Here is a 55,225-nt window from a genome sequence, read left to right on the forward strand (position 1 = left end):
TAAGTACTAGGACAAAAGTAAACGGACATTTTATTTTATCTTTTTTATCCTACTCTTCGTTAGATTTTTATCGCGTAACTAAGGCTATGCTCTGCAAATCTGCCTTGATTAGAATAAAAAATAACAAGCTAAAATTATCCCTTTTCTTCTGTCCTAGTACTTATACTTTCCCCTCTACATGGGAAAGTGTTTCCCATATAGAGGGGACACCTTTTCCCATTTCTATGTGCCCCTCTTTCCCATGAGTATGGGACGACTCCTCACTGTCGATGCAGTACATCCTAGCACGTACACGATGTACATAACGGCACGTACGGTTTGCGAGTGCTAGGACTTACACGCTGTACATGCTACTACGTACACTATGTAAGTCCCAGCACTTGCATTGCTTCAATGCATAATAACGGTAAAATGATCTGATTTTATTAGAAATACTGGCTTATTTCAAACCACATTATAATGGTGATTGTAATATACAAACAAGCCAATCTACGTGAGGGTAGATTGGCTTGTGTTTTTTTGTTTTAAGTTCGGAAACTTAAACAATATTATAGTTCTTAATGACGCTATCGCTTAACATTACGAACAGTGGGGAGTAACCCTTATCGGCTTAACACTTGCACCAGAAGGGAGGCTTCAATCTCTATGATATACTGTTTTCATTCTATACTTATAATGGAGTTTAGTAAAATCTTTAAAACCTTTAAATAGATCGTCACTTTCAATTAAAAATTGTAAACTAATATTGGCATTCTTCTTCTTAAAAGAGAAAGTATTTTTACTACCACTTATCATTCCTAAATTTGGATAATAAGAACCTTTTCCAATATCTTCATTTTCACCTAAAGGGTTTTGTCCTAAATAACCATTAAGTACTAATTTACAATTGTCATTAACCGTTATACTTTGATTTATTTTTTTGCAATACAAAGATATTTCATTTTGTTCAAATTTTATTTCACCAATTATTAGTATTTTTTTTAGTAAGAATGTACATATTATCTTATCGAAAATAACTACAATACCAAATAGAAATAAAAAATAAAAGGCAGTATCATCATTAGAGTTATAAATATTGAAAAAGATAAGACAAACTAACATAACCATTAACAATGTTATAATAATTTGATAAATAATGTATAATACATTCTTCTTTACTACTTTAAAAATAAATTTATTCTTCATAATCAATTTCTTTTTCCCACAGGGTTCTGGAGTTTTAGGTGTTTTTATAAATGTATCTTTTATACCTTTTGAACAATACTTCTATTACTGGAATAGCAACCAAAAAGGATTTGTTGTTATAAGTGAGAACTTATACAATTGGACAGTTCTAAGTAACGCCTACGGCTTAATGTTTTGAATAGTGGCAGAAACAGTTAGATTATAATTTTATTATCGGCAAAAAATCTCTTCTAAAGATTCCCATATTTTACCATAACCATAACTATCGCATGGTCCTTTATCTTTAATTAGATCTAAATAAATTGCTTCATTATCACTAGGAACAAATAAAACACCCCAATATTCTCCTTTTTCAATATTAAAACCACCAGATACAGGGGTCATTCCAATATATTCTTTACCTAAATAATTTATTTCATATGCTACACTATTACCTCCTCTAGTTTGTGTAATATCTCTAATAACACCAATGGTATAGAGTTTAGTAGACATATTTCTATCTATCAGTGTATACAACCAATAGACTAGTAGTGACAAAATAGTAATTTGTATTGCCTTTTTACTCGTCATGATCTTTTTTATTACTTCAACTAAAATTTATTACTAAATCTAGTCTTGTATTTAGTATATTTTGTTTTAATAAATAAAATCACCTTCTTTATAAGGCCACTTCTTATAATTCATAAGTATAAAATTTAAGTTTTGGAGTTCTAGTTTTGTCATTTTACCACTCTTTCTTATAAGCTTATCCAACTCATCATTGTCAAAATATTCAATTTTATATAATCCTTTATCTCTATTGTAAAAGAGGAGCCTTTCATGATAAATATCTATAGTTGGTGTATTAGGATAAATGATTGTATGATAATTTAAAGTTTGCTTTATGATGCATTCTTCATGATCAACTCTTTCATTATTTGTTAATACGGTAGATGAAATAGACCTACCTCCAACCCAATTACTAAAAACCGTTTCTCCTTCAAAAAACAACTCTTTATTATCTGATAATCTAACTAACGGAACTAACTCAAGGTCATTTAAGCCTGGGGTATAAAAGACAATAAATAATGTATCATTTCTAATAGCCGTACATAAAGCACCTGATTTAAAATTGATAATTTCATTCTCAACTATCAAGTCATAAAAAGATATCTGAAATGGATCTTCAGTATCTACTTGAGCCAATCCAATATTAGAAAAGCTCATAAATAAAAAAATGAAAAGTTTATTCATTAATCCTCTGTTTGGCATATCCCTATTTAATTCCCTCTTTTAAACTCTTATAAAAAAATGTCTTCTTCAAAACATTATCTAAGTCAATCCCCACTTGTTTATCTTCCATCTCGTCATCTACCTTATACCCTAGTATTTCAAAGAACTCATCCTCATACAAATCAACATAATAAAGACGATCAAAAAGGTATACTTCATAATAGAAGTATTCATAATTAGAAGGCTTTATCTGCTTGAGAAATCCTTTCTTAATTTCTTCTTCTGAGTACATTTTTTTGATTACATCTGTATATTTTGATACTAGTTTATTATAGGTTGAGTCTTCTTTGAGTGACATTTTCTCATATAGCATAATTTGAAGTAAACCTCTCTCTATAAGTTTTAAACACTCTTTATAAAAATTGAAATGATAATAAACTTCAAAACTTAAATCAGCATATTCATTTACAGTACTATAACAAGAGGTAGATGTAGATGTTCGGTTTGTGCTTTTCAACATTTCTAGATAGTAATACGCTTTTTCATAATCTTTAAGTTTAATATAATATTTGGTCAATCTTTCTAGAGTGGAAATTTTAGCATCATTTTTATCTTCATAAAAGGAGGTTTTAAACCTTCGATCCGATGTATCTGAAAAATAAAAAGTATAATTATCTCTAATCTCAACTAATTTATAGTCATCTATAGTCTCTATTAACTCAAGATTGATGGAATGTGCTTTTTCTACTGAATCGACTGCTTCATAAAAAGACGATAAATAATTCATTACTAATGGGCAGAATAAAGACTTTGGATAATCATCCAAAAAATGTTCTGAATCGTAAATCGTCTTTCTGACGACATTATTCTTAAAATTCCATTCTATATCATTAAAAATTAGTAAATCATACTTCCCTTTCAATTTATAATATTCAGTTGTATCACTCTGAATCAAAAGGTCTTGAGCAAAACTAGTACTAGAAATAAGAATAAATAGTATTAGAGTTCTTGTCATGATGAAGTTTACTTAAAAGTTATTTGATTGATATCATGGTGTTTAAAAAAATTTAGCAACATTTTTTGTACCTCGAATGGTATTATGTATTGTTTTCCAATCTGCTTGTTGAGAGTACGCGTTTCCTGTAAAAATCTAAAAATATTATCAAAACAGAAAATATTGGAGAACTGATATAAATTGAAATATAAGAACCTTTCAAACTATGTCCTCCATAACCTTCCTCAAAACATAACCAATAAAGAGTATAAGGATATAAAACTAATATTAAATTGATAACAATGAATTTACCTAGTTTATAACCAACTAGACATTTTTCTAAAAGGGTCTTCAAGTAAAATAATGGTATGGAAAGAATTAAATATTCAACAAAATACAATAAACAATATAAGAATAAGTAGTAAAATTCAATTTTGCCTTTTACCCAAATGATTCTATCGTAATGAAATAAGAAAATCGCTCTATCAATTAAGGAAATAAATAGTATTGAGAAAATCCATTGCCTTTTTTTACTAGACAATAAAAACTGTAAAAAAATTATCTTTATATTTCTCATATATTGATTTTCGAGGAAGTAAAAAAATAGTTAGAATACAAATAATAATATAAAAGGATGGGAAGAGGAAACAGATTACTTATCCCTCATAGCTTTAAAGGTTAAATTTATTATTACTCCAATAAAAACGAGACAGCGTTCAACTGACACTCCCGTAATTAGGGCTTTACTATTATTTAGTCGTATTGAAACCTTATTGATATTTTTCTTATGACCTAAAATTAGATGTTCTGACATCCCTAATACCTCAGAAGTTGTAATTGAATCTTTAAAGAAAAGTTTGTCATTTATCATCACTTCAATTTCATCTTTATTAAACCCCTCTTCAATGTAAAGATGCAAAGAATCTTTAGAAAGCCGTTTATCATATTCTGCATCATCACATTTGCTATAACGAATCAAAATATCATATTTATTTTCATAAACTGAAACAGCATTTTTTTTAATATGACATGAAATGAAAAGATATACTATGAGGAAATTAGCAATCTTAACTTTATACCAATTTGACTTCATTTTCATTGTGTAATATTTTCATAAAGAGATACTTAGATAAATTCATTCAAAATCATTTCGTGACAAACAACATAGTGGTATTTCTTCTTGTGCGATGTCAAATGTACTCCTAAACTAAACTTTCATCTATACCTTTTTCTAAGTCCAATAATATAGAAGTGTTCAATCTGTCATTATATGTTTTCAACTCTTTATCACCATACCTACATTTAAATTTGTTGTGATAAAACTGGCTACTTCTAAATCATTCATCAATAAAAAAACTTTTCAATTCAGTTTGTATGATTGTACCAAAAAAGTAAAATCAATTCCAATAGTCTATTGAGTAATTCACCTAAAATAAAAAATCAAAAACTATTCCCTAGTCTTCTTCTTACTTTGAGTATTAATATTAAAAGTTGCCCTTACTAAGAAATTGATAAAAATAGAATTGCCTTCATGGCCAAATACTGTGCTAGGAATGATATCTGATATAAAGGACAATTGGAAGAAGCCGAAATTCATTCCTAATTCAGGTGATAACCCTATTGCTTCATACCTCTCCAAAGGGATTTCTATACTAGATCCCATATCATCATCAGACCGTAAAACACTTTTTGTTCTATAATAACCTAATCCCAAAGCTAAATGAGGACGGACTTTACTCTCTCCTATAAAATATTTTACTTTTAAGGTATAATCAACAACTGTGGAGAGTATTGAAACATCAAAATTACTATTCCTATGCTCCTGCAAAATTTGTATGGCAATGTTTCCGTTTCTTTCAAACCCGAATGCCAAATTTGAGGTATGATGATAGTAAAAATTTATATTGAAACTTAACCCGGCGCCGTTGATCCCATAATTATCAATTCTTCCATTGAAGATGGTTGCTCCTGTGCCAATACCAATTGTTATATTTTCATCTTGAGCTTGTGCAACATTCATGACAAACACAGTCATAATGATGAGTAATAGTTGCTTCATTTTAATCAAATTATAGCTTATAGTTGGTTTCGGTCTTAAAGGTAAGTCATAAATAAAAAACTAAAAAGTAATTCCAGGATTTACATTCGATGAGTTAAAAGTGCTTTCTTAAAACTATTTTGAACTGCAACAGTATATTAATTAGCGAAGTTTATAATGTTATTATTCAATTCAAGCCTTCATCTTACTCCATATACATTACACCCTCTTCAAATAATACTATTTATGATTTTTTTACCGATATTTAAACGTTGTAACCTAATAGGAACACCTGCCTTACAAATACGTAAAGGTGTATTTTTATCACAACATTTTTTTTAGCTAAATCAAACCTATTTAACAAACATCAGAATAATGGTTAAGCATAGACTTTATATTATCTGCTTTTTTATTATCTCCTCTTATTTTACCCTTCTCAAGATTACAGATATTAAAAATCTGTCTACAATATTTGGTACTACCGCAACAATAGTTGGTGGACTCGCCATCTGGGTTCAATTAAAAAGAGATGGTGATTTGAAAGAAGCTGAATTTCTTATGGAATACAACTTTAATTTCATCAACGATAAAAAGTTGACAAATATTCAAAAAACGCTTGAGAATTATTCTAAAGGCGATTGTACCAAAGAAGATATTACTACAATTGACAGACAAGATCTGATCAATTTTTTAGTCTATTTAGAAGCTCTTGCAGCGATGGTCAATAAAGGAGTTTTAAAAATTGAAACGATTGACAACTTATTTTCTTATCGCTTTTTCATTGCCACCAATAACCCCGTTGTCCAGGAATTAGAATTGATTCCTGATGCAGAATACTACAGGGGTTGTTATGTGCTTCATAAAAAATGGGTGAATTACAAGAAGAAAAAAGGGCAAAACATCCTACAAGAAGAGTTTTCATTGAAGAATGTGAAAGACTATAACCAATACTCAAAATAATGACAATGATTGAATGCACTCCATTGAAAATATCGGATGATATTAGAAAAGTAGCACAACTTATCGTAGAAACGGATCCATTTATTTACCCCGCTTTAGCAGGAAATGAAACTTCTAGAATTAGTGTGATTGAAGAAATGATCAAAAAAGGACGTTTTGTATTCTGTAAAGAAAATATTTTTGTAGCAAAAAGGGATGATTCTATTGCTGGGTTAATTGTTTGTTTTATAAATACTCCTTCTTGGCATGATGAAGAGTTTAAAGAAATATATAAAAACAACGATATTGAATATACTCCATCAGTTTCTACAGTTGTAGAGGAATATTTTAGTAAAACAACGGCAACAGACTACCTTTACATCTCCAATATCTGTACAGCAAAAGAGCATCAGAAAAAAGGAGTCGCTTCAACCCTGGTCAATTATATCATTTCTTTATTTCCACAAAAAAGTATAGGGTTACATGTACTTTGTGATAATCAAAATGCTATTCGACTTTATGAGAAACTTGGGTTTAAAATTCAGCATAAAGAGACGGGGTTTTCTATAGAAAAGGATAAACCTGAGTGTTATTTTATGCTCAAGGAATACTATGAAAATGATTAAGTTCTAAGGCAAAATTCATGATCAATTATTTTTGATTTAGTACTTACTAAGACAATTTAATAGTGCAAAAGGCTTTTCTAGTAGAAGAAAAGCCTTTTGCGTTTACAGTTAATTCTTAATCAGAATTAATAGTATATTTCAAAGAATTAGATTTTCTCAAAACTTCATTTTCAAGCGCTTATCATTTGCAATATTTTTTCAGTGATTGTGATCAATACTTTTCAAGAAAAGAAAATACAAATTTGCTGTGCATGGTGCCTAAGTGGAATAATAGGGAATTCAGTGAAAATCTGGAACTGTACTCGCAGCTGTAAATCTTTTTAATGAATATCTGATAGCCATTGCTACTAAGCGAGAAGGTAGATATCTCAGAGATAAGTCAGAAGACCTACCAAGCAGTAGTTATGAAGATACTTCGAGTGAAAGTGTCTACATCAACGATAGGAAAAATCTGTGCCTATTGTTTTGCACTTCCAATCAACGCGCCTTGTGTTTTGTTCATTTTATACTCAAAAGACATGGTAAACTTTCAAGATAGTAAACTATTAAAATTTGCGAATGAGGCCATTAACCTCACCAATGTAGAAAATGAAAATGCCAATATGCCCGAAGGTGTTTTCACTGCTAAACTAACAAGGATGTCAGGTGAGATTTCAAAAGAATATGCAAAGTCCTACTTACTTCCAGAAAAACATCTGAAAATGCATGAGGAAGGATGGATTTATATCCACGACTTTAGTTCTTATGCCGTAGGGATGCAAAATTGTATGTTCATTGATATTGGAGATATTTTGAGCAGACCTATCTTCACCACAAACGGTACAATGCGTCCTCCTCAAAGTATTCGTTCAGCTTTACAAGTAACGGCTGTTGTTCTCCAATGCCAAAGTAATGCTCAGTTTGGAGGAATTGCTATTAACGCTTTTGATTTTCATATGGCCACTTTTATCAAAAAGAGTTATGAAAAACACTTGAAAGTAGCCAATAAATATGCTATACCGAACGAAGAGAAGTATGCTTGGGAACAAACTGCAGAAGAGACAAAACAAGCTTGTGAAGCATTCCTTCATAACTTGAATCATTTAGAAAGCAGAGCGGGTAATCAACTACCTTTTGTTTCTATCAATTATGGCTGTGATACTTCAAAAGAAGGAAGATTGTTTATTGAGTGTCTTCTAGAAGCAACTATGGAAGGAATTGGTGAACAGAAAACCACACCTATCTTCCCTATTCAGATTTGGCAATACCGCAAAGAAGAAGGTAAAATTGTCAATGAAGACCTTTTCAGAAGAGCAAACGAATGTTCCATCAAAAGAGTATATCCTAATTATGTCAATACACATCAGGAGGTTTATGATGTAAAAGATGAAGAAGGAAATATTATTCCTGATCTTATCCCTGCCACTATGGGTTGCAGAACACGTTTGGGCAAAAACCTACACGGTAGTAATGGTAAATCAGGCAGAGGTAACCTTTCTCCGGTAACCATGAACCTACCTAAGTATGCCATGGAAGCTTCTTCATGGGAAGAGTTTTCTAAAATGGTAATGGAAATGGCCTACACAGGTATTGATATGATGGAATGCCGTCTTCGCTGGCAAAGAAAGCAACTGATGGGTTCTGCTCCTTTTATGTATAAAAATAAGATATGGAAGCACGAACAGGAATACAACGAGAAGGCTAAGATTGGTGAAGTATTGTACTCCGGTACATTAGCTTTAGGATTTATTGGCCTTGCTGAAGCTCTATTAATTTTAGAGGGAAAACATCATGGAGAAAGTGAGGAATCTCAGGCAAAAGCCTTAAAACTGATCAAAGATTTACATCAGTTTTGTGATGTGGAAAGTGAAAGAAGACGATTGAATATTTCTCTTTATGCTACTCCTGCGGAAAGTCTGTGCCATACTTTTGCCAAGAAACTACAGGAACAATATGGAAGAGTAAAAGGAATTTTTGATAAAGAATTCATTACCAACTCCTATCATGTACCGGTATGGCATGAAATTAATTATGTAGATAAAATTGCGATTGAGGCGCCTTACCATCAGCATTGTACAGGAGGTTCCATTACTTATGTGGAATTACGTTCCGAGATCTCAAAAACACCTCATCTATATAAAAACTTGGTAGAAGGTGCAATGGAGGAAGGTGTATATTATTTTGCAACAAACATTCAGAAAGACAGATGTTTGAGTTGTAACCACGAAGGATTATTTGATGATTTGAAATGTAAAAAATGCGGTTCAAAAGAAATTATCACGCTCCGAAGAGTGACTGGATATATCACTGGTGCTTACCACAAAGTATTTAACAACGGCAAAAAAGATGAAGTGAGAAATAGAGTAAAGCATTACTAAGGTCTGATGCTTTAACGCTATTATAATCAAAATTTCAAACTAAAAAGAAAGGTCACATCAAATGTAAACTGATGTGACCTTTCTCTTAATACAGAGCTGAAAAGGGTTGGGTTTAAAAAGCGGCGTCTATACCTTCATCTAAACTCATACCCAAGTTATTTACATATTGATCATCATATGAAGGAGATTGTTCAAAAGATTCAAAATCAATCTCTCCTTCAATTGAAAGTGTTTCAATAAATAATTGTTTTGACTTAAGGATTGCGTAAGGTAAACCTAAACCAAATGTTAAAAGAGTGATCAACGCAAATGTAACCACGTTGATAAATATATCACCCCCTCCGATTCTTGACTTTACTTCAATTTCTTCTCCATCTTGATAAAGCTTTATGTTTTCATGGAAAAACTTGATGATGTTTGCTCTATGTTGGAATAAGTAAATACCAAAAGTAACTATGGTCAACAGAATTCCTTTTAACATAATACCGAATAGTTGCCCACCTTTACCTTCAAATCTGATATCTATATTACCGATTCTAGTATTATCACAAAGGTGACGTGTCAAGTTTGTGATGTACCATGGGAAATAGATGAAAAATGTACATAATAGAAGAACACCTTCTTTCGTAAATTCTATAAGGAAAGCTTGAAAATCTGAGTCATAAAAAAAACGCTTGCCCATATAAGACGTTTTGGCCATATCATACTTCCAAGAGTTATGAATAACATAAGGTACAGAAAGAATCATGAGTGCATAAAAAACCAATACACTTATAGCCAAAAGACTATCGAGACCATTGAGAGAAAGAAATGAAAAATAAAAAGAGACTGATACAAACAGCACAAATATTTTTAGAAAACCTAAAAATAGTTCTTTCCCTGTGCCATGGTAAGCAAAATTATTACCTGCCAAGTTAATACTTGAATTGACATATTTTTTCTCGGACACAATTGCCCATGGAATATAGAAACCAAGTGTGAAAGTAATTAAGAAAAAGTTCTTGATTACAAGTAGGTAATAGTCACCAGAACTAAAGTTAAAATAAAATGGATGTCGTCGTTTGCTCATTTTAAATTTGATGTTAAAAGATAATTTAAAGTTTTTGTCTTATTTTGTTTCAGCTGTGAATTATGTAATATAAAATTAAAGAAATAAAATTGAAAACATAGTATGATGGATATTAATTTAGAGTATGCTTGAAATATAGGTTTCAAACATGTTCCTCTAGAAGCTCTAAAATTCCAGATTTCTGAAACAACTTCTCTCCTAGTTTCAGTTTTGAAATTCCCTTTACAATATGATAATCAAATTGAATATGATCACCCTCCAATTGAGTAGAAGGATGAAAGAAACCTATTTTCTCATTACCCATCAAATGTGCAATTTCTAAATGTGTAGAAATGATGAAAAAGGAAGGAGTCTTCAACTTTAAATGATGAAATAAATATTCGATTAACCTTGTCGCCTCTTCAGGATTTGTGGTATTAAAAAGCTCATCAAATACGCCATAAACAACTTCTGATTTCTGATTTGAAACAATAAGTTCTTTGACTGAAAGAATCTCATTCATGAAATGACTTGTCCCATTTCTGTAGTTATCTTTTGTATTGAAATTAATATTAAAAGTATCAAAAAAAGGAATTGTAGCTTTTGAGGCAGGGATTGGAAACCCAATATTCCCGAGGTAACTACATAGGGAAATAGTTTTCAAGAAAGTTGATTTCCCACCCATATTAGGCCCATTCAGTATATTTAAACTACAATCAAAAGTAATGTCATATTTGACAGGTTCATTGATTAACGGAAAATAGGCTTTTTCAAATTCAAACTTTTCATTATCTATCAAAGGTAAATTGAAGCCTCTTTTGATAGAACATTTCGTAAGGGATAGATAACACTCCAATTCGAATAATCTCTTCCAAAAAACATCGAAATCTATCTGATGTAAAATATTTAAGTAAGCTAAAAGTTCTTTTTGATGGCTCTTAAAGTCTGAATAATCCGGTAACAATTCTAGGTCTTCAGAAAGGTAAAGAAGAAGCTGATTGAAATAGGGTACATCAGCTATAGTCAATACCTCTTGAATTAAAACTTTCAATTCTGAAAAGAAAATCAGACTAGCCGTCAATCTTGGAATTTTACTAATCTTAATTCTAGACTTCGTAAAAAAAACATAGCTTGTTGCTTCAACAAACTGATCTGTTTTTATCTCTCTAGTCACTCTTAATGCATCCTCAAAATAGAGCTTATTATATTTATAATTAAACGCCACTTTCTCATTTGAGAATAAACATCTGAAGATAGATTGACGAATTTCAAGCTCTTCCAAAGAACATTTATTTAAGATGAAATTCTGGATAAATGGTGTTACGTTATAGTTTTGTTTATCATCAAAAAGAGGGACAATTTCCTCTTTAAGGTTGAGTTGTTGAGTGTTCATTTGAGATTGATTTAGTTCGTATAATAGTTTGCTCTCAATGCTTCAATTAAGCAAGTTGTTCTACAGAAAATAAATTCACTTTTTCATTTCTACCTCTTAACTCCACTGAACCTATATCAGTTGTAGAAAAATAATTTTCAATTTTGAGGAACTCTAACAATCGTTCTGAAATCAAAAGGTCTGTTTTATAAGAATTACATAAACTCTGTATTCTAGCTGTCGTATTCAAGACATCACCTGAAAAGATAATATCTTTCTTTGTCACTCCTATTTCACCAGTAGTTACTTTCCCTAAATGAATGCCGGCTTTAAAAGTTGGAGCAACACCAAACCTTTCTTCATATTTTCCAGCTTCCTCCTGTAAAGTCTTTTTCATATCATAAAAACAATTCAGACAATTGTTCTTCTCTAAACCATTTTCCATAGTCCAAGTCACCACCACTTCATCTCCAACATATTGATAAATGTGTCCACTATAATTCAATATAGAATTAGAGAGATCTGCATAATATTCTCGAAGCATATCAAAATACTGCGTGTGACCTAGCCTTTCTGCAATTGCAGTAGAGTCTTTCATATCTAAAAACATAAATACTCTATGTTCTTCTTTTGGATTGTGGTATTTCCCAAGGAAGAAATTGATTAAAACTTCTTGCCCAATATTATCACTGACTTCCGTATAGAATAAACAAATAACAATGCCCAAGGCCATATAAATCTCCAATGAAATAAAAGCAAAGCTCATTAGAAAATTCATTGCAAAACCAATCACTTTGGGATTCAACGGACTTTCTTCCAATTCAATAGCATGCCCAGCACAAGTCATTATAAAAACGAGGATGGCAATAATCAAAATATAAATCAGCGTTTTGATAATCAACTTCTTTGAAAAACTCTTGTAGTGAAAAAGTTTATTGAGATAAAAAACCTCAAGCAACCCCATTAATGTACCACCTGTTAAGGTCAAAAATGCTGAAGCTAACGGATTGTAATGATAGGGATTTCCAGTGGTTGGATAATTGGTTGAATCTCCTAAAATGCCATGTTCCAGGAATGTATAAATTAGGCCAAATAATAATGAAATTACTGAAAACGGAATTACTTGTACTAATTGCCTTCTTTTTTTAATTGATATCATATAGAGTTACAAATGAGCAGAAATGATAATGTAGTTAAACTCGAAGCAAATGTACCGAATGGATTTGAATTCTTATTCTTTTTTACAATTGTTTAATTATTTACAATGCTCGCCAAAACAAAGGACTTCATAAATCTTCTCCCTATGTTCACCACTTTTTGAAAGCTGATCAAAGACTACACTGTCGTTTGCATTCAATACAATATGATCACTGAACTGAGGATCTCCTAACCAAGATATAAAGTAAATTCCATCACTGATTTTTGTGACATAAGATAAGTAATTCTTCGTTTCTTCTCCTTTGTAGGTTACCTGTGTTACATCACCTTTTACTTCAATAGTCACTACGGTACTTTCTGTTTTATACTGTAGTTTTTTTCCTTTCAACTCTTTTCGAGCCAACTGATTTTGCTCTGTCAATGGACGTTCAGTCTGTCCCATAAATGGGAGGTCAAACTTTATGATATTTTTCAAAATGGTGAAAATTGTTGAGAATTGCCCCATCACTTCTCCTTCTGGAAAAGCACATTCAACAGAAGGACCACAGGTAATATCGCCATGAATAACTTCAAAGTCCTCAAGCATGTCCGCGTCCGCCTGATGCAAATGAGCATATACTTTTTTAGTATTAAAATTGACACAAACATTATCTCCACCTCCCATTTCAAAGGTCCACGACATAAAATAAATTCCATCTGCCACCCTTGAAATCTGGGGGTTCACTTGAGCCACTACTCCATCAAAGTATCCTCCATATCCTCTCCACTTGATCTTGTTATCAAAAACAGCTAAACGGAAACTTCCAAAATCAACATAATCATAGTTGATCATTTTGCCTTCAAATTCTCTATAGCCAGTTCCTGATAAATTCTTTTCAGCTTTGTTTTTCAATACCTTTTCTTTTGACCATGAAGTATCCGTAGACGAGCAACTTAATAAAGTCAAAAGCAGTACTATACAAAAAAATGATTTTTGAGTTTTCATTACATCTAATTCTCTAGATTGGGATATCATTTACATTTGGGTGTCTTGGTATTGAGGGTGTGGAGGTGGTAGGGTATCTTTTGGTTCTCCAATCATTTGTCGAATATCTATTTCTATTCCTCTGGACATCGTAGTGATTGGTACATCATTTCCAATACCTTCAAAGGGATTTTCAGAAACATCACCTACTCTTTCCATAGTAAAAAAGATCCAAGAGATTACAACACTTGTAGGAATGGATAACCAAACAAAATTATCGGCTATAAAAAGGAATCTTGGTGCCAACTCACCTTGATCTAAAAGTACTTGACCAATTTTGTCAAACTCACTCATCAAACCAAAGGGTAAAAAGATGACAAAAATCCATACAAAATATAAGTTTAACGTGGCAAACTGACGGGGATAAGGAAAGTTCTTGATCCTCTCGGCTTTTCCTTGTAATGCAAATAATTCAGCAATCATATTTTTGAATTCCATATGTCTGAAATCTTCTATTAAACCCGACAACTGCAACTCTCGAAACTGTTTGGACTGCAAAGTCAGACAAGCATTTTGTTTATTTCCAAAATCAAGAATATACTTTTTCTCATCATCAGAGACATACCCTTCAAGTTCATCTTCTAAAGATTCTTCATATTCTTTGATCTTCACTACTTTCATATATTCTTTATCCGATTTATTTATGGCTGACGTCTCCCAAGGCTTTTTAGTCCGTAAAGCATGTCTCAAACAAGTCATCCATGCAACATGCCGGTGAATAATCTGTTTCTTAATTTCAAAAAACTCTTCATCAGTTCTTTCTGTTTTTGCATGCTCATTTGTAATGAAATCATTTACCATGGTTGCTAGTAACCGAGAAGCATTTACTATACCTCCATAAATTTTCCTTGCCTCCCAGAGTCTTCCGTAAGAGGCGTTGTTTTTAAAACCAATCACAAATGCTAAGGCTGTACCTACCAAACCAATAGGCAACCAAGGTAATTTAAGCCATTTCAAACCTAAAACTTCATAAAGCACCACAGGCAAAATGGCTAATAAAATAAATTGATAGATGTACCTTCTCGTCCATTTCACCATAATGGAAACTGAGTAAATCCGCTTCGTGTACATAGTAGTTTTTGAGAATTGTAATTAATATAAATTTTGAGTTTATCTAATATACAATTTTCTTAGAATTACTTTTATGCTAAATGATAATTAAAGATTGAAGAGAGAGATGTTTTTAGAGGTAGTCTAAAGCATTTAATGCTTTCATTGTCACTGCTTTTCTTGCTTTTGGAAAGTTTTTCATATAAAAGTTTTCTGCAGGTTCAATATTGGTTGCAAAGAAAATTGTATTATCAGAAAGCTCAAGGAAACCTACGAACCAACCATTGTTATAATCTGCATTACTCGCCCAACCTGTTTTGCCACTGAGCTTATATTGATCATTAGTTTCTATCAACATCATTTTCTTAATGATGGCTTCATTTCTCTTTTGAATAGGAAGTTCTGATCCATACAATCTTTTTAAGAAGTCAATCTCATCAAAAGGACTTATTCTTGAATCTCCAACCAACCAAAAACTATCAATTGAAGTGGAATCAAACTCCATTCCGTTATAATTAAGCTTCTTCAGGTAAGATTTCATTTGTTCCACTCCTATTTTTCTAGCCACTTCCTGATAACAGGGAACGCATGAATATTGGAAGGCTTTTTTAAAGATTAAATCCTGATTCCATATTTTAAAATTGCGTTCAATACCATCCCACTTCATCAATGTACTGTCATTTTCTACCACTCTGGTTTCTAATGCAATAATGGAGTTTGGAATTTTGAACGTTGAAGCAGGTAGAAATCCTTTCTTACTCCACTCAAAATCATTGGAATAATAAGTTGCTGCATTATGATCATATAAAAGAATAGCTCCCTTTAAATTTGTAGAATCAAGAATTTGTTGCAATACTTTTTCCTGCACCATTGTACCTTCATTACTTTTCTGACGCTGCTCTGTTGTAGTGCATGAGACGCAAACCATAAAAGTACAAATAATAGATATTAGCTTATACATTCATTTATTAGTTTTAGTTTGTTGAAAATTTGAACAAACATACTAAAAAAAGGAATTGGATCAGAATCTTTCAATTCAATCACCAACCCCTTCTAAAACCTAGATATCAAATTTTTTGTAATGTTCTTTTACAAAGTTTTTATGGCTTTTAGAGCAACGCCTTCTACTCTTTCTGAAGAATCATTTTTTGTAAGTGTAAGTCGGATTACGCTATCTTCAATTGCTTTTAAATCGTGTGGAACATTGCTATCCAAGGCTAGAATATCTCCTTTTACTAGTTCCAAGTTTTTCTGTTCAACACCAAAGTCAACATTTCCTTCTACCATTTGTACTACAATGGGGAAAGACGTTTTATGTTCTTTCATTACTGTTCCTTTTGCCATTGCAATTCTAATTTCTTTTGTAAAATTAGTTTCGAAAAGTACAGTAACTAAAGGTTTAGATTCATTGAATTCAAGATTGTCAAATAAAGAAGATGTTTTCATGATTTTCTGATAAAATTATTATAACCCTAACATTTCAATTCATCTATATTGCTTTTGTTTTTTTAAGGTGATCAAAGAGCATAGAGAATCAAGAAGTTATTTAGAATAATTCAAAACAACAAAATACAGACATTACTTATTATGATAATCATCACCTCGTCAACAAGATATACATCATTATTTCACTTTCTTGGGAGGCAATATCACCTCAAACTCAATAGATGGAGTAATTAATACTGAATGAGGTTCGTTCATTTCATGCTCTGAAACTAAACCAAGTCGTTCCAAAAATTCGAAATACAATTTTTTAGCTGTCCCCATCTGTAATTTCATTTTTGGGTGCCAAATCTCGTAGGTTCCCAACTGATGGTCTCTTGTATGATAAAAACCTTCTACTGGATGGGTTAGAATAAAGAATTGTTCTTCTATAGATTTAAAACCTTCTAATAGTTGCATTTCAAGAGTACTTCCCTCTATCTCCACAATACCTTTTCCCGTTTTTGACTCAAATAAGACTGAATATTCTTGATATACATTGGCTTCTACATGAAACGCACATTGGTATTTGGCCTGTTCCCACGGCATCTTCCATAAATATTTTGGGATAATATGTGATACGGACCCAAGATTGGTCCCGAAAAACCAAGCACAATGTTCATTGGTTTTCTTATTGATAATATAGCTTCTAAAATTGGTTTGATAAAAGGCAAACTTTGGCTTTGGGTTGATATTATGAAACTGAAAATCTTTGTCTTTAAATGTGACGGCACTGATTAATGCATATTCCCTATCTCCACTTTCAAATGTCCATAACTTAAAAGGTTCTGGAATTAGTGGTGCTATTTTATGTAATTCAACTTTATAAGAAACAATTGAAAAATGTTCTAAAAATGTATGAACATTGAATCGCTGTTTTAATGGCTTTTGATTGATTCTTTCCTTTAAAATACTTTCAAAGTTCATACATTCTATTAGTTTGACAAAAGTGAATAATTCAGTTAAATAAAAAGCTTAAGAGCGTATTTACTTATCGATAATTAATAACTTTCTTTTTGAGATTGTACCGTCAAATAGTAATAATCATCAACAAGTTGCTTCAAGAAATCTCTGCCCTGCAAATCACTTTCTATTAAAAGTTGTTCTTTCAGCTTCTCAGCAATCTGATGAATTACTGTGTAATGATCTTCTGTGTTCTTAAGTTTTAAAGTTTTCTTAATCACATTCAGTTGCTTATCATTTAAAGTATCAGCAGTAACAAAAACGGGTTCATAATCTTCAGGAAATTCTGGAATTTGAAAAGTGAAACGATCCACTTTCCTTTTCTCAGAAATAACGATTGTTCCTGCTAGAATATCACCCAAGCGTTGCCCTTCACCTTTCATTAAAATGGTAAATACAGCAACAGTACCTTGTAACAATGCAATATCAATTAGCCTAAAAATCCAGCGAATAAAATATTGCGAAAGTTTGGTAGCGTTTCCATCCATAGAAACGACCCTAATTTTTAATGCCTTTTTCCCTAAAGATTGACCTTCTAGAAAAATTTCACAAATGAGATTGTAAAACAAAAAAGGAATGGACATTATCACAACCCAGAAGATGGCAAATTGACTAGTATAAGTAAGGATCATCCCTGGTAAAAGCATGATAGCCGATATTAACATCATATCAATTATAAAGGCTGCTATCCTAGTAGTCACAAGCGCCTTCTGAAATTGCAAGTTAACGTTTTGGCTGTTTTGAAAAGAAATCGATGACATTTTCCTCAGAATAAAAAATTGTAATATATTGTATTAACAAAGCAATTTTTTATGAAAGAACCTATATTTATTTTAAAAAATCAGGAAAAATGGCAAACTATTGAAAAGGAAATGAATAAAACGACTGTTTCTCCTGATCAATTAGCGTCTTATTATAAATCTTTGAGTGATGATTTATCTTACGCACAAACTTTTTATCCTGAAAGTGATATTACTTTTTATCTTAACACTCTATCGATAAAATATCACAAGCAAATTTATGCCAATAAGAAAGAAAAGACCTCAAGAATAAAGGATTTTTGGCTATATGAAGTACCCTTTGAGATGGCGAACAATCGGAAACAGCTTTTTTATGCCTTTGCTGTTTTTATGGTGAGCTGTTTAATCGGTGTGTTTTCTGCTGCTCATGATGGTGAATTTGTCAGACTTATTCTTGGTGACGCCTATGTTAATATGACTTTAGAAAATATTGCCAATGGAAAACCTATGGATGTTTATGACTCTGCGGGGCAATTTGAAATGTTTTTTAGGATTACACCTATGTTAATATGACTTTAGAAAATATTGCCAATGGAAAACCTATGGATGTTTATGACTCTGCGGGGCAATTTGAAATGTTTTTTAGGATTACAATCAATAATGTACAAGTTTCATTTTTAGCTTTTGCACTTGGTATTTTTTCAAGTTTTGGAACTGGATTTGTCCTTTTTAGAAATGGTGTGATGCTGGGTTCATTTCAATATTTCTTTTATGAAAAAGGAGTTCTTGAACAATCTCTTTTAAGTATCTGGACTCATGGCACTTTAGAAATTACAGCTATTGTTTTTGCCGGAGGTGCTGGTTTTGTATTGGGTAACTCTTTCTTATTTCCAAAACATAAAAAGAGAATAGAAAGCCTGAAAGATGGTACTAAAAGCGGATTAAAAATCATTATTGGCTTAATTCCTATTTTTATTATTGCGGGCTTTTTAGAAGGTTTTGTAACAAGACAGGTAGATTGGCCGTTGGCGGTCCGTTTATTTTTTATTGTGAGTTCTTTTAGCTTTATAGTTTTTTATTATTTTTACTATGCAAACAAAATTTATAAAGCAAACAAATCAAATATGGCCTAAATGGGTGTATAATTTCTATTTTACTCTTTGATGTGAATTCAACAACATACCTGAGTAAAACTATTTACATATTTTTTACATATAATCATTAAAATTATCGTGCATATGCAAACGTTTCAATTTAATCGAGAAAGAGATCTTGGTGAAAAAATCGAGTTTACCTTTTCTTTTTGGTCCAAAAACTTCAAAACAGTACTCATTACTGTTCTGACTTTGGTATCTCCATTCTTTATAATAAGTGGAGGATTAAACACTTATGCTACTTCTGAAGCTATCAGAAATTTCTCAAACTTCACTAATCCTAGTGCTGTACTTGATTATCAGATGTCATTATATGGAAGCCCTTTATTTATGGCAAGTATGCTAGTAAGTATTCTAGGGTATTCTATCTTAAGTGCTGTTGGTACTAGCCTTGTAAAAGTCTATTTAGACCAAACCGTTGAATTTACACCTGCAAATGTCAGAGCGAAAGTATTCAGCGTTTTTGGTAAGTTAGTACTTGCTTCTATTGTAGTCGGTTTTATCGTAATTGTCGCTACATTTTTCTTTGTAATCCCTGGTATCTATTTAGGTGTAGGTCTTTCTCTTGTTGCTCCAATCTTGGTCATGGAAGAAATTTCACTTTCAGATGCAATGTCAAGAAGTAGAGAGCTTATTAAAGATAATTGGTGGTCTTCTCTTGGTTTTCTTATTGTATTAGGTTTAGTTGCTGGTATGTTAAGCTACTTGTTAGCTTTTGTTGGCGGTATAATCACAGGAGGTGACTTTTTATCAGTTGTATCAAGTGGTGGCGATATCAGTGACACATATGTTAATTTGATGCTGATCATTACAGCAGTAACAAGTTTAATTAATCCTGTTTTCACAGTAATTACTCAAATCGGTAGCGTTGTTTTATACTTCTCTTTAAGAGAAAAGAAAGATGCTACTAGCTTATGGGAAGAAGCTGAGTCAATGGCTTAATCATTATATTATAACTCTCTTGTTCTATTTCAACAGAACAAGAGAGTTTCTTTTTACTTCGATTTTCAACGAAGATTTTTTATCAATGCGAAAGTATTTTGTTCTTATACTCATTCTTTTTTCATCCTTTATTGTCAATGCACAGGAAAGAGATTTTTCAGAAGAAACAATCAAAGAATTAAAAGAAGATCCTGACTATACTTATGTTTTACCCCAATATCAAATTTCCACTTGGGACTACATCACAGACTGGCTTTCTGATATTTTTTCAGAATTGTTCGGAGAAAATTTTGTACTGAAAAGTTCTCATATTGAAATTCTGATTTGGTTCACTATTGTGGGGCTAGTATTCTGGGCTGTTTATCTCATTTTAGACGCCAATCATATTATCATTTTCAAGAGTGATAAAAAAATCAAACAACAAGGTTTGAAAACAATTTATAGTACGAATGAAAGTATTATTCCTCTTTCTACTCAATTAGAAGAGGCTATTAAAGCAAACAACAATCATGAAATTGTAAGGTTATACTACCTTCTTGCCATTGAAAAATTAGACCAGAAAGGTATTATCAACTTACATAAAATAGAACATCACAATGATATTTTATTTCAATTAAAAACAGACCTTATTAAAAAGCCTTTTCACTCTATTGGTCTTTACTTTCAATACTGCTGGTATGGAGAATTTGAAGCAAATGACACCATTTCTGAGCAATTAAAAACAATGTATTACGATTTTGAAACAGCTGTAGATCAATATGAAAAAGTTTAATAAACAATACATTATTTTAGTTGTGGCCTTTGGATTGTACCTCTTCCTTACTTTGAGCTCTGAAGAACAGACAAATTGGAATGCACATTTCAAGTCTGATTCAAAAGACCCTTACGGCACAAAGGCTTTGATGGAGTTGCTGAAAGATCCTGATATGAAAATGGCCATTGAGCCCTCCCGTAAGACCGTCTATGAATTATACGGTCAAAATATGGAAAGCCGTAAACTTCTCATTGTTGGTGGACGTTTAAAATTGGATAAGGAAAGTATCAATGCTATTTATAATCAAGCAGAGTTGGGTAATACCATTGTTTTAGCCGCTGAAAACTTTGATCAAAGTCTAAAGGATACTCTTGGATTTAAAGTAGATTACAGTTTTTCCAATATTGAAATCAAAGAATTTACAAAAAGCAAGGAATTAAATATCGAAATTGATACCATCAGCATAGAACTTAATGATCATGCAGGTTTATTTCCAGCTTTTGAAATCAATAATACTTTTTACGATTATGATACTTTAAATGCAAAAACTATTGCTACTTGTGAAGATGGCAGTGCAATTTTTATAAAAAAAGAAATTGGTCTTGGTGCAATCTACCTTTTGAGCACACCTAAAATTCTCGGTAACATTTCACTCCTAAGTGGAGACAATCATTTTTTTATCAATGAAATTCTAAAAGAGCTTCCAGAAGGGGATTACATAAGAACAGAGTATTACACTTTAGGAAGACTAGGACACAGTTCAACTTTCAGGGTATTATTAGAAAGAGATGGTTTGCGGGAAGCTACACAATTACTTTTACTAATTATTCTGATCTACTTGATATTTGAAGTAAAAAGAGAGCAAAGAGCTATTCCTACATTTGTACCACCAAAGAATGAAACAATGCAATTTGTTGATACTCTTGGGCAACTTTATTTCAGTCAGGGAGATAACAGAAATATATTGATCAAAAGGAAAAGGTATTTATTAGATCACATTAAAAGTAAATATCAAATCAATCTCAATAAAGAAAACATAGAGGAAGAATTAAATCTGCTTTCATTCCGTTCTGGGATTGAAGAAGAGAAAATAAAAAAACTATTCATCAGTTTGGATAGAGAGATAAAGCACTCTATGACAGAGGGTGGTTTCATAAAAGTAAATGAATTAATAGACGATTTTTATTCAAAAGAAATATAAAGATGGAAGATAATATTATAGATAATTTCGAAAATAGAATTGATACTTCAGACTTAATTCAAGAATTAAATAAGTTAAGAGAAGGTATTAATAAAGTCATTAAAGGACAGCAAACTACTATTGACCTGTTACTTACGGCTATTCTAGCTGACGGTCATGTTTTATTAGAAGGAGTTCCGGGGGTAGCTAAAACATTAACGGCAAAAACCTTAGCAGCAATGATAGATGGACAATATTCTAGAATTCAGTTTACGCCTGATTTAATGCCATCTGATGTGATTGGTACAAATATTTTTAATGCTTCAACAAACAATTTTGAATTTAAAAAAGGTCCTGTTTTCGGTAATATTATTCTTACAGACGAAATCAACAGAGCCCCTGCCAAAACACAAGCCTCTATGTTTGAGGTGATGGAAGAACGCCAGATTACATACGATGGAAAAAGGTATCCTATGGAAGAACCTTTCCTTGTTATTGGCACTCAAAATCCCGTTGAGCAAGAAGGTACTTACCCACTTCCTGAGGCTCAATTGGATCGTTTTTTATTCAAAATTGATTTGGACTATCCTGAAGAACAAGATGAGCTTGAAGTCTTACAAATGCATCATCAGCACCAAAATCCTACACATTTGATCCAGGAGGAATTTAAGCTTTCACCAGAGAAATTAAAGACTTTCAGAGATCTTGCTAAGAAGGTTATTGTAAAAGATGATCTTTTAGCCTATATCTTAAAATTAGTCCGAAATACAAGAATAAGTAGTGAGCTTTATTTGGGAGCTTCTCCAAGAGCAGGCGTTGCATTACTTAATGCTTCTAAAGCATGGGCATGCCTTCAAGGTAGAGATTTTGTAACTCCAGATGATATTGCTTATGTTATAAAACCTGTACTAAGACATCGTTTGATCATGACTGCTGAAAAAGAAATGGAAGGCGAAAATATGGATCGTATCATCGACAAGATCGTTCATACAGTTGAAGTACCTAGATAGTTGACTATGCGTTTTTACAAACAAATCTTCTTTTCTGACCGGTTTTATCAAATAGGAAGTACCCTTGTCTTTCTATTTATCATCTCCTATTTTGTTCCTATTCTTTTTGGTGCAATTGGGATCATAACTTTGGTGTTTATTCTTTTAACTGTTTTGGATATAGTTCTACTTTTTATGATAAAAAAAGAACTATATGCTGAAAGAAAAACTCCCGAAAGGCTTTCAAACGGTGAGGAAAATAGAATTTCACTTCACGTGGTCAACAAAGGAACTCAATCCCTGGACATTGAACTTATTGACGAAGCTCCTATTGCTTTTCAATTGAGGGATCTTAATTTTCAATTCAAGTTGAAGCCCAATCAAGATCAAAATGTTTCTTATGTAATTACCCCTAAAGAAAGAGGTGAATATCATTTTGGAGATTTGATCATTTTTGCGAAATCCAAACTTGGATTTATTAGAAGAAAAATAAAGCAGGATTGTGCTATACAATCGGTAAAAGTATACCCTTCCTTCAATAAACTTAAAAAATACGAATTGATGGCCCTGAATACAGGACACATTGAAGGTGGTATTAAAAAGATCCGAAAAGTTGGCCAGCAAAAGGAATTTGATCAAATCAAAGAGTATGTGGAAGGTGATGATTTTAGAACCATCAACTGGATGGCCACCGCACGTTCTCAACAATTGATGGTCAATCATTATCAAGATGAAAAGGCTCAACAGGTTTACGCTGTTTTAGATATGAGTAGGAATATGAAATTACCTTTTAATGGTATGACTTTATTGGACTACTCCATCAATGCAAGTTTGGTGTTGCTTCATATTGCTCAGGTAAAACAAGACTTGATTGGTATTTCAGCTTTCGATTATGAAAACAACAGCTTTCTAAAAGCAAGCAGAAATTCAGGACAAATGAAAAATGTCTTGGAAAAGCTTTACAATTTGAAGCCTAGCTTTTTAGAAAGTGATTTCGCTAATATTACAACCTTGCTCCGCAGGCAGATCAAACATAGAAGTCTTCTACTCTTTTTCACGAATATTACGCATAAAGAGAGTTTGAAAAGAAAACTTCCCTACATGAAAAGGTTAATTAAGAAACACCTTTTAGTAGTAGTACTTTTTGAAGATTCTGAAATTAAGGAAGCTTTAAAAAATGAAAGCCAAAATATGGAAGATATTTATATTAAAGCGTTGAGAGAAGAAAGTATTTTAGAGCGAAAATATATCGCTAAAGATTTACAACAAAATGGCATTCATACCATTCTAACTACACCAGAAAAACTCAACGTAGATACTATCAATAAATATCTTGAGCTGAAAGCGAGAGGGTTATTGTAAAACAAAAAATGAGAGGATTGAGTTGTTACTTGATCCTTTTTTAATACCATTACCATTATATTGGAAATCATTGTTCTCCATAAAAGATTTAAAGTTTCATTAATTCTTTCATCACACCTGTTCTTAATTGATAATCAAAAGCGGTAACACATGCATCAATTTTTCCAAAAACAGACTTCAGGTGATTTACAACCTCATTTAAACCTCTATAATAAGAGAGATATTTATCCGCGTTCACTTCCATTTCTTTAGCCCATTCCAATATATCTTCTGATTCTTCATAAATCTCCAATGCAAATAACACAAGGAAAAAATCAACTAAACGGTTTTCGTTTGTAAAATCATGGTATTCATCACTTATCAGAATTTTACAAGAGAATTGATTGAGTTGAAAATTGACATAAATAAGATCCGCTCTTATTTGTTGTTGAAATGAGATTGTAATTGGATATGATTCAAATTGATCTTTAAGTTGATGAAGTGCGTCATATTCCATTATTCCCCTTCATTTGAATTAATGGTTTCTAATTGCTTTCGATCTTTTTCCATCATTAACCGATCTGAATTAAAAATCATCACCCATTTCCCTTCAATATTCATCATATCAATGTAGGTTGTGATACCTGAAGACCTATCCAAATCCCCTCCATTTTCATCAATATGCAATATCCTTTTCAGATTAAAAATGATTTCTTTATCCTCAATTTTCACATCAGTAATACTATAAAAATAACTACCATGATCTTCAATGTACAAAAGAGGGTAATTACTACTATGAAGGTGTTCTAGGTTCATGTCGTTCGCAAATGGAATCACGAAGGCTTCATATCCCAAATTGGCCAAATCATTTACAAAAGTACCATTATCTTGCTTTCGAACAGGCTCGAAAATATTATCCCTTTTATCATAGCTCGTAGTCATGATATTCATATCATCTAATATTTGATCCAGTAAATGAGATTTCAATGATTTATCAATTGGACTGTAATATTTTTGAAACAAGAACTGATGAATTTCCAAAGAAGAATCCTCTTCCATTTCCACTCCATTCCGTTTATTAAAACGTTCAGTCTCCGAAATAGAATATTCCAAGTTTCCTTCCTCATTAAACTTCATATAATCATGCTGTATCTTCTGAAAAGGTATCATTCCATCTTCGTCAGGTGCTCCCTTCATTCCATAAACTTCATAAGAAACCACCACGCCATTTTGTTCTCCATAATCAATGGAAACATCATAAGGTTTAAAAGTGCTTGTAGGAACATTACCATATTGATGCAATACGGAAATGGAAGAAGTTTGAATTATATTTAATTCGTATTTCCCTTCTTTTCCCGGAGCAAGAGTATAATAATTTGTTGTATCATCTTTTGTACAAATGATAAAAATTCCTTCCCTCCCTTCAAGTTCTGAAAGCTCAAAGATATAATCAATCTTATCAAGAGCTTCACCAAAGTGATGATTCCAAATAGCATAGATATTTTCCTCCCATGTATATCTAGGATTTAATTCAATTGCAAGGATAGGAAAAGTAACCTTAGGTGTTTTCTTTTTTTCATCAACAATAATTTCTTCAGTGATCACTTCAATGGACTTAGTTTCTTTGTTTGATTTATCATTACATGAAATCAGTAATATATAAACAAGTAGAAATAGTATCTTTTTCATGATGAAGTGAGGATTAACGGGCGAAATTAGAACTTTAGTTAAGTTAATAAGAATAAGATAAACATTCAATCATGTGTAAGGTAGTGCATAAAAAAAGGGCCTCCATTTAATGAAGAACCCGTTCTTACCTGATTGGGAATATAAGCCTCCTAATTGATTAAGAGGCTTAGATCTTTATTAATCTTTTGTAGCATTTGGATCCACTTTTTCCATTCTAAGTGTTTTCCAATTTGAATTGCCATGATGCATCACCTCCTGAAACTCTTTAAATATTTCATCCAGTAATTTATTGTTTTTACGCTCATTCTCATCCATCATTTTCATTTTGAGTTGAATGGCACGCAATTGATTTCTGGATTCACCATAATTAATCCAAAGTTGCTTATGATTATAGAAGCCATCCCAAGCGGCTAATACTGCCGTCAATCCACTTAATAAAAGGGTGATGATTTTTATATGCAATTTATAAGCTTCAGGTACATCATTGGATATGGCCACTAAAATAGTGATCAATGCAGACGCAATCGCAATTCCTAAATATATTCTAAAAGACTTTAATTTATTTTCTTGACTACGGTAAGAAGCTCTATCCGCAATGGCAGAAATTTCATCAAATAGAACATCATATTTTGATTTTGTAGTACTCATAGTTTAGTTCAAGTATGAAAAATTGAAGTTTTAAATTCATAAAACATCAATTTACATAAATGAATTAATAATAGCACCTCAAAATAGTATTCATTGATTAATTCTTGTTCTCCAACTCTTCTTCAGTCGTGGCATAATATTTCTTTTCTTCAGCATAAGGAGAATTGCCACCTGCAAAATAAGCCTTAATTTCTTGAACAGGAATAGTATCTTTTAACGATTCTGCGGCATGGAAAATATGATTGCCATGGAAGTCATGACACTGCAGACAAGTATTCCATCTTTTCTGGCCAATCAACTCTTTATGAGAAACTTCTAATGGATCATTTTTCATCTCAGTATCTTCATGACAAGACTGACAGTAGCCAATGTTAGTTTGAGTGATACGAACGCCGTTATGTTCCTGATGGCAGGATTCACATTCAGTCACTCCTAAATCTTTTCTTGCTTGTGCAAAACGAGGCTCTTCAAAACGGTGCAATGGATGCCTGTCATTTGCTCTATCATGACAATCAAGACACTTTTTATTATCTACATTCTGTGCTCCAAAATCAGCTTCAGTTCTTCTCAAACCCACTGCATGCATTACATTTGCTTGTGCCTGCTGAAATACATTACCCTTAGCAGGTGTGTGGCAAGTTTCACATTTAAGATTTTCATGCCCTGTATTCAGAGGCCCTTTTGAAAGATAATCATCATTTTGTGGAAGAGAAAGCGTAACATAGGTAATGGCGGAGATAAAAACTCCTGTACACATACCAATAAACTGACGTTTTCTTTTTCTGCTTATTTTAAACATTTGTATTGATGCTTTAAAGTTTTTTTTGGGAGAGAATCAAATGCTACAAGGTTCACTATTGCTAACTCCCATAACGCATATTGCAAAACCGTTAATGTAGCATTGATTCATAAGATCTTTTTCATTGGTTGGTTTACTTTCCAAGCATAGTGGCCTTGATATGATTATGCATATTCAATCACTACATTGTTTGTCACAGGATTGCAGATACATGGAAGTATATACCCCTCGTCTACTTCTTTCGGTGTTAATACATGTCCTTTTCGCATGAACACTTCACCAGAAGTCACCTTGGCTTTACAACTGCCACATATACCATCCATACATACATAAGGAAGCTTAATTTTCTCATCAAGTGCGGCTTCCAATATATTGTTTTTAGCAGGAACCGTAAATTGGTATGATTTATCTTTATGTTTGATTTTAATTTCTCTGTTTTCCAAAAATGCACCTTGTTGCTGTATTTCTTGTGCTGATGGCGGTGGAGCAGAGAAACGTTCAATATGAATATATTTTTCTGGAACCAAACAATGTTTCAATCCTTCTTCTGCCTCAATCATCATCCCGGAAGGTCCACAAATAAAGTACTCCGTTTGTTCAACAGGCCATTTAGGTACTTTTTCCAAATATTCTGGAACTTGGCTTCTCTGAACTCTTCCTTTATAGCAATCACTAAAATCTCCAGGTTTCTCCAAAATATGAATGAGATTCAGGCGTTCTGGAAACTCGCTTTTGAGTTTAGCCAATGGCTCATTGAAGATGATTGATTCGATATCTCTGTTTCCATAAAATAAGGAAACAATACTCTTTGGTTCTTTGTATAGGGTTGATTTCAAAATTGAAAATAACGGTGTAATTCCACTTCCTGCACCAAACAAGATGATATGCCTCTCCTTATTGGAATCAGGTTGCATTGTGAATTCACCCATTGGGTAAAGTACCTTTATCTTATCCCCTTTTTTTACAGTATCAAAAAGGAAATTAGACACTTTACCATCTTTAACTCTTTTCACAGTCACACTGATTGTTTGATCTACTTTCGGTGCACTGTTCAAAGAGTAACAACGTCTAAGCACTTTATCGTCTACATTGACCAATAGTGTAAGAAATTGTCCTGGTGTATATTTTATTTTTTTGAAAAAAGGCTGTTTGAAATGTATACTGATTGCATCACTTGTTTCTTTGACAACATCAGTTACTTTAAGCGTTTTAATTTTTTCCATGGGAGTTGATTTTAAGGATTATTCGTAGAAGAAAACAACCCAAATGTGATAGAATGTAAGAGAAGTGATAAACACCGATAGAGAAACATGCACGATCATCCAACCTTGAAAAAAGAGCTGTGATTTACTTCTGATCACATCAAAGTTGAACATGCCCATAATGAAATTACTGAAGAAAGTAATACTCAATACCAATAAATAGGCAAATCCCAATTCCATAGAGTGCACATAAAAAATCAATGGAGTGAAGGCTCCCAGCCAATTGTGTATTTTATGAAATACAATAGACTTGTCTTCCCATTTTGGGACACTTCTCACAAGGCTTAGGGTCCATTGAAAAAGAATCACAAGCAAGACCCCTAAACCTGACCACCTCCTATACATTTGATCCTCCTGAAGCTCATAAAGTGCTTCCCATCTCAATTCAAAAACATCTTGAATAACAAATAATGCAAATAGAAAAGAGCCTATATAAATAAATTTTAATTTATGCATAACTGAATTATTTAAATGTAATAGACTCCCCTCAAAAGATGAAAAGTAGAAATAAATAGATATACGTATTTAGTCAAGAATTATGAGTTCTAGAGGGGAGTCATCACAACAACAGGTAATTAATTAGCAGCAAATGCTATAATTTCAGAATACCGTTTAATGTTTCTTCAGAAGTCAATAATCCTACGCTATCCAAGAAGATATTTGGACTTGGTAATTGATAGCCTCCTGATGGCCATTCTTCGCCTACTACTGGAATATCGCTTTCTTTAAATGTTTTTGTCTTGTCAATATATTTTTGGAAAGTATTTGCAGCTCCGTTTCTGTAAGCCATGATGATACCTTCTAATTCTTCAAAACTCACTGAATCTTCAGGGTACGTCCAAGTTGTAGCACCTTGAATATCACCTAATACCCAATCTGATTTTGTTGTTTCAGGATGTTGATTATGACAGCTTACACATGCTCCAGCAGACGCAAAATCAGGGAACATAGCTGTATACAATTTATTTTCAGCATCATAGAAGAATTTAGGTTTTTCATCCTTTCTCATTTCAGCAAAAAGCTCAGCTTGTTTTCCTTTGAACTTATTAGATTTTCTAATTGGGAAATCAGAACCTAAGAATAAACCTAATGGTACCTCTCCTTTTTTACGGATGTCACCAGCGATTCCCCTTAAGAATAAAGCTGGAAGTGGTCCTGCTTCAATGTGATCTTTTTCCCAATCCTCATCAAATTTTAATCCTTTTTTCTTACCAGCACCTACAATTGCTTTTGTATATAATGTTCTTGCAACATCATTTTCCTTTGATACAATTGTAAAAGCTTCTTCTATTGAATATTTTTTATTAGATACTGTAGCAGTTGACTCTTCAGGAAGTGGTTGACAGTTATAAAATCCTACTGTGGTTAATAATAGTAGAACATAACTCTGAAGTCGGTTTAATTTGCAGAAAGTTTTCATGAATCTATTCTTTTAGTGTTTAAATGTTTGTTTTTTGTTTCTTGGGAGTTGTTGTAGGGAGTAATAGTGGCAAAGGAGCCATGGCGAATGAACCCCTTTGCGTTGGAACTATATTACTCAAGAAAAGAGATTTTCTAATCAAAAAAGAAGGCTATTCAACTGTCTCGACAGTTGCTGCAGCTTCTTTCATTGTTGTAGCCAATACTACGTATACTGTTGTCCATGCCTCTTTCACCTCATCATTCCAATTATCTCCAAGGCCTGTTTCCAAAGTATACAATAAAGCTGCGGCCACAGTATCATAATGTGAGTCTTCAACATTATAACCAACATGTCTTTTACCAAGATCCTGAACAACAGGAACTAAAGCACCAAGATCATTAAGTCCATTTACAGCAGCAGCCAACATTGCCATCAGCTTCTTTCCTTGTTCAGACATATCTGAAGTAAACAAGGCTTTTAATGAAGGATCTAATTCGAATAGTTTAGCGTAGAAGATTTCCGCTGCTTTGTCGGAGATTGGTGCCACCATTGCAAATGTACTTTGCACTAACTCAATTTGTCTAGCGGAAACTGGTCCTTCTTCTTTTTTTGTTTTTTTTCCGAAAAGTGATTTGAAAAAACCCATAGTAATTAAATTTTTGAAGTGTGAATACTAGGCTCTTCAAGCATAAAGAGTGCCTTGAGTGCCTCATTTAAAGTAGCAACATTACCTTGCTTACAAGCTTCTTTGAGTTGTAGTGTTGGGAGTTGTACAATTTTTTGAATCATCCTATTCGAAACTCTTTCTATGGCTTCCAATTCGGATGAATTAAACTCTTTCTTAAAAGTAGCTAACGAATCTTTTCTTACTTCTTCTAATGCATTTTTTAATAGTAATACAGTAGGTGTAAAATAGGTTTCTTTCAACCAGCTATTGAACTTGATTAATTCTTCATGAAAAATTTTGTTCACTTTAGACAATTCTGATTTCCTCAATTTGATGGTTTCATCCAGTTGCAACCCTAGATCATCAATATTCAATACTTTAGTACCTATTTTATTGAATTCTGGCGACACTGTTCTTGGTGAACATAAGTCGATGATTAATTGAGGAGAGGTAGTGGTTATAGAAGGTTTATATACAATTTTCTCATGATGAGCTGAAGTAATGACAACATCAAACTCTGACAGTTTATTCATATGCTGTTCATAGTCTACAACTTCAAAACCAAACAATTCTTTGAGCTGAAGTGCTCTATTAACAGATCTATTAGTAATAGAAACGTTTTTAATTTCTTTTTTATGTAAGTATTGACAAACATCTCTACCCATTTCTCCTAAACCGATAATCAATATCTTAGTATCAGTCTTATACTTACAAAATTCATCCGTAACCTTCACAGCGGCATAACCATTTGAGCTTATGCCTTTTTTAAATGAAGTCTCGTTAGTAATTCTTTTATGAAAATGAAAGAAGGTGTGCATCAAGCGGTGAAGAAAAGCCTGACACATATTTTCATCTGTTGCATTCTGATAAGCGTTCTTGAGCTGTCCGTATATTTGCAAATCGCCAAGTAAAAGGGAATTCACGCCTATCCCAGTAGAAAATAAATGCTCTACGGCATTATCACCTTCTTTATCTTCAATATATTGAGTGTATTGATCCGAAGGGATGAGACATTTCAAAGCACAAAGTAACTTTAGAATATCTTTTGTTTGTGATAATTTAGAGACATAATATACTTCAACCCTATTACAAGTTGACAACACAATGGCTTCCTCTATTGACAACACTTCTTTTAATTTTTGCAAGAAATGCTTTACCTCTAAATTATTTAAAGAAAATTTTTCCCGTACCGATACAGTTGCTTTATAATGCGATATGGAAAATAGCTTTAAATCATTTGTCATGTTAATTCAAGTGTTATGAGAGTTGTTTTCATAGTAGTGCGTTAGCTTGCTATGCATTACAAATGTAGAGGGTATAAAAAAGGCAAACTATGTCATATTTCATTGTTGATCTAGTTTTTTAAGAGGTAAAAAACTGTTTTTCAGCAGGAGAAATTACGCAACATTATTAAGTAATACTACTTACTTAAAAATTAAATTATTACGTACATTACTTATTTAAAAGTTTAATATTCAAAAGTTTACGTATAAAAACAGAGCTTGAAACAATTTCAAAACACTAACTACTTAAAATACAACTAAGTAAACAAAAATCTTATAGAAAGTCGGTTATTTGAGAACGGTTAATGGAAGTTTTTAATTGAAAATCACCTAAGATAAAGCACATTTAATTAAGGCAATAACCAGAATAGAAAAGTTATCATAATAAAATCAACAGCTTCAGAGTGCCTTTAAATTTAATGTCTCTTTCTTGTTTAAATCGACATTGAATCCCTCAACAGTTTCTTCTTTAAAGTTTATTTTTTGGAATGAAAAAGGAGCATCCAAGAAACTAGTTGTATAGGTTCTAAAGGTATCTAGATCTACAAAATAATATTTAAACATTCCATTGATACTTGAATGATGAGAGAACAGGGTAAAACCTTTAACATCGGAAACATATTTAAAGTTATGATCAAATTCTATTTCCTCACTATGTTTTACTTCTCCATTTACAATAATAAACATTGCTTGGCCTTCATCTTCATAGTTGCAATCTGGCACTTTAACTAACATAATTTTTGAAAATCCATCCACTTTATAATTATAATCTATGCATTCTTCATTAACACATTGAAGCCATTCATCTATCATGTAATTTGATAAAATATTTTTCAAATTATTATTTTCCTGAGCACTCAAATATGGGGGCATTAATATGTAAAAAAAGGCTAATAAGCTAATTCTCAAATATGCAGTATAGTTCATTATTAGAAATAAATTAATTGTAAAAATTGAAGTGTGTAACTGATAATATAATAAAGAAAATATATCCCATTATCATATTCATTAGTAAAAATGAACCTACAATTTAAGTTTTTACCAATCCTTTATTATCCATCATAGATGTAACCTATAAAAATATGAATTAGTATATTTGAATTTTTATCATCACAATCTATCACTAAACAAAATGAGCAACAAAGCATCCAAAGAAGATATAGAAAAAACATTCGGACATCGACTAAGAGTGAGAGTCTGTGGTGTATTGGCAGAAAATGATAAAATATTGATGGCTGTACATCATGGTATTGGTAAAAGAGGTATTTTCTGGGCTCCTCCTGGCGGTGGTTTAGATTACGGCGAATCTGTGGAAGAGGCTTTGAAAAGAGAGTTCCTGGAAGAAACAGGTCTTGAGGTTGAAATTGATGAATTTATGTTTACGCATGAGTTTTTTGATCTTCCTTTACATGGCATTGAACTTTTTTTTATGGTGAAAAGAGTTAAAGGTGAATTGGTGACAGGAATTGATCCTGAAATGGCAGAAGACAAACAAACAATTGATAATATGGTCTTTACTTCTTTTGAAGAACTAAAAGAAAAACATGTAGATGAAAAGCATCATTTGTTCCGTCATTGTAATTCTTTAGAAGAACTCATCAAAATGCGAGGTTTTTATACAAATTTGAAAGAAAATTCATAGATTTACAGGTTAGAATCGAAGGGGTAAATTTCCCTGTAATGAATTCTAGAAATAGAAAATGGCAAAAGTAAGCATATTACAAAGTCAATTACTTGACATTACGATAAGTAGACTGAGTCAACAGTTGATTGAGAATCATGGAGACTTCTCTAACACTGTGATTATTGGTCTTCAGCAAGGCGGAATCATTCTTTCTGAAAGAATTAAGAAACGTATTTTAGAACTGGCAAAGGTTGAAGTTCCTTTGGGTCAGTTGGATATTACTTTTCACCGCGATGACTTCAGAAGAGGTCAAAGTATCCTCACTCCTAGCAAAACCGATATTCCTTTTCTTGTAGAAGATATGAACGTTATTCTTATCGATGACGTAGTCTTTACAGGAAGATCTATCCGTTCGGCTTTAGATGCGATGATGGCATTTGGTCGTCCTAGAAAAGTGGAGCTACTTTGTTTAGTAGATAGAAAATATAGCCGTGATTTACCAATTGAACCTACCTACGTTGGTAAGGTGGTCAATTCAATTCAATCACAATACATTCAAGCAGAATGGAAAGAAGAAGGTCATCAGGAAGATAACCTTTGGCTTATTAATCAATAATTTTACAACGGCGTTCGTTAGAATGACCGTTTTTTTATATACATCAATTTCTTGCAGATATTCATATAATGTTAAGTCAGAAACATCTACTTGGAATAAAAGATCTCACTAGAGAAGACTTAGAACTGATCTTTCAAACCGCCGATCAATTTAAAGAGGTGATTAATCGCCCCATCAAAAAAGTCCCTTCTCTTAGAGATATTACTATCGCCAATGTTTTCTTTGAAAACTCTACCCGTACAAAATTATCTTTTGAGCTGGCTGAAAAAAGACTATCAGCAGATGTGATTAACTTCTCTTCGAGTGGTAGCTCAGTAAAAAAAGGGGAAACACTTCTTGATACAGTCAACAACATTTTATCTATGAAAGTAGATATGATTGTGATGCGTCACTCAAGCCCTGGTGCTCCTCACTTCCTGGCTAAGCATATTGATGCTACGATCTTGAACGCAGGTGATGGAACTCATGAACACCCTACTCAAGCGATCTTAGATACTTACTCTATTCGTGAGAAATTGGGTACTGTGGAAGGTAAGAAAGTAGTGATTGTGGGTGATATCCTTCACTCACGTGTGGCATTATCCAATATTTTCGCTTTACAAAAGCTTGGTGCTGAAGTAATGGTTTGCGGACCTCATACTTTAATTCCAAAATACATCAGAGATCTTGGCGTTATCGTTGAGCATGATTTGATGAAAGCCTTGAAATGGTGTGATGTAGCCAATATGCTTCGTATCCAAATGGAGAGACAATTGGTAAAGAACTTCCCATCGGTAAGAGAATACTCTCAGAACTTTGGTTTGACAAAAGAGATTTTAGAATCACTGGATAAAGAAATCGTAGTAATGCACCCAGGTCCAATCAACAGAGGTGTGGAGATCACTTCTGATGTGGCGGATGCTGAAAATGCAATCATCCTTGATCAAGTGGAGAACGGCGTAGCTACTCGTATGGCGGCGTTGTACTTATTGGCAGGGAAGAAAGATGTGTAGTCTTATCTAAATAAAAATATAGATGGCAGTTATCATGAATTTGGTGACTGCCTTTTTTATGCTTTGGGGTATCATGAATAAAGTCTTATGTAAGTGAAAAGTACTTCAAATAACACTCAAATATTGTCTTAGTTTTAGCAATAAAAAAAGTCGCTCCTAGATTTTACTCCAAGAGCGACTCTTATATTTTAGTCAAAGATTGATTACCCTTTCAAAAGGTCCACAATCTCATCTGCTGAAAGCATATTTTGCTCACCAGTACTCATGTTTTTCAAAGAGTATTTGTTTTGAGCCATTTCGTCTTCCCAAGCTAAAACTACATACTGAATACCTTTTTTGTTGGCAAAGTTCATTTGCTTTTTCATTTTGGCATTATCAGGATATAATTCAGCAGAGATTCCTGCATTACGCAATTTTTGTAATAATGGTAATGAATAATCTCTTCCTTGGTCATCAAAATTCGTCAACATTACTTTTGTTGTCTCAACAGCTGATGACGGATATAAATCCAACTCTTCTAATACGTCATAGATTCTATCTACACCAAAAGAGAAACCAACGCCAGACATTCCATCTAAACCGAATACGCCAGTTAGGTTGTCATAACGACCACCACCACTGATAGAACCCATATTGGCATTGTTTACCTTCACTTCGAAGATAGCACCTGTATAGTAAGAAAGACCACGAGCAAGTGTTACATCAAATTCTACCTTTTCAGTAGGAACACCCATTTTAGTTGTGTAGTTGAATACTTCTTCCAACTCTGCTAAACCTTTCAATCCCACTTCTGAAGAAGCTAAGAACGTTTTCATCTTTTCGATACGCTCTGCAGTTGAACCGCTCATTTCATAGATTGGCGTCAATTGATCTACTGCTTCTTGCGTAAAACCTCTTTGTTCTACTAACTCAAGGTTTACTTTCTCCACACCGATCTTGTCCAATTTATCAATCGCAACGCAAAGTTCTGACTCTTTACCGTTTTCACCGATGGCTTCAGCAATACCTGTCAAGACTTTTCTGTTGTTCAATTTGATCGTGTGATCCGTGATTTGAAGATTCGTCAACGCCTCACCCATCATTGCTAGGATTTCAGCTTCACATAATAATGAATCTGTTCCTACCACATCGGCATCACATTGATAGAATTCTCTATAACGTCCTCTTTGAGGTCTGTCTGCTCTCCAAACAGGTTGTACTTGATATCTTTTAAATGGAAAGCTTAATGTACCTCGGTTCATCACAACGTATCTTGCGAAAGGTACAGTAAGGTCATATCTTAAACCTTTATTAGAGATTTTTGGAAGCATATGCTTTGCTCCTTTTTCAAGGTCTTCTGCATTTACATCTTCCAAGTAGTCACCAGTATTCACAACTTTAAATAAAAGCTGATCCCCTTCATCACCATACTTACCTGTCAATACTGAAAGGTTTTCCATAGTTGGTGTCTCCAGGTTTTGAAAACCATATTTCTTGTAAACGTCTTTAATTGTTTCCAAAATATAAGTTCTCTTGGCCATTTGCTCGGGCCCAAAATCTCTAGTACCCTTAGGTACGCTAGGTTTCTGCTTTGCCATTTATATAATTATATAGTATTTCTTTTCTTTTAAGAATGCGCAATTACATCATTTTTGAAGGAAAATGAAAATAGAATTACAATGATGACATTTATTTAGAGGGAAGTTTATTGAAACTTAGATAAATCATCCGAACTAACATTAATTTGAAAATCTTTTCTACAGTTTTTTTAAAGTGAAGATTTTCAACTCCCTATTGAATGTCAATCTTATTTTTATTCTCCACCCACCTAATTTCTTGAGGTACTTTTGAGTAATCAGGAAGATTCAAAATCCAATAATAAACCTCTTCAATAAATTCATCATCTGAAGATGTTTCTTTACTCCTCAATGAATAGTAATCTAAAATCTCTTTTCCATTATTCTTGATAAAATACATTGTAATGATTGTAGCTAAACCTGAGAAATTAATATGTAACCATGGCATTAAGTGAGATACTTTATTATATTCTGAAGATCGTTTTTCATTTGAATAGATTCTTGATATAATATCCCACCATTCCTCTTCTTCATGTTTTTTATAAAAATCAGAATAGCAACTATAAAACTCTGGAAGTCTATATTCTTCTAAACTTCTACTTCCAATCTTTCTCCACTTCTGTTTTCCTCTACTCTTCGGTTTTCTAGCTAATACAAAAGGAGGCATCAACTCAGAGAGTTGAGAAAATTCTTGATTTTTCTTAAATGGAGTATTCGATACTTCTCTGTATACATTTAATAAATGAGAGTAACCTTTTTCACCACCTAACATCTCTATCTCTTCTGGGCAGATCACTCCCACTACTAAAAAGCCCATACCTTTTTCTAAGGGCAACTCATATAAATCTTCTCTAATCATTTTTTACAATAGTTTTAGTCTATTTCTGAATGGTATAAATCTTTAGTTTGCTTATTTACAAAGACTAACAATAATAAAGATATGAAAATTCATATCCCTTTTAAAGGATGTTGAATTACGTTCTTTTTAAATACATCACGTAGCAATGCTAAGTTGCTACAGGAATCAGTATTTATAATTACCTCTACAGTTAAACACTCCTATCCCTCAACTACAATGACGCCCCTAACCTTTTCATTAAAAAATATTACAGAATATATTACTTTAATCACCTTTTGGGGTTGTTAAACGGTCATCATTTTTCACCTGACGTCCTTCTATCTTTACAGTGTAATTTCAAGGTTAATATTAAATAACACATCAACATTGTGTGACTTTTTAGACCTCTTAAAATTGAATTATTACACTTAATAGAAATAAACAATATCAGTTTTAAAAAGCAAAGACAAAATACAATATGCCATTTAAAATTTTAACTCCAGAAGAAGCGGCGTCATATGTACATCATAATACAACAGTCGCATTTAGTGGTTTCACTCCTGCAGGATCTCCTAAAGTAGTTTCTAAAGCTATTGCTGAAAAAGCAAAAAAAGAGCATGAAGCAGGTAGAGAATTTAAGATCGGAATGATCACAGGTGCTTCTACAGGTGATTCTTTAGATGGAGAATTAGCTAGAGCAAATGCTGTTAAATTCCGTACTCCATATCAATCAAATAAGGATATGAGAGGAGCCATCAACAATGGTCATGTGGAATATTTTGATATGCACTTGTCTGCATTAGCACAAGAGATGCGTTATGGTTTCTTTGGTGAAATTGACGTGGCTATTATTGAAGCAGCAGATATTACTCCTAATGGCGAGGTTGTACTTACATCAGGTGTAGGTATTTCACCAACCGCTACAAAATTAGCGAAAAAGGTTATTATTGAGTTAAACAGTAATCACCCTAAGTTTATCAAAGGTCTTCACGATATCTATCAACCATTAGATCCTCCTTACAGAAAGTCAATTCCTGTATACTCTCCTGATGCTAGAATCGGCGAGCCTGTATTAAGAATTGAGCCTTCAAAAATCATGGGTATTGTTGAAACAAATGCTCCTGATGAAGTAGGCGGTTTTGCTCCTGTTGATGAGGTAACTCAAAAAATTGGTGATAACGTAGCTAACTTCTTAGCGGGTGAATTGGCAAAAGGTACTATTCCTAAAGAATTCTTACCAATCCAATCTGGTGTGGGTAATATCGCCAACGCGGTATTAGGTTCATTGGGTAAAAACCCTGGCATCCCTCCTTTCAGAATGTATACTGAGGTCATCCAAGATGCTGTAATTGATTTAATGAAAAACGGCGATATTACATTTGCTTCTGGTTGTTCATTAACTGTTTCTCCAGAAGTTTTAAAAGACATCTACGGTGATTTCGAATTCTTCAGAGATAAATTAGTATTACGTCCTCAAGAAATTTCAAACAACCCTGAGATTGTTCGTCAGTTAGGTTTGATTACAATCAACACTGCTATTGAAGCAGATATCTTCGGTAACATCAACTCGACACACGTATTGGGTACGAAGATGATGAACGGTATTGGTGGTTCCGGTGACTTCACTCGTAACTCATTCTTATCGATCTTCACATGCCCATCAGTAGCAAAAGGTGGTAACATAAGTGCTATTGTACCAATGGTATCTCACGAAGATCACTCAGAGCACTCTGTGAAAGTAATCATCACTGAGCAAGGTGTGGCAGATTTAAGAGGTAAATCTCCTCGTCAACGTGCTGAAGCCATCATTGAGAATTGTGTTCACCCTGATTACAAGTCTACTTTAAGAGAGTACTTAGAAGTAACTTCAGGACATCCACAAACTCCTCAAGCATTAGATAGAGTATTCAACATGCACTCTGAGTTTATGACATCAGGTGATATGAGAAACACGAAATGGTAATTCATTTCATATATTTTTTAGAGTAATTTTTTTATACTCAAAAAGCCGTTTCAACTTTGGTTGGAACGGCTTTCTTTTTATAATTCTATCAAATTGATTTCTGATGGTAAAAGCGTAGCAGGTTACGCTACTACAGGGTAGAGATTTTCATTATAATTGAAAACAGATAAAATGATTTATTTTGTAACGAACAAGGTCAATAAAGATAGTCTCTTTTGTTATTTGAAAGCGTAGCGGGCTACGCTACTACAGGGATCACCTTTACTCTTCATTCTCACCTCTTACCTCCTTATCTCATTCTCTGCCTTTTGAGCATATAAGGAATAATGATTTGATCGATATCCTTTTTACTATCCACCTCTACATAATCGATCTTATATTGACCACATTTCACATTCAGATCATGATAAAGTTGCTGAATGGTCTGTTGGTATTGTTCACGTACTTGTGATGGACGAAGCTTTTCTTTTTGCCCTGATTCAACATCCACAAATACCATAGGGCGTTCGGGAAATTCTAGTTGCAATTCTGTACTATGATCGGCAACATGGAATAATAATACCTCATGATTATTATGCTTTAAGTGTTGCAAAGCGGCAAACATTTCATCCCTATTGCCCATTTGACCCATCATATCAGAAAAGATAATAACCAAAGAACGCTTATGAATGGTCTCTGCCACCTGATGCAGTACTTTGGCAATGTGTGTACCTTTCTGTGGTGGTGGTTTTTCCAGCATCTGCTGTAGTTTTACAAAAATCTGATGTAAATGCGTTCTGGTTGATTTCACTTGTGTCATTTCTTCCAAATCATCAGAGAATGTACACAAGCCTACAGCATCCCTCTGCTTCTGTAGCATATACCCCAGAGAAGCGGCGGCCATAGTGCTAAACGCCATCTTATCAAAAGTTTTATCTGGATAATACATAGAAGGAGAACGGTCCAGAACAATCATAGCTCTTAGATTAGTTTCTTCTTCATATCTCTTGGTGAAAAGCTTATCAGTACGTGCATACACTTTCCAGTCGATATGTCTTGTACTTTCTCCTGGATTATAGAGGTTATGCTCTGCAAACTCAACAGAAAAACCATGATAGGGAGATTTATGTAAACCTGTAATAAAGCCTTCCACCATTTGCTTGGCAAGAAGTTCAATATTACCGTATTGTCTTATGGTATCAAAAGAGATTTCTTGTAACATGTATAGTCTTACTTTAACTTCATGAAGTGTGTAATGTTAGCTCTCTGAACTAACTTCATTTGAATAAGAAGTCTCAACTTCTTTACATAAGTTACAAATGCTTTTTGACAAAGGCACCTTTATAACCTTTTGATTTTACTTTTTTGACACTATTTCTAGCTTCTTTCTGAGAAAAGTCTCCATAAAGCAAACGGTAAATCACTTTACTCTTATGATAACCGGATTGAATATAGATTTCAGTCAACCCCTTTTTATTAGCAGACTTCCCTGCCTCTTTTGCCTTTGCTAAGTTAGAATATGATGCCAATTGCACTGCGTAACCTTTTTTAATGTCTTTGGCCGTTCCCCAAATACTATAAGTTCCTGGAGCTCCGTAAGACTTTGAAGGTTTACTTTTTGGCGTTTTCACTGCAGTATCCGGCTTCTTCTTATTTTTATCTTTCTTGACGTCCTTTGAGGATATCGATTGACCAGAACTGCCAGAAGTTCCTTCTTTTACTTTAGTTCCCTGCCCATTAATGGCTAAGATTTCAATTTCAACCTTTGCGATACCATCTTCAATCATTCCAATTTTAGAAGCGGCTGCTTTTGAAAGATCAAGAATACGGTTCGACTTAAATGGTCCTCTGTCATTCACTCTTACAACCACCCACTTACCATTTTTCTGATTGGTTACTTTAAGATAAGTATCAAAAGGCAACTCTCTGTGTGCACACGTATAGCCGTACATATTGAAACGCTCCCCATTAGCTGTTTTTCTTCCATGGAATTTATTAGCGTAGTAAGACGACTGTCCTCTTTTTTTATCACCTACTTTAGTTTGTCCGTAAAGTGTAGTTATCGTCACTAAGCAGAATAGTAAAAGAATGATCTTCTTCAGGTTCATGATAATAATAATATGATTTAATTGTTATGGTGCTTTTTAATGAAACAGTCATCATAGCCTCCTTTCTTCAATAACTGTAATAATGCTTGAGCATTTTCTGAGGTTGGAAAACAACCGATCAACAAGCGAAAAACTTTTTGACCGTTAGACCAGCCTGTTTGCACAAAAATAGAGGAAATAAGGTAATTTGATTCAATTTTATTTCCTTCTCTAAGGATGAATTCCAAATCAGATGAAGTAGCAAACTGAATACCAACACCTTCAGTCTTCTGTTTTTCTCCCATTAAATTGTAAGTCCCCACCCCATTAAAGAGTGCTTTATCGACCTCAAGAGCATCTGGCACCTCAACTGGAACAATCACAGTCTCTCTTTTCTTTTGTTGTTTTTGACGTAAAGTTGTTGGTGTGTCCACCAAAGTAACTTCAACAGTACTCTCTGACTTTCCTATGATATCTAGTCTTTGCGCCGCCTCATAAGTCATATCAATAATTCTGGATGAAGTATAAGGTCTGTCCACCACTTTTAATAAAGCCGTTTTTCCGTTGTTGATATTTCTCACTTTAACAATACTTCCAAAAGGAAAATATTTATGAGCAACATACATGGAGTCTTTACTAAATTTTACGCCGCCTCTGGTAATAATTCCATCTCGGTCATCTGGATAGTAGGAAGCCTTCCCTAACTCTTTATAACCAATTTTGGTGATGGACTGAGAGAATGAAAAATGATTTAGAGCTAAAAAAAATACAAGGATCAAAAAAAGTTTTCTCTTCATTAAGGGTCAGTGTTTCTTAGAATCTTCATTAAAAACGAAGGTAAACTTACAATTTTTTTCTCCTTTTACTCAATTTTAGCCTGAAAGTAGAAATAATATGCATTTTTTTTCGATTTGATTTGGATAATAGAAATGTTATATAAAAATTAGGATCGTAAATAAACTAAAAGATTAGGACTGTGGAAGAGAGAAGAGAAGAAATCTTTTCAAGGAAAGTTCGTGCCGGCAAGCGTACTTACTTCTTTGATGTTAAAGCAACTCGATCGAACGACTATTACTTGACAATTACGGAAAGTAAAAAGCGTTTCAAGGATGATCAACCTGTGTTTGAAAAGCATAAAATTTTCTTATACAAGGAAGACTTTGAGAAATTTGTTGATGCTCTTGGTGAATGCGTAGACAAGGTCAAGAATGATCTTTTACCCGATGAGGACTACGAATACAAAGAAAGTTTCGATAATGACTTCAAAAGCGAGCCATTAGATAATGACTTATCTTATTAGGCCTTTGATCATTTCCAGATGAAAAAAAGACTCTTACTTATTTTCTTAAAGTAGGAGTCTTTTTTATCTTTAAAATCTAATAAACTAAGAGCAATATGAATAATTCCATTTTATTGACCTTAGATTAATAAAGCCCCATTTCTAATATTCATTTTTTTGATGTACTAAACGATTGATATGGTACCTGATAAACTCTATAATTCAATTAAATCCATTGCATCTGTTGCAAAGTACTTTCGTTCTATTACGAATTTATTTCTGTTTATCGCCATAATTCTTGTGTTAGGATGGCTTTCTGTACAGCTCAAAGATATTTTAGCGTACATCGTCATTTCAATGATTATTTCATCCATCCTGCAAACACCAACCAATTACATCGCCAACTTCCATGCTTTCGGTTATAAATTTCCGCGAACCTTAGCCGTATTCTGTTCTTTTATCATCCTATTTGGGATCATTGGTTTATTTGTCTTTCTCTTCTATCCTTTGATTAAAAGTCAGATTGAAGTATTGACCGATAAGAATACCCAAGAACTGATTATGGTGGTTGAAGGTCCTGTTTATAGTATAGAAAATTTAATTAGAGAATACATATTACAAGATGCTGAAGAAGGTTTCTTGATCAAACAATTAACAGAACGAGTTACTTCCTTGATCCAAAGTGATAGTATCAGATCTTTTGTTAATGGTTTAATTGCCCTGACAGGTAACTTTTTCGTTGGAACCATGGCAGTTTTGTTCATCACTTTCTTTTTCTTGTATGATCCAAGTTTACTGAGAAGACAACTTATCATTTTAATTCCTAATCGATATTTTGAAGTTTCAATTTCAGCAATCATTAAAACTGAAAAGCTGTTATCAAGTTATCTGTTAGGTTTATTCTTACAAATGCTAAGTATCTTCTCAATTGCCACCATCGGTTTAAAAATCGCCAATGTGGAATATGCTATCACAATTGCCGTTTTTGCTGCTGTAGCCAACCTAATTCCTTATCTTGGACCATTCATTGGTGGTACCTTTGGCGTATTGGTGGGTATACTTACCGATCCTTCTCTAACAGAAATGTCAGACTATATTTTCCTTGTCGTCAAAGTACTTTCAGTATTTGGTGTGGTACAGCTTGTCGACAATGTGGCTGTACAGCCTATCATATTCTCTCGTAGTGTAAAAATGCACCCTTTGGCTATCTTTCTTGCAGTATTCGTAGGTTCTGCATTAGGAGGCGTTGTGGGGATGATTTTCGCCATACCAACCCTTACTATTCTTAAAGTGGGATCAGAAGAATTTTGGTATGGTTATAAGCGCTATCAGATCTTTAGAGATAAAGTACCAAAGTTGAGAAAAGACTGACTTTAAATTCAGACAACAAGCAAACTAAATTCCATTTTTTTAACTACACTACCTACATATGCGAAAGCTAAACCTATTTATTTTAGCCTGTGTTACTATTGCTGTAATTAGCATTAATTTGAAATTACATACGGAACATTTCACAAAAGAAGAAAAGGCTAATGATATACTTTTACAACTGAACTTTTTGGAAGAGGAATTAAAATTCAATCAATTAGGTGAAAATATGCAAGGACTCTTTCCAGAGGGATTAGTCTTTGTCAATGCATTATACGGCTTAGCTTGGTGTGAGTTTGCTTTAGCTCAACCAAAAGATGACGCATTGAAAAAGAAAGCCATTGAAGAGGCTTTATTTGCTTATCATGCCATTGATACTGCTGACGCTAAAATCAATTTTGCTAAATTCTTGAAACCTGAATACGGGGTGTTCTATGCTGGCTGGTCTACTTACCTCCTTTCTAAAGTAATGGCTGTAGATACTTCCTTTATTAAATCTGAACATTACCGCAAAACATTACAAAGAAAGTGCGATATCATAGCAAATGCATTTGAACAGTCCTCTATCCCTTTTTTAGAATCTTACCCTATGCAATCATGGCCGGCAGATAATTTTATTGCAATAGCTGCTTTAGCAAATTATGATAAAACATTCACTCCTCGATATAAGGGTATCATTGAGGAATGGATCAAAAAAGTCAGGAATTCTTTAGAACCAGATTTAGGAATGATAGCACATCAAACTCATTTTGAAAATTCTAAAATTATAGAAAATTCAAGAGGTTCGTCTACGACTCTTATATTAAGAATGCTATCTGAAATTGACCCTGATTTTGGCAATGAACAATATAAAAAATTTAAGAAGCATTTTGTTGAAACTACATTTGCACTACCTTCAGTTCGTGAGTATCCTAAAGGTGAATTTGGTATTGGCGATATCGACTCTGGCCCTGTAATTTTTGGGGTTGGTTTTGCAGGAACTATCGTAAGCATCGGCACATTTGCAGTATATGAAGATACAGACTTTGCCGCACAGCAATACAAAACTATAAATGCTTTCGGTTTAGTATCAAAGCATGAGAACATGAAAATGTATTTATTTGGCCGATTGCCAATGGCTGATGCTTTTATAGCCTGGGGAAGAGCAACAGCTTTAAAATATCAAGAAAACGACAATTTCAGCTTTATGTGGAATTGGAAATTTCACCTCTGTTCTTTTCTAATTTTGATACTATTATGGGGTGTATTTTTCAGAAAGAAACTTAGAAAACTCATCTCTTTTTAAACAACAATCGAAGTCTCTAATTAAAAATCAGGAGAACACATAAAGCTTATATCTCTTCTACCTGAATAATACCTTTTACTGTCTTTAGTATCAATGAAGATTTTTATTGGCAATATCTTATAAGACCTCTTTAACTCCTCATTATTAAGCTCATCAATATTACTTTTCTTGGCAAGAAAAGACCAACAATCAAAATAAGCTTCCTGTATAATTTTAACATCCTTGATCATTTTATCAGTAGGAAATGACTCTGTATAGGATAGTATAATAGTTGCTTTCTGTGGAGCATCTGAAAAGTTCCTTTCCCTTCCATTATTCAACATATAGTTTGTAATATCATTTTTATTGAAAACAGAACTGTCAGATATATTGACCTGATTTCTAAAACTCTTTCTACAACCCGTAAGGCCTTTTTTCTCAATACATGAATAACTTACATTAACTGGAAACTCCAATCCGTTCTTATCACTTTTCACTAACAAGTAACTATCCCAAGTAAGCCCATTATCTTTAAATACTTTTTTATCTTGAGTACAAGGAGCAATAACTACATCATAAAAATCTCCAAACGTATTGACAGTATCTAAATTTAAAATTGGTAGCTTTTCATCATTTAATAATTTAGAATAGAACTCATATTTGGTTGATTTCTCCTGACATGAAAACAGAAGGATAGAGAAAAGAAAAATAATGAAGTGTTTCATAGTTAATAAAAAGATAGTTTGCTTTAAAAATAAGAGCATGTTTGAAACTTTTTTAGTAAAAAAATATATTCCAAACATGCTCTAAATGACAGTGCTTTTTTGTACTGTCATTTTAACAAAATTATTTATTTCTGAAAAGAACAGAAACTAATACCTGCGTTACTACAATCAAAGGGAGTGCAGCAACTTGCAAGAAGATCAATAATAATACGGTTACTCCTATTAAGATATACCTTGCTTCGTTTCCTTTCCATCCAAAATTCTTGAACTTTAATGAAACTAGAGGAATCTCGGCATTCATCAAATAAGACATCACTAGAGCTATTCCTATCAAAAGATATTTATTCAGAATATAGGGAGAAAACTCAGGATAGAATTTCAAGATTAACGGCAAGGAACCAATCAATAGTGCATTGGCTGGAGTTGGAACCCCTATAAAGCCATCCGACTGCCTTTCATCAATATTAAAGTTCGCTAAACGAATTGCTGAAAATGCCGCAATCAAATAAGCGATATATGGCAAATAAGTGGTCTGTGTATCTGATAGTAGCTCGACCTGCAAAAGCAATTGATAAAGAATGACCGCCGGCAAAACACCAAACGTAACCATATCTGCCAGTGAGTCTAGCTCTTTACCCATTGGAGATGAAACTTTCAACATTCTAGCGGCAAAACCATCAAAGAAGTCGAATGTGGCCCCTATCAAAATCATTGTCGCCCCTAGAACCAAGTCGCCTTCAAAGCAAAATGAAATACCAATACAACCACTGATAAGGTTGCTACAAGTAATTGCATTAGGTATATGTTTTTTTATTCCCATAATTATCCTCTTACAAATGGATTACTTCTTTTCTCATCACCGATCGTTGTAAATGGTCCGTGACCTGGATACACAATGGTTTCATCAGGCAAGGCATACATTACATTTTTGATATTATCCAATAATGTTTGATGATCACCACCTGGCAAATCTGTTCTACCGATAGAGCCTTTGAACAATACATCACCACCTAAAGCAATTTTCTGATCTTTATCAAAGAATACTAAGTGACCAGGAGAATGACCTGGAGCATATAAAATTTGAAGGGATGTATTACCAAAAGTCACCTCTCCCTCATTTTCCAAAAGTTCATCATGTGTAGAAGTCACAAAACCAGGGATGCCATATCTTGCCGCCGCATCTGCACCCATTGCCAATGTTTCAATCTCCCCTTTTGGAATATATAATTTCACACCAAAAGTATCTTGACAGAATTTATTACCAAATACGTGATCCAAGTGACAATGTGTATTGACAATTTTCACAACTTTCAAACCATTGCTTTCAATAAAACCTTTTAGTGCTTCTTCTTCAGAAGTATCATAACAGCCTGGGTCAACAATTATCGCTTCTTTTGTCTCATCCCAAACTACATAAGTATTTTCCTGAAAAGGGCTAAAAGTTAATGTATGTACGTTAATCATCTTGATTATTATGCTTTTATTGCTACTCATCTAAAGATCAATCAAATGCGATTCATCTTATATGGATAAGTTCTATTTGAATTAAAATTTCTTCGAACGTACAAATTTTAACGATGATAAGCTATTATTTAAGGGTTTTTGAGTTTTGAATCCAAAAGAAGAATTTTTAGCAATGAAAAAATGAAGAAGAAGAAGAAACTTGAAAGTAATAGTCTTAAAGGTTATGTAAATCTAATTTGACAGTTGACAAGCACTCAGTTTACAACAACTACATTAATAAAAACAATTCAATAAATTCATCATTCCTTACACTCTAGCAATAGTCTTAAAATAGAGCTACAAATAGTACTTTTTTATAAATAGAATATGATATTTGTGGCAGTATTTATTTTTTGAGTATTTGGTATGACAGATATAGTAGATTATCTAATTGTAGGGCAAGGACTTGCTGGAAGTATTTTAGCAGAAACAATCGCGGAGCGAAATAAGACATTCATGTTGGTTGACAATGGAAGTCTTAAAAATTCATCAAGAGTGGCTGGTGGTTTGTACAATCCCATCACCGGAAGGAAAATGGTAAAAACATGGCTTTGTGATCATATTTTTGATAAAATTGAAAACTTTTATCCTGCATTTGATCAGAAATACAATATCAAAAGTTTTATCTCCATTCCTCTTTATTTTCCATTTGATTCACAAGAAAAACAAACAGACTGGATAGCAGCAAGTGCCGATGAGAAATACAATTCTTATGTCAAAGGGTTTGTGAAAGAGGGACTTTATAATGAATTTATTGATGGTACTTTTGGAGGAATGGAAGTACATAGAAGTGGCTACTTGGATATACCTGTTTTTTTAGACGCTTTTAAAGCACAAAACGGGAAAAATATTATTGAAGAGGAATTTGATTTTAATGCTATCGAACATAAAGATGGCTATATAAAATATAAAGATACCAAGGCAAAACATATCATTTTTGCTGAAGGGAATAAAGTAGAAAATAATCCTTACTTTACAGCGTTAGATTTTAGACCGGTAAAAGGAGAATTACTGCTCATTAAATTCGAAAAAGCAAGGTTTCAACACATCGTCAACAGAAATGGATTTATTTTACCTATCGATGACCAAGGCACTTGTAAGTTAGGAGCTACTTATGAAAGAGTGGAAGAAATGGAGTCACCTACTCCAAAAGGAAAAAGACAGCTTTTAGAAAAAGTAGAACCATTGGTCAATGACAAATTTGAAATCTTGGAACATTGGTCTGGAATTCGTCCAGCAACATTTGATCGCAGGCCTTTTATTGGTACTCATGAAAAATATAAAAATATTCATATATTTAATGGATTAGGGGCCAAAGGCGTTTCACTTGGACCTTATTTTTCAGAATTATTGCTTGATAGTATAGAAAACGGAAAGGAACTACCTTATGAAGTGAGGTTGAACAGGCTTTCTAAACAACAAAGGATAGAACAAAACTCGAAATAATGAATACACAGCTCAATACCATTTTTTCTAAATTACAGTTCAAGACTGTTTTACTTTTTATTTTTTCATTGGTATTAATTTTAGCTGCAACAGGTGCAAAAGTATATTTTGATGTTAAACTAGAGAAACTACAATTACAAAAAACGGTTTCCAACTCCAAGGCATTAGTGAATTATAAAAATGCTTCTACTGAAATTGAAAAAACTATTCAGGAAGTAAAAACAGATGCTTTCGATTTATTTAGTATCACACTTTGTGATGTTTATTATCTTAATGACAATGGAACAGCTCTGTATTGGGTCAATAAAGGAAAAGAAAGAAGCATTCTGAATAGAAGTCAAGCCAACGAAATAACAAGTGACCTAAAAGTCTTTTTTAAGGATAAAGATTATAAAAGTAGTCAGAAGGTGGAAGGATGGTTTGTAGTAAGGTCAGCTTCACCCGACAATACTTTAAAGTCAATTGTTCTTGTAGTGAAGGAATCAGACTTATGGCTGAAAGCTGGTTTTGCTTCTTTACCTTTGACTGTGTTATCCATCCTGATCATTGGTATTCTATTTATCTATCATTTATCAAGTACCAATACTTGGTTGAGAAGACCTTTAACAAAATTTTTTAAGCACCTTGAATATGAAAGTCAAGGTATCAACAGCGAACTAGAAAGAGATGTACCCAATGAATGGCAGGAGTTGTTTATGGAGTATGATCTTTCCTTTAGCAAGCGTAACAATAATGGCCTTCCTCCTGAATCAGAACAAGAAGCCACACAGAGACATCATGCACAACTACAAGAACTAAGATGGGCAAAAGAACAACTAGCAGAGTATCAGAAAAAAGCCGAAAAAGCTCAATCATCCAATGGTAATTCCAAGTTGAAAGGCTTTTTTGACAGTTTCCAAAAAGCAACTGTGGGTATGATGATCGCCGATGCAGACAGTATTCCTATTTTCCTTAATGAGAAAGGAAAAGAGTTACTCGGAAAGGGTGTTTTACCTTCAAGTGAGGATGATTTACTGGATGTTAGGAAAATTTTCATCTCGGGTACTAATGTTGAAATGCCTAGTGAACAACACCCAATTATTACGGTTAAACTGGAGAATAAGCCTCAGATAGTCAAACACATTGATGTTTTCAATCCAAAGAACAAAGAAAGAAAAAAGATTCAGATGTACGCCACTCCTATCACAGCCTACACATCAATGAATGAATATTACCTTATATTAATAGCTGAGGAAAAGTAATTTTTCTTATTTTTAAACATATTTTTATCGTAATAATCGGAAAAAACCAAGGTGGGTTCATTCCTGATTGTTCACAAAAAAGAAAACATGCCGATATTTCAGCTAGAAGAAGACAGCGTACTATTCCCTCCTGCCCGTATGACAGATGAGAGTGGCATTCTTGCGGTAGGTGGTGATTTAACTCCAAGAAGAATTATTGAAGCCTACGCAAGTGGCGTTTTTCCGTGGTTCAACCCTGAGGACCCATTACTTTGGTGGTCACCAGATCCCCGTTGTGTCTTATTTCCTGAAAACATTTACGTTTCAAAGAGTATGCGTCAACTTTTAAGGCGTAATACATTTAAGGTAACTTTTGATCAAGATTTTGCAGGTGTCATTTCTGCCTGCAAAGAAATCTACAGACCTGATCAAGGAGGTACATGGATCACTGACGAAATGGAAGATGCCTACAATCAATTGCACAAAATTGGATTTATGCACTCTGTGGAAGTATGGGAAGGAGATGAATTAGTGGGAGGATTATACGGAGGTGCCATGCAGAAAGCTTTTTTTGGTGAATCAATGTTTTCAAAAAGAAGTAATGCATCTAAATATGGTTTCATCATGCTCTGTCAAAACTTGATTGAACAGCAGTACGAAATCATTGATTGTCAAATGCATACTCCTCACCTAGAAAGCCTAGGTGCAGAGGAAATCCCTAGGGATGCCTTCCTTTTATATACAAATAGAAACCAACAAAGGGAATTTGACCGACAAAACTGGAATGAAATCTTTAGAACTGATTTCTATACAAATCCCTAAGTTTATATTATTTTTGAACTGAATTTGAATAGAAGGTTAACAAAGTGGTTAATCTTCAACATACTAACATAGACAAAACATGAACAAAGAAGTAGCTCAATTGAATCCCGTTGATATTTGGGAAAACTTTGAGAAAATGAATGAGGTTCCGAGAGGATCTAAAAAAGAAGAAAGAATTATTGCTTTTACAAAGAAGTTTGGAGAAGATTTAGGGTTACCTACTTTTGTTGATAAAACAGGCAATGTGATCATCAAAAAGCCTGCTACTCCAGGTATGGAAGACCGTAAAGGTATTATCATTCAATCACATATTGATATGGTGCACCAAAAGAATGCGGATACTGAATTTGATTTTGACAATGATGGAATTCAATCTTACATTGATGGAGATTGGGTAAAGGCAAAAGGAACTACATTGGGTGCTGACAACGGTATTGGTGCAGCAACAATGATGGGTATTTTAGCTTCTAAAGAACTTGTTCACGGTCCAATTGAAGCTTTATTTACTATAGATGAAGAAACAGGCATGACGGGTGCTTTCGGTTTAGAAGGCGGTATGCTTGATGGTGATATTTTATTAAACCTTGACACTGAAGATGAGCATGAGTTGTGCATTGGCTGTGCAGGTGGTATTGATACAAATGTCAATTACAACTACGAAGAAGTAACTGCAGAAGGAGCCGCTTTCAAAATTGATTTGAAAGGTTTGAAAGGTGGTCACTCAGGCTGTGAAATCCACTTAGGCCGTGGTAATGCCAATAAATTAATGAACCGTTTACTTTGGAGAACGAACCAACAATTCGGTTTAGAAGTTGCGGAAATTGACGGTGGAAGTTTAAGAAATGCTATTCCTCGTGAATCTTTTGCTACGGTTGTAATTGCTGAAGATAAGGTGGAAGAATTCAAAGCTTATGTAGCTGAATTCGAAGCGACAATCAAGCAAGAATTACATGCTACTGAACCTAATTTAGTGGTGAACCTTGAAACTGCTGAGTTACCTTCAAAAGTAATGGATCTTAAAGCGCAAGAAGCTTTATTTAGTGCTATTTACGCTGCTCCATGTGGAGTCATCAGAATGTCAGACGACTTAGAAGGGTTAGTAGAAACTTCTACTTCACTTTCAAGAGTACAAGTAACAGCAGGAAAAGTGGTTGTTCAATTCTTGACAAGAAGTTCAGTTGACTCTGCGAAATATGATGTAACACACCAAATTGAAGGTGCTTTTGCAATCACTGAAGGAAATGTTGAACATGGTGGTGCTTACCCAGGCTGGACGCCTAATGCCAATTCTGAAATCTTGGAGGAAATGAAAGAAATCCATCAAGAATTATTTAATAAGCCTGCAATTGTAAATGCAGTGCATGCTGGCTTGGAGTGTGGTATTATTGGCAGTCACTATCCTCACTTGGATATGATTTCTTTTGGTCCAACCATCAAAAACCCTCACTCTCCAGATGAGATGTGTGAAATTAATACAGTCCGCAGATTCTGGGACTTTATTAAAATCACTTTAGAAAGAGTAGCAAAGAAATAATCTTTCGACAATAAAAATAATGGTGAATTAGAATGCTTTGAGCAAACTCTAATTCACCATTTTTTGATGTTTATTTGGATTTGAGATAAGGTGAGGTATACTTTTTTTTGAAATCATCAAAAGTTACATTTTCAAAAGCTCCTTCCTCTATAAAAGATAAAATAAGATGCATTGTCTTTTTATCCTGAAAACCTGGAACAGGAAAAGGTTGTGATAAAAGCTGTTCTTTTTTATCTACAATTATAAAAACGGTAGTTGGAAAACTCATTTTACCATCCAATAAGGTTGCGGCCAACTCATGATAACCCCTCCTTCCTTGTTGAGCAAAATTATAAGTAGACCCTTGAAATTGAATAGCCTTTCTAGACTCAGCATTCAATTTCACAGCATAATAATTTTCATTTACATATTTTACAATTGAAGGATCTGAAAAAGTGGACCTGTCCATCTTTTTGCACCAGCCACACCAGTCTGTATAAACATCAATCAATATTTTCCGAGGTTCTTTTTTACTTTTCGTAATGGCTTCTTCAAAGCTTAACCACTCGATTTTATCTTGTGCCCATAAACTTTGGGAAAGTACCAACATACAAATTACAGAAAGTTGAAATCGCATATCAATAATAAGATTCAAAATGAAACGATTTTATAATTTAGCAGTCCTTTGCTTTTTAATGATAAGTGCTTTAAACGTTCAAGCACAGCAAAAAAACTTAACATTAGAAGAATCCATCGTAGGTAGATGGTCTACTTTTTACCCTGAAAGAGTAAATGTTCAATGGCAACCTGACGCTAAAGGCTATTACACCACTATCGAAGATAATGCTTTAGTGGCCAATTATGCTAAAAAAGACAGCAAGAAAACGCTTATTTCTTTAGAAGAAATTCAAAACTCTAATGAAAGTTTAAAGAGTCTAAAAAGATTCCCTTACTACAAATGGGTTGCTAAAAATGCATTTATTTTCAAATTAAAAGGGCAAGTTTTTAAAACTGATATTGTCACTAAACAATCTTCTAAAGTTGGAACTTGGAATGAAGAGGGTGCAAATGTTGATTTCAGCAGTGACTATTCTAAAGCCGCCTACACTATTGAGAATAACTTATTCTTGAATGTAAATGGCAAGGAAATTCAAATCTCTGATGAAGAAAATAAAGAAATTGTATTTGGACAAGTAGTGCATAGAAACGAGTTTGGTGTCCACAAAGGGACTTACTGGTCTCCAAAAGGTAATGCCATTGCTTATTACAGAAATGATCAAACAATGGTGACGGATTACCCATTGGTGAATCTTGCAACAACTCCTGCTTCTGCCAACCCAATCAAATACCCAATGGCAGGGATGAAGAGTGAGGAAGTAACATTGCATGTTTATAATGTTGCAACTGGAAAAAGTATTCAAGTAAAAACGGAAGGTCCAAAGGAGCAATATTTAACGAACCTTGTTTGGAGTCCTGATGAGCAGTATATCTATATCGGTATTTTAAACAGAGGTCAAAATCATTTGGCACTAAACCAATACAATGCTTCTAGTGGTGAGTTCATCAAAACATTATTTGAAGAAAAAGATGAGAAATACTTATCCATTACTCACCCAATGGAGTTCCTTCCAAATAGTAATGAACAATTCATATGGAGAACGGAAAAGGATGGTTTTGAGCATGTGTACCTTTACAATACAGATGGAAAAGAATTAGCTCAATTGACAAAAGGTGATTGGGTGGTAATGGATGTGATTGGTTTTGACAAGAAAAACCAAAACCTATTTGTTTTAGGAACAGACAATAACGGTTTAGATAGACAAGTTTATAAAGCGAATTTAAAATCGAAAAAAGTTTCAAAAATCACCAATCAAAGTGGTGTTTATAGCCAAGTACAATTTGACGCGTCAAGTAATTTGTTCTTATCTGCCTTTACAAATTTAAGTACAGCAAATAAGCAATCTATTTTTGATGTAAATGGAAAAACAATCAAAACTGTACTTGAGGCTGAAGATCCTTTTAAAGATTACAAGGTCTCTCCTATTGAACTTTCAACGATTAAAGCTGCTGATGGCACATCGATCTTAAATACAAGAATGATTAAGCCTGCAGATTTTGATCCTGCTAAAAAA

Annotated in this window: 56 protein-coding genes and 1 riboswitch; of the genes, 22 read left to right on the forward strand and 34 right to left on the reverse strand. The window is 33.3% G+C overall.

Annotated elements, in window-relative coordinates:
- Nucleotides 1-636: 636 nt before the first annotated feature.
- The 6 genes from AVL50_RS20570 to AVL50_RS20600 all read right to left on the reverse strand — a co-directional run bounded on the left by AVL50_RS20570 (nt 637) and on the right by AVL50_RS20600 (nt 5,450).
- Nucleotides 637-1,185, reverse strand: a complete 549-nt coding sequence (locus tag AVL50_RS20570; protein WP_062618366.1) for a hypothetical protein — start codon at nt 1,183-1,185, stop codon at nt 637-639.
- A 210-nt stretch (nt 1,186-1,395) separates the two neighbouring features.
- Nucleotides 1,396-1,677, reverse strand: a complete 282-nt coding sequence (locus tag AVL50_RS20575; protein ID WP_062618367.1) for a hypothetical protein — start codon at nt 1,675-1,677, stop codon at nt 1,396-1,398.
- Nucleotides 1,678-1,821: 144 nt separating this feature from the next.
- Nucleotides 1,822-2,418 carry a hypothetical protein gene (locus tag AVL50_RS20580; RefSeq protein ID WP_157491465.1) on the reverse strand — a complete coding sequence of 199 codons (597 nt, stop codon included), beginning with the start codon at nt 2,416-2,418 and terminating at the stop codon, nt 1,822-1,824.
- 22 nt (nt 2,419-2,440) lie between these two features.
- The gene (locus tag AVL50_RS20585; RefSeq protein ID WP_062618369.1) at nt 2,441-3,412 is read right to left on the reverse strand and encodes a hypothetical protein; all 972 of its coding nucleotides are present in this window, start codon (nt 3,410-3,412) and stop codon (nt 2,441-2,443) included.
- 631 nt (nt 3,413-4,043) lie between these two features.
- Nucleotides 4,044-4,484, reverse strand: a complete 441-nt coding sequence (locus AVL50_RS20595; protein ID WP_157491466.1) for a hypothetical protein — start codon at nt 4,482-4,484, stop codon at nt 4,044-4,046.
- Nucleotides 4,485-4,838: 354 nt separating this feature from the next.
- Nucleotides 4,839-5,450 carry a hypothetical protein gene (locus tag AVL50_RS20600; protein WP_157491467.1) on the reverse strand — a complete coding sequence of 204 codons (612 nt, stop codon included), beginning with the start codon at nt 5,448-5,450 and terminating at the stop codon, nt 4,839-4,841.
- A gap of 354 nt (nt 5,451-5,804) precedes the next feature.
- On the opposite strand from AVL50_RS20600, the gene AVL50_RS20605 reads away from it, so the two are divergent.
- The 3 genes from AVL50_RS20605 to nrdD all read left to right on the forward strand — a co-directional run bounded on the left by AVL50_RS20605 (nt 5,805) and on the right by nrdD (nt 9,351).
- The gene (locus AVL50_RS20605) at nt 5,805-6,389 is read left to right on the forward strand and encodes a hypothetical protein (RefSeq protein ID WP_062618373.1); all 585 of its coding nucleotides are present in this window, start codon (nt 5,805-5,807) and stop codon (nt 6,387-6,389) included.
- A 5-nt stretch (nt 6,390-6,394) separates the two neighbouring features.
- Nucleotides 6,395-6,994, forward strand: coding sequence for a GNAT family N-acetyltransferase (locus AVL50_RS20610; protein WP_172826892.1), 600 nt, complete (start codon nt 6,395-6,397; stop codon nt 6,992-6,994).
- Nucleotides 6,995-7,229: 235 nt separating this feature from the next.
- Nucleotides 7,230-7,405, forward strand: a riboswitch (cobalamin riboswitch).
- A complete protein-coding gene (gene nrdD / locus AVL50_RS20615) occupies nt 7,399-9,351 on the forward strand; it encodes an anaerobic ribonucleoside-triphosphate reductase (protein WP_082795938.1) in 1,953 nt (650 codons plus the stop codon). Its footprint overlaps the riboswitch before it by 7 nt.
- A 112-nt stretch (nt 9,352-9,463) precedes the next feature.
- Here nrdD and AVL50_RS20620 read toward each other — a convergent pair whose 3' ends face one another.
- From AVL50_RS20620 to AVL50_RS20660, 9 genes are all read right to left on the reverse strand, one after another.
- Nucleotides 9,464-10,420: a DUF898 family protein gene (locus AVL50_RS20620; protein WP_062618376.1), complete on the reverse strand. Its 957-nt coding sequence runs from the start codon at nt 10,418-10,420 to the stop codon at nt 9,464-9,466.
- Between the two features lie 142 nt (nt 10,421-10,562).
- Nucleotides 10,563-11,792: a hypothetical protein gene (locus tag AVL50_RS20625; protein WP_062618377.1), complete on the reverse strand. Its 1,230-nt coding sequence runs from the start codon at nt 11,790-11,792 to the stop codon at nt 10,563-10,565.
- A 46-nt stretch (nt 11,793-11,838) separates the two neighbouring features.
- Nucleotides 11,839-12,930 carry an adenylate/guanylate cyclase domain-containing protein gene (locus AVL50_RS20630; protein ID WP_062618378.1) on the reverse strand — a complete coding sequence of 364 codons (1,092 nt, stop codon included), beginning with the start codon at nt 12,928-12,930 and terminating at the stop codon, nt 11,839-11,841.
- A gap of 96 nt (nt 12,931-13,026) precedes the next feature.
- On the reverse strand, nt 13,027-13,914 hold the full coding sequence (locus tag AVL50_RS20635) for a hypothetical protein (RefSeq protein ID WP_157491468.1): 888 nt from the start codon (nt 13,912-13,914) through the stop codon (nt 13,027-13,029).
- Nucleotides 13,915-13,944: 30 nt separating this feature from the next.
- Nucleotides 13,945-15,024, reverse strand: a complete 1,080-nt coding sequence (locus tag AVL50_RS20640; protein WP_062618380.1) for a bestrophin family protein — start codon at nt 15,022-15,024, stop codon at nt 13,945-13,947.
- A gap of 112 nt (nt 15,025-15,136) precedes the next feature.
- Nucleotides 15,137-15,964, reverse strand: coding sequence for a class D beta-lactamase (blaOXA, locus tag AVL50_RS20645; protein WP_062618381.1), 828 nt, complete (start codon nt 15,962-15,964; stop codon nt 15,137-15,139).
- A 128-nt stretch (nt 15,965-16,092) separates the two neighbouring features.
- Nucleotides 16,093-16,449, reverse strand: a complete 357-nt coding sequence (locus AVL50_RS20650) for an AraC family ligand binding domain-containing protein (RefSeq protein WP_062618382.1) — start codon at nt 16,447-16,449, stop codon at nt 16,093-16,095.
- A gap of 177 nt (nt 16,450-16,626) precedes the next feature.
- Nucleotides 16,627-17,412 (reverse strand): DUF2071 domain-containing protein, encoded by a 786-nt coding sequence (locus AVL50_RS20655; RefSeq protein WP_062618383.1) that lies wholly within the window; start codon nt 17,410-17,412, stop codon nt 16,627-16,629.
- Nucleotides 17,413-17,486: 74 nt separating this feature from the next.
- Nucleotides 17,487-18,209, reverse strand: coding sequence for an RDD family protein (locus AVL50_RS20660; protein WP_062618384.1), 723 nt, complete (start codon nt 18,207-18,209; stop codon nt 17,487-17,489).
- A gap of 51 nt (nt 18,210-18,260) precedes the next feature.
- Between AVL50_RS20660 and AVL50_RS33670 the strand changes: the two genes are divergently transcribed.
- The 7 genes from AVL50_RS33670 (at nt 18,261) to AVL50_RS20690 (ending at nt 24,569) form a co-directional block, all read left to right on the forward strand.
- A complete protein-coding gene (locus AVL50_RS33670) occupies nt 18,261-18,761 on the forward strand; it encodes a hypothetical protein (protein WP_253764311.1) in 501 nt (166 codons plus the stop codon).
- The gene (locus AVL50_RS33675) at nt 18,758-19,321 is read left to right on the forward strand and encodes a stage II sporulation protein M (protein ID WP_253764312.1); all 564 of its coding nucleotides are present in this window, start codon (nt 18,758-18,760) and stop codon (nt 19,319-19,321) included. Before AVL50_RS33670 ends, AVL50_RS33675 begins: the two co-directional genes overlap by 4 nt.
- Nucleotides 19,322-19,426: 105 nt before the next feature.
- The gene (locus AVL50_RS20670) at nt 19,427-20,284 is read left to right on the forward strand and encodes a hypothetical protein (RefSeq protein ID WP_062618385.1); all 858 of its coding nucleotides are present in this window, start codon (nt 19,427-19,429) and stop codon (nt 20,282-20,284) included.
- Between the two features lie 85 nt (nt 20,285-20,369).
- Nucleotides 20,370-21,056 carry a hypothetical protein gene (locus tag AVL50_RS20675; RefSeq protein WP_062618386.1) on the forward strand — a complete coding sequence of 229 codons (687 nt, stop codon included), beginning with the start codon at nt 20,370-20,372 and terminating at the stop codon, nt 21,054-21,056.
- Complete coding sequence (locus tag AVL50_RS20680) at nt 21,043-22,239, forward strand: DUF4350 domain-containing protein (RefSeq protein ID WP_062618387.1); 1,197 nt, start codon at nt 21,043-21,045, stop codon at nt 22,237-22,239. The genes AVL50_RS20675 and AVL50_RS20680 overlap by 14 nt, the downstream gene beginning before the upstream one ends.
- 2 nt (nt 22,240-22,241) lie before the next feature.
- Nucleotides 22,242-23,228, forward strand: a complete 987-nt coding sequence (locus AVL50_RS20685) for a MoxR family ATPase (RefSeq protein WP_062618388.1) — start codon at nt 22,242-22,244, stop codon at nt 23,226-23,228.
- A gap of 174 nt (nt 23,229-23,402) precedes the next feature.
- On the forward strand, nt 23,403-24,569 hold the full coding sequence (locus AVL50_RS20690) for a DUF58 domain-containing protein (RefSeq protein ID WP_062618389.1): 1,167 nt from the start codon (nt 23,403-23,405) through the stop codon (nt 24,567-24,569).
- Between the two features lie 88 nt (nt 24,570-24,657).
- On the opposite strand, the gene AVL50_RS20695 is transcribed toward AVL50_RS20690, so the two are convergent.
- The 10 genes from AVL50_RS20695 to AVL50_RS20740 form a co-directional block, all read right to left on the reverse strand.
- A complete protein-coding gene (locus AVL50_RS20695; RefSeq protein WP_062618390.1) occupies nt 24,658-25,065 on the reverse strand; it encodes a hypothetical protein in 408 nt (135 codons plus the stop codon).
- Nucleotides 25,065-26,237: a hypothetical protein gene (locus AVL50_RS20700; protein WP_062618391.1), complete on the reverse strand. Its 1,173-nt coding sequence runs from the start codon at nt 26,235-26,237 to the stop codon at nt 25,065-25,067. Before AVL50_RS20700 ends, AVL50_RS20695 begins: the two co-directional genes overlap by 1 nt.
- A 177-nt stretch (nt 26,238-26,414) precedes the next feature.
- Nucleotides 26,415-26,885 (reverse strand): DUF4231 domain-containing protein, encoded by a 471-nt coding sequence (locus tag AVL50_RS20705; protein WP_062618392.1) that lies wholly within the window; start codon nt 26,883-26,885, stop codon nt 26,415-26,417.
- A 97-nt stretch (nt 26,886-26,982) separates the two neighbouring features.
- Entirely contained in the window at nt 26,983-27,684 is a 702-nt protein-coding gene (locus AVL50_RS20710; RefSeq protein ID WP_062618393.1) for a cytochrome c3 family protein, read from the reverse strand.
- A gap of 164 nt (nt 27,685-27,848) precedes the next feature.
- Nucleotides 27,849-28,907: a ferredoxin--NADP reductase gene (locus AVL50_RS20715; RefSeq protein ID WP_062618394.1), complete on the reverse strand. Its 1,059-nt coding sequence runs from the start codon at nt 28,905-28,907 to the stop codon at nt 27,849-27,851.
- Nucleotides 28,908-28,925: 18 nt separating this feature from the next.
- Nucleotides 28,926-29,402: a hypothetical protein gene (locus AVL50_RS20720; protein WP_062618395.1), complete on the reverse strand. Its 477-nt coding sequence runs from the start codon at nt 29,400-29,402 to the stop codon at nt 28,926-28,928.
- Between the two features lie 136 nt (nt 29,403-29,538).
- The gene (locus AVL50_RS20725) at nt 29,539-30,366 is read right to left on the reverse strand and encodes a DUF3365 domain-containing protein (RefSeq protein ID WP_062618396.1); all 828 of its coding nucleotides are present in this window, start codon (nt 30,364-30,366) and stop codon (nt 29,539-29,541) included.
- A gap of 151 nt (nt 30,367-30,517) precedes the next feature.
- Nucleotides 30,518-30,994, reverse strand: a complete 477-nt coding sequence (locus AVL50_RS20730; protein ID WP_062618397.1) for a globin family protein — start codon at nt 30,992-30,994, stop codon at nt 30,518-30,520.
- Between the two features lie 5 nt (nt 30,995-30,999).
- A complete protein-coding gene (hemA, locus tag AVL50_RS20735) occupies nt 31,000-32,259 on the reverse strand; it encodes a glutamyl-tRNA reductase (RefSeq protein ID WP_062618398.1) in 1,260 nt (419 codons plus the stop codon).
- Nucleotides 32,260-32,697: 438 nt separating this feature from the next.
- The gene (locus tag AVL50_RS20740) at nt 32,698-33,225 is read right to left on the reverse strand and encodes a hypothetical protein (RefSeq protein ID WP_157491469.1); all 528 of its coding nucleotides are present in this window, start codon (nt 33,223-33,225) and stop codon (nt 32,698-32,700) included.
- A gap of 205 nt (nt 33,226-33,430) precedes the next feature.
- Between AVL50_RS20740 and AVL50_RS20745 the strand changes: the two genes are divergently transcribed.
- The 3 genes from AVL50_RS20745 (at nt 33,431) to AVL50_RS20755 (ending at nt 35,530) form a co-directional block, all read left to right on the forward strand.
- On the forward strand, nt 33,431-33,940 hold the full coding sequence (locus AVL50_RS20745; RefSeq protein WP_062618400.1) for an NUDIX domain-containing protein: 510 nt from the start codon (nt 33,431-33,433) through the stop codon (nt 33,938-33,940).
- A gap of 58 nt (nt 33,941-33,998) precedes the next feature.
- Nucleotides 33,999-34,538, forward strand: coding sequence for a bifunctional pyr operon transcriptional regulator/uracil phosphoribosyltransferase PyrR (pyrR, locus tag AVL50_RS20750; RefSeq protein ID WP_062618401.1), 540 nt, complete (start codon nt 33,999-34,001; stop codon nt 34,536-34,538).
- Between the two features lie 68 nt (nt 34,539-34,606).
- The gene (locus AVL50_RS20755) at nt 34,607-35,530 is read left to right on the forward strand and encodes an aspartate carbamoyltransferase catalytic subunit (RefSeq protein ID WP_062618402.1); all 924 of its coding nucleotides are present in this window, start codon (nt 34,607-34,609) and stop codon (nt 35,528-35,530) included.
- A 203-nt stretch (nt 35,531-35,733) separates the two neighbouring features.
- On the opposite strand, the gene hisS is transcribed toward AVL50_RS20755, so the two are convergent.
- Nucleotides 35,734-37,107: a histidine--tRNA ligase gene (hisS, locus tag AVL50_RS20760; protein WP_062618403.1), complete on the reverse strand. Its 1,374-nt coding sequence runs from the start codon at nt 37,105-37,107 to the stop codon at nt 35,734-35,736.
- A 193-nt stretch (nt 37,108-37,300) separates the two neighbouring features.
- Entirely contained in the window at nt 37,301-37,945 is a 645-nt protein-coding gene (locus AVL50_RS20765; RefSeq protein ID WP_062618404.1) for an Imm26 family immunity protein, read from the reverse strand.
- 457 nt (nt 37,946-38,402) lie between these two features.
- On the opposite strand from AVL50_RS20765, the gene AVL50_RS20770 reads away from it, so the two are divergent.
- On the forward strand, nt 38,403-39,887 hold the full coding sequence (locus AVL50_RS20770; protein WP_062618405.1) for an acetyl-CoA hydrolase/transferase family protein: 1,485 nt from the start codon (nt 38,403-38,405) through the stop codon (nt 39,885-39,887).
- Between the two features lie 289 nt (nt 39,888-40,176).
- On the opposite strand, the gene AVL50_RS20775 is transcribed toward AVL50_RS20770, so the two are convergent.
- From AVL50_RS20775 to AVL50_RS20785, 3 genes are all read right to left on the reverse strand, one after another.
- The gene (locus AVL50_RS20775) at nt 40,177-41,088 is read right to left on the reverse strand and encodes a DUF58 domain-containing protein (protein WP_044203801.1); all 912 of its coding nucleotides are present in this window, start codon (nt 41,086-41,088) and stop codon (nt 40,177-40,179) included.
- A 91-nt stretch (nt 41,089-41,179) separates the two neighbouring features.
- Nucleotides 41,180-41,974: a septal ring lytic transglycosylase RlpA family protein gene (locus AVL50_RS20780; protein WP_062618406.1), complete on the reverse strand. Its 795-nt coding sequence runs from the start codon at nt 41,972-41,974 to the stop codon at nt 41,180-41,182.
- A gap of 17 nt (nt 41,975-41,991) precedes the next feature.
- A complete protein-coding gene (locus AVL50_RS20785; RefSeq protein ID WP_062618407.1) occupies nt 41,992-42,750 on the reverse strand; it encodes an SPOR domain-containing protein in 759 nt (252 codons plus the stop codon).
- Between the two features lie 179 nt (nt 42,751-42,929).
- On the opposite strand from AVL50_RS20785, the gene AVL50_RS20790 reads away from it, so the two are divergent.
- The 3 genes from AVL50_RS20790 to AVL50_RS20800 all read left to right on the forward strand — a co-directional run bounded on the left by AVL50_RS20790 (nt 42,930) and on the right by AVL50_RS20800 (nt 45,885).
- Nucleotides 42,930-43,253, forward strand: coding sequence for a DUF3276 family protein (locus tag AVL50_RS20790; RefSeq protein ID WP_062618408.1), 324 nt, complete (start codon nt 42,930-42,932; stop codon nt 43,251-43,253).
- 177 nt (nt 43,254-43,430) lie between these two features.
- Complete coding sequence (locus AVL50_RS20795; RefSeq protein ID WP_062618409.1) at nt 43,431-44,603, forward strand: AI-2E family transporter; 1,173 nt, start codon at nt 43,431-43,433, stop codon at nt 44,601-44,603.
- A gap of 58 nt (nt 44,604-44,661) precedes the next feature.
- Nucleotides 44,662-45,885: a hypothetical protein gene (locus tag AVL50_RS20800; RefSeq protein WP_062618410.1), complete on the forward strand. Its 1,224-nt coding sequence runs from the start codon at nt 44,662-44,664 to the stop codon at nt 45,883-45,885.
- A 20-nt stretch (nt 45,886-45,905) separates the two neighbouring features.
- On the opposite strand, the gene AVL50_RS20805 is transcribed toward AVL50_RS20800, so the two are convergent.
- The 3 genes from AVL50_RS20805 to AVL50_RS20815 all read right to left on the reverse strand — a co-directional run bounded on the left by AVL50_RS20805 (nt 45,906) and on the right by AVL50_RS20815 (nt 48,053).
- Entirely contained in the window at nt 45,906-46,589 is a 684-nt protein-coding gene (locus AVL50_RS20805; protein ID WP_157491470.1) for a hypothetical protein, read from the reverse strand.
- A gap of 121 nt (nt 46,590-46,710) precedes the next feature.
- A complete protein-coding gene (gene pssA, locus AVL50_RS20810) occupies nt 46,711-47,409 on the reverse strand; it encodes a CDP-diacylglycerol--serine O-phosphatidyltransferase (protein WP_062618412.1) in 699 nt (232 codons plus the stop codon).
- A 2-nt stretch (nt 47,410-47,411) separates the two neighbouring features.
- Nucleotides 47,412-48,053 carry an MBL fold metallo-hydrolase gene (locus AVL50_RS20815; RefSeq protein ID WP_062618413.1) on the reverse strand — a complete coding sequence of 214 codons (642 nt, stop codon included), beginning with the start codon at nt 48,051-48,053 and terminating at the stop codon, nt 47,412-47,414.
- A gap of 405 nt (nt 48,054-48,458) precedes the next feature.
- Here AVL50_RS20815 and AVL50_RS20820 point away from each other — a divergent pair, with 405 nt between their 5' ends.
- The 4 genes from AVL50_RS20820 (at nt 48,459) to AVL50_RS20835 (ending at nt 53,114) form a co-directional block, all read left to right on the forward strand.
- Nucleotides 48,459-49,538: an FAD-binding oxidoreductase gene (locus AVL50_RS20820; RefSeq protein ID WP_062618414.1), complete on the forward strand. Its 1,080-nt coding sequence runs from the start codon at nt 48,459-48,461 to the stop codon at nt 49,536-49,538.
- Nucleotides 49,538-50,779, forward strand: a complete 1,242-nt coding sequence (locus AVL50_RS20825; protein ID WP_062618415.1) for a hypothetical protein — start codon at nt 49,538-49,540, stop codon at nt 50,777-50,779. Before AVL50_RS20820 ends, AVL50_RS20825 begins: the two co-directional genes overlap by 1 nt.
- An 87-nt stretch (nt 50,780-50,866) precedes the next feature.
- Nucleotides 50,867-51,580: a leucyl/phenylalanyl-tRNA--protein transferase gene (aat, locus tag AVL50_RS20830; protein ID WP_062618419.1), complete on the forward strand. Its 714-nt coding sequence runs from the start codon at nt 50,867-50,869 to the stop codon at nt 51,578-51,580.
- 79 nt (nt 51,581-51,659) lie between these two features.
- A complete protein-coding gene (locus AVL50_RS20835) occupies nt 51,660-53,114 on the forward strand; it encodes an aminoacyl-histidine dipeptidase (RefSeq protein WP_062618416.1) in 1,455 nt (484 codons plus the stop codon).
- Nucleotides 53,115-53,184: 70 nt separating this feature from the next.
- Here the strand turns inward: AVL50_RS20835 and AVL50_RS20840 are convergent, their stop codons facing one another.
- The gene (locus AVL50_RS20840; protein ID WP_063850822.1) at nt 53,185-53,730 is read right to left on the reverse strand and encodes a DUF255 domain-containing protein; all 546 of its coding nucleotides are present in this window, start codon (nt 53,728-53,730) and stop codon (nt 53,185-53,187) included.
- A 19-nt stretch (nt 53,731-53,749) separates the two neighbouring features.
- On the opposite strand from AVL50_RS20840, the gene AVL50_RS20845 reads away from it, so the two are divergent.
- The coding region (locus tag AVL50_RS20845) for a DPP IV N-terminal domain-containing protein (protein WP_157491471.1) at nt 53,750-55,225 on the forward strand (1,476 nt) is incomplete at its 3' end.

Source organism: Flammeovirga sp. SJP92, assembly GCF_001583495.1.
Classification (GTDB): Bacteria; Bacteroidota; Bacteroidia; order Cytophagales; family Flammeovirgaceae; genus Flammeovirga.

Excerpts from the sequence above, each read along its gene's own strand:
- AVL50_RS20770 (WP_062618405.1), top strand. The coding sequence starts at position 38,403 with ATGCCATTTAAAATTTTAACTCCAGAAGAAGCGGCGTCATATGTACAT.
- AVL50_RS33670 (WP_253764311.1), top strand. The coding sequence starts at position 18,261 with ATGAAAGAACCTATATTTATTTTAAAAAATCAGGAAAAATGGCAAACT.
- AVL50_RS20605 (WP_062618373.1), top strand. The coding sequence starts at position 5,805 with ATGGTTAAGCATAGACTTTATATTATCTGCTTTTTTATTATCTCCTCT.
- blaOXA (WP_062618381.1), bottom strand. The coding sequence starts at position 15,964 with ATGTATAAGCTAATATCTATTATTTGTACTTTTATGGTTTGCGTCTCA.
- AVL50_RS20620 (WP_062618376.1), bottom strand. The coding sequence starts at position 10,420 with ATGAGCAAACGACGACATCCATTTTATTTTAACTTTAGTTCTGGTGAC.
- AVL50_RS20640 (WP_062618380.1), bottom strand. The coding sequence starts at position 15,024 with ATGTACACGAAGCGGATTTACTCAGTTTCCATTATGGTGAAATGGACG.
- AVL50_RS20635 (WP_157491468.1), bottom strand. The coding sequence starts at position 13,914 with ATGAAAACTCAAAAATCATTTTTTTGTATAGTACTGCTTTTGACTTTA.
- AVL50_RS20660 (WP_062618384.1), bottom strand. The coding sequence starts at position 18,209 with ATGTCATCGATTTCTTTTCAAAACAGCCAAAACGTTAACTTGCAATTT.
- AVL50_RS20670 (WP_062618385.1), top strand. The coding sequence starts at position 19,427 with ATGCAAACGTTTCAATTTAATCGAGAAAGAGATCTTGGTGAAAAAATC.
- AVL50_RS20610 (WP_172826892.1), top strand. The coding sequence starts at position 6,395 with ATGATTGAATGCACTCCATTGAAAATATCGGATGATATTAGAAAAGTA.
- AVL50_RS33675 (WP_253764312.1), top strand. The coding sequence starts at position 18,758 with ATGACTTTAGAAAATATTGCCAATGGAAAACCTATGGATGTTTATGAC.
- pssA (WP_062618412.1), bottom strand. The coding sequence starts at position 47,409 with ATGGGAATAAAAAAACATATACCTAATGCAATTACTTGTAGCAACCTT.
- AVL50_RS20680 (WP_062618387.1), top strand. The coding sequence starts at position 21,043 with ATGAAAAAGTTTAATAAACAATACATTATTTTAGTTGTGGCCTTTGGA.
- AVL50_RS20710 (WP_062618393.1), bottom strand. The coding sequence starts at position 27,684 with ATGTTTAAAATAAGCAGAAAAAGAAAACGTCAGTTTATTGGTATGTGT.
- AVL50_RS20725 (WP_062618396.1), bottom strand. The coding sequence starts at position 30,366 with ATGAAAACTTTCTGCAAATTAAACCGACTTCAGAGTTATGTTCTACTA.
- AVL50_RS20700 (WP_062618391.1), bottom strand. The coding sequence starts at position 26,237 with ATGAAAAAGATACTATTTCTACTTGTTTATATATTACTGATTTCATGT.
- AVL50_RS20570 (WP_062618366.1), bottom strand. The coding sequence starts at position 1,185 with ATGAAGAATAAATTTATTTTTAAAGTAGTAAAGAAGAATGTATTATAC.
- hisS (WP_062618403.1), bottom strand. The coding sequence starts at position 37,107 with ATGGCAAAGCAGAAACCTAGCGTACCTAAGGGTACTAGAGATTTTGGG.
- AVL50_RS20805 (WP_157491470.1), bottom strand. The coding sequence starts at position 46,589 with ATGAAACACTTCATTATTTTTCTTTTCTCTATCCTTCTGTTTTCATGT.
- AVL50_RS20720 (WP_062618395.1), bottom strand. The coding sequence starts at position 29,402 with ATGCATAAATTAAAATTTATTTATATAGGCTCTTTTCTATTTGCATTA.
- hemA (WP_062618398.1), bottom strand. The coding sequence starts at position 32,259 with ATGACAAATGATTTAAAGCTATTTTCCATATCGCATTATAAAGCAACT.
- AVL50_RS20675 (WP_062618386.1), top strand. The coding sequence starts at position 20,370 with ATGCGAAAGTATTTTGTTCTTATACTCATTCTTTTTTCATCCTTTATT.
- AVL50_RS20580 (WP_157491465.1), bottom strand. The coding sequence starts at position 2,418 with ATGAATAAACTTTTCATTTTTTTATTTATGAGCTTTTCTAATATTGGA.
- AVL50_RS20795 (WP_062618409.1), top strand. The coding sequence starts at position 43,431 with ATGGTACCTGATAAACTCTATAATTCAATTAAATCCATTGCATCTGTT.
- AVL50_RS20585 (WP_062618369.1), bottom strand. The coding sequence starts at position 3,412 with ATGACAAGAACTCTAATACTATTTATTCTTATTTCTAGTACTAGTTTT.
- pyrR (WP_062618401.1), top strand. The coding sequence starts at position 33,999 with ATGGCAAAAGTAAGCATATTACAAAGTCAATTACTTGACATTACGATA.
- AVL50_RS20740 (WP_157491469.1), bottom strand. The coding sequence starts at position 33,225 with ATGAACTATACTGCATATTTGAGAATTAGCTTATTAGCCTTTTTTTAC.
- AVL50_RS20785 (WP_062618407.1), bottom strand. The coding sequence starts at position 42,750 with ATGAAGAGAAAACTTTTTTTGATCCTTGTATTTTTTTTAGCTCTAAAT.
- AVL50_RS20775 (WP_044203801.1), bottom strand. The coding sequence starts at position 41,088 with ATGTTACAAGAAATCTCTTTTGATACCATAAGACAATACGGTAATATT.
- AVL50_RS20625 (WP_062618377.1), bottom strand. The coding sequence starts at position 11,792 with ATGAACACTCAACAACTCAACCTTAAAGAGGAAATTGTCCCTCTTTTT.
- AVL50_RS20630 (WP_062618378.1), bottom strand. The coding sequence starts at position 12,930 with ATGATATCAATTAAAAAAAGAAGGCAATTAGTACAAGTAATTCCGTTT.
- AVL50_RS20695 (WP_062618390.1), bottom strand. The coding sequence starts at position 25,065 with ATGGAATATGACGCACTTCATCAACTTAAAGATCAATTTGAATCATAT.
- AVL50_RS20800 (WP_062618410.1), top strand. The coding sequence starts at position 44,662 with ATGCGAAAGCTAAACCTATTTATTTTAGCCTGTGTTACTATTGCTGTA.
- AVL50_RS20690 (WP_062618389.1), top strand. The coding sequence starts at position 23,403 with ATGATAAAAAAAGAACTATATGCTGAAAGAAAAACTCCCGAAAGGCTT.
- AVL50_RS20755 (WP_062618402.1), top strand. The coding sequence starts at position 34,607 with ATGTTAAGTCAGAAACATCTACTTGGAATAAAAGATCTCACTAGAGAA.
- AVL50_RS20765 (WP_062618404.1), bottom strand. The coding sequence starts at position 37,945 with ATGATTAGAGAAGATTTATATGAGTTGCCCTTAGAAAAAGGTATGGGC.
- AVL50_RS20835 (WP_062618416.1), top strand. The coding sequence starts at position 51,660 with ATGAACAAAGAAGTAGCTCAATTGAATCCCGTTGATATTTGGGAAAAC.
- aat (WP_062618419.1), top strand. The coding sequence starts at position 50,867 with ATGCCGATATTTCAGCTAGAAGAAGACAGCGTACTATTCCCTCCTGCC.
- AVL50_RS20730 (WP_062618397.1), bottom strand. The coding sequence starts at position 30,994 with ATGGGTTTTTTCAAATCACTTTTCGGAAAAAAAACAAAAAAAGAAGAA.
- AVL50_RS20820 (WP_062618414.1), top strand. The coding sequence starts at position 48,459 with ATGACAGATATAGTAGATTATCTAATTGTAGGGCAAGGACTTGCTGGA.
- nrdD (WP_082795938.1), top strand. The coding sequence starts at position 7,399 with ATGAAGATACTTCGAGTGAAAGTGTCTACATCAACGATAGGAAAAATC.
- AVL50_RS20600 (WP_157491467.1), bottom strand. The coding sequence starts at position 5,450 with ATGAAGCAACTATTACTCATCATTATGACTGTGTTTGTCATGAATGTT.
- AVL50_RS20715 (WP_062618394.1), bottom strand. The coding sequence starts at position 28,907 with ATGGAAAAAATTAAAACGCTTAAAGTAACTGATGTTGTCAAAGAAACA.
- AVL50_RS20705 (WP_062618392.1), bottom strand. The coding sequence starts at position 26,885 with ATGAGTACTACAAAATCAAAATATGATGTTCTATTTGATGAAATTTCT.
- AVL50_RS20685 (WP_062618388.1), top strand. The coding sequence starts at position 22,242 with ATGGAAGATAATATTATAGATAATTTCGAAAATAGAATTGATACTTCA.
- AVL50_RS20595 (WP_157491466.1), bottom strand. The coding sequence starts at position 4,484 with ATGAAGTCAAATTGGTATAAAGTTAAGATTGCTAATTTCCTCATAGTA.
- AVL50_RS20825 (WP_062618415.1), top strand. The coding sequence starts at position 49,538 with ATGAATACACAGCTCAATACCATTTTTTCTAAATTACAGTTCAAGACT.
- AVL50_RS20840 (WP_063850822.1), bottom strand. The coding sequence starts at position 53,730 with ATGCGATTTCAACTTTCTGTAATTTGTATGTTGGTACTTTCCCAAAGT.
- AVL50_RS20815 (WP_062618413.1), bottom strand. The coding sequence starts at position 48,053 with ATGATTAACGTACATACATTAACTTTTAGCCCTTTTCAGGAAAATACT.
- AVL50_RS20745 (WP_062618400.1), top strand. The coding sequence starts at position 33,431 with ATGAGCAACAAAGCATCCAAAGAAGATATAGAAAAAACATTCGGACAT.
- AVL50_RS20655 (WP_062618383.1), bottom strand. The coding sequence starts at position 17,412 with ATGAACTTTGAAAGTATTTTAAAGGAAAGAATCAATCAAAAGCCATTA.
- AVL50_RS20575 (WP_062618367.1), bottom strand. The coding sequence starts at position 1,677 with ATGTCTACTAAACTCTATACCATTGGTGTTATTAGAGATATTACACAA.
- AVL50_RS20650 (WP_062618382.1), bottom strand. The coding sequence starts at position 16,449 with ATGAAAACATCTTCTTTATTTGACAATCTTGAATTCAATGAATCTAAA.
- AVL50_RS20780 (WP_062618406.1), bottom strand. The coding sequence starts at position 41,974 with ATGAACCTGAAGAAGATCATTCTTTTACTATTCTGCTTAGTGACGATA.